The following is a 56,522-nucleotide window of genomic DNA, read 5'->3' as shown; positions in this document are numbered from 1 at the left end:
TGGTCCCCTTCGGCGAGTACATCCCGTTGCGCGGCCAGCTCGACTGGCTGGACCGGTTGCTGGCGATCCCGATGTCCGACCTTTCCCCGGGCACCGGCGACGGGCGCATGCGGGTGGCCGGTCAGACCGCCGGGGTCAGCATCTGCTACGAAGCGGCATATTCGCGCCACATCCGCGCCGCGCTGCCGGAGGCCGGGTTCCTGGTCAACGTCTCCAACGACGCCTGGTTCGGCGACAGCCTCGCCCCGGCCCAGCATCTGCAGATTGCCCGGGTACGGGCGGTGGAGACCGGGCGCCCGATGATCCGGGCAACCAATACCGGCATCTCGGCCCTGATTGATGCCGATGGCCGGATACTCGAGCGTTCGGGGATCTTCACCCGCGAGGTAGTCACGGGCACGCTGCAGCCTCGCCACGGCGTGACGCCGGCAACCGCCACCGGGGCGGGGCCGGCCGTGCTGGCCGCGCTGGTGCTGGTGGTTGCCGGTGCCGCGGTCGGCCGTCGCCGCCGACGCTGACGGGTTATTCGGCCTCGGTCCCGCCGGGGCCGCGACGGAACGTCGTGTTGTGGCAGTTGGAGCACGGCGGGATGCGGCCGACCTTCGTCATGTGCACGGGATGGCCGCATTGCTTGCAGAGCAGTTCGCCGGGGCCGGTGATCTCGCCGGTGTGCCATTCGCCCATCACCTGGGCGCGCGCGGTCAGTTCGGTGATCTCGATCCGGGTGCGGTCCGCGATGCGTTCCAGGGCGTTCTTGATGCTGGCCTCGATCAGACCCAGATCGATCTGTAGCCAGCCACGCCAGTCGGAGCTGCGGTTGTCGAGGTAGGCGCCCAGATCCTGCAGGTCGCGGCGCAGGTAGTCCATCACCTCGTGAGCCTCTTCGCGGGTCAGGTCACTGGCCTTCTGCACGCGGTCGCGGGCGTTCTCCAGAGCCTCGGTGATCGCCTTGCTGGTCTTGTCCTCCAGCTTTTCGAGATCCTCGGTGACCTCGTGCAGCATGCGGTGATAGGCATCGCTCAACCGGTGCTCGCGTTCCTGGTCGTGTTCCGGGGCCGTATCCCTGGGTTTGTCGCTCATGCGCTGCTCCTCGCTGATCGATATGTGGCTGTGTGTCCCGCTAGGGGGCGTTTCGGATGGTCAATGGGTCAATGCGTCCAAGGTAGCACGATGGCCGGGCCGCACCAGCGTCACGGGAGCGGGTTTCGTTGGTTACCGGCAATCAGGGGGTGCATATTGCGCTGCATCTCCCGCAAGGTAGGGGCTAACAACAGTGGAGACGGATATGACGCGACCCGCATCCCTGACCGCGGAGCAGGTCTACCAGCGGTGCCCGCCAGAGCATCTGGATTTCGAGACCACCGAGACGCTGGAGGCGCTCGAGTTGCCCTGTGGCCAGGAACGCGTGCTGCGTGCGCTCGAATTCGGTGCGTCGATGCGTGGCAATGGTTTCAACCTGTTCGTGCTGGGGCCGGCAGGCAGCGGGCGGCACGACCTGGTGCGACGCTTTCTGGAGCGCCGCGCGGCCGACGAGTCTGCCCCGCCGGACTGGGGCTACGTGTTCAACTTTCAGCAGCCGGAGTGTCCGCGGGCCGTTCGGCTAGCGGCCGGCGAGGGCCGGACCCTTCAGGCGGACCTGGACCGTCTGATCGAAGACCTGCATGCCAGTATCCCGGCCGCGTTCGAGAGCGAGGAATACCAGCGGCGCCTGCAGGAGCTGAAGGATGCGTCTGAAGAGGCCCAGACCGACGGTGCGCGCAAGGTGCAGGAAGAGGCCGAGGCGCACGACATCGCCCTGATCAGCGCGCCAAACACCTTCTCGTTCGCGCCGATGCGCGATGGGGAGATCCTCAAGCCGGAGGAATACGACGCATTGTCCGAGGAGGAACGCGGGCGCATCGACGAGAAGGTCGAGGAGCTGCAGGAGAAGTTGCGGCAGGTCATGCACCAGGTGCCTCGCCTGCGCAAGGAGCTGCAGGAGAAGATTCGGGCCCTGAATGCGGAGATGCTGCAATGGGCCCTGGGCGGCCCGATCCACGAGCTGAAGGAGAAATGGTCGCACCGGCCGGCGGTGGTCGAGCATCTGGAGGCGATCCTTGACGAGGTGGTGAGACACGCGGAGGCGTTTCGCGGCGGCCGTAGCCATGCCCCGCCCGAGGGGCTGCTGGAACGGTTTCGCATCAACCTGCTGGTGGATCACGCGGACACGCGGGGCGCCCCGGTGATCTACGAGGACCTGCCGAACCATCAGCACTTGACCGGCCTGATCGAGCACCAGGTGCACGAGGGGGCCCTGGTTACCGATTTCTCGCTGGTGCGCGCCGGGGCCCTGCACCGGGCCAGTGGCGGTTACCTGATCGTGGATGCCCGGCGTGTGCTGACGCAGCCGCTGGCCTGGGAGAGCCTCAAACGGGTCCTGTTTTCCGGCGAGATCCGCATCGAGTCCCTGGAGCGCCTGTTCGGGCTGGTGAGTGCGGTGGGGCTGGAGCCGGATCCCATTCCGGTGACCCCGAAGGTGGTGCTGATCGGTGATCGCCTGTTGTACTACCTGCTGTCCGCGTTCGATCCGGACTTCCTTGAGTTGTTCAAGGTCGAGGCCGACTTCGAGGACGACCTGGACCGCAGCGACGCCAGTCATGTGCTGTATGCGCGCATGCTGGCCACGATGGCGCGGCGTGTCGAACTACGGCCGCTGAACCGCGAGGCGGTGGCGCGCGTGATCGAGCATGCCAGCCGTCTGGCCGGCGACCAGTGCAAGCTGTCGGCTCACGATCGCACCCTGCGCGACCTGCTGCTGGAGGCCGATCACTGGGCGAGGGAGGCCGGCGCGGACGTCGTCGGCGCCGGGCATGTCGAACAGGCCATCCGGGAACGCCAGGAGCGCGGTGCGCGGCTACAGCGCCGCAGCCTGGAGCAGATCCGTCGCGGGGTGGTGCTGATCGCCACCAGCGGGGCGCAGATTGCCCAGGTCAACGGGCTGTCGCTGCTGCAGCTGGGCGACGCGATGTTCGGGCGGCCAATCCGGATCACCGCGACCGCGCGCTCGGGCAAGGGCCATGTGGTCGACATCGAACGCGAGGCCAAGCTGGGTGGCCCGGTGCACAGCAAGGCGGTGATGATCCTGTCCCGGTTCATCGCCAGCCACTATGCCGAGGACAGCGAGCTCTCGCTGTCCGCCAGCCTGGCCTTCGAGCAGTCGTATGGCGACATCGAGGGGGATTCCGCCTCGGTGGCCGAGACCTGCGCGTTGTTGTCGGCGATCGCGCGGATCCCGTTGCGCCAGTCGCTGGCGGTTACCGGCTCGCTCAACCAGCATGGCGAGGTCCAGGCCGTGGGTGGGGTCAACGAGAAGATCGAGGGCTTCTTCGACGTCTGTCGCGAGGCCGGCGAACTGGATGGTCACGGTGTGCTGTTGCCGGGGAGTAATGTCGAGAACCTGATGCTGCGCCACGACGTCCGCGAGGCGATCGCGGAGGGACGATTCCATGTCTACCCCGTAGCCACGGTGGACGAGGCCATCGAGCTCCTGACCGGGATGACGGCGGGTGAACGCGGCGCGTGGGGGGGATTCCCGGCGGGCAGCTTCAACCGCGTGGTCGCCGATCGCCTGGCGGCGTTTGCGCGTTTGAGCTACCGGCGCGGGTCCCGCGATGACGATGCGGAAGCCACGCCGGACGGCCCCTCCGGGGAGGATGCCTGAGGGGGCATCAATTGGTGTCCCCCGGGGCTTCCGTCCGCCGACCCGAGATGGAGCGCGAGGTGGACTGGCATGGGCCCGACGCGGGGTCGGACCCATCGCGTGGGGCGTCGCTGGGGATTAACGGGCGTCGACCAGATCCCGGTAGCCGTGCCACATGGCAAAGCCCAGCCAGGGGAAGATCACGATCAGCGCCAGCAGCGCGGTTGCCACCGAGACCATGAACAGCGCGGTGATGATCAGACCCCACAGGATCAGCGTACCCGGGTTGTGGCTGAAGGCCTTCAGGCTGACCCCGATCGATTCGATCAGGCTCTTTTGCGGGGCATCATCGCGTATCCGGTGATCCAGCAGGGCCGGGATCGTGACCAGGCTGAGGGCGAATACCGCGAGGCCGAACACAATGGCGGCCACCACCACCCCGACCAGCGAGATAATGCCGGCGCCGCTGCTGAGCATCGCGCCCACCAGGTGATGCAACTGCCCCATGACCGCGATTTCGCCGATGTTAAGCACCGCGATCCACATCCACACAAAGCTGGCCCAGATCACGAACAGGATGGCCAGCAGCGCGGCAAAGGCCCAGATCGAGCCACCCATCGGCCCCAGCCAGCCGAGGCCGGAACCGCCCGGCTCGCCGCGCTCTTTCTGCAGCGCGAGGTAGTTCACACCGACGGCGAGTACGGGTCCGAGGAGCAGGATGCCGGCCAGAAGCGAGAAGGCCATCCACGGCTGATTCCAGGACAGGCCCAGCAGGATCAGCGCGGCCAGGGTGATCACCAGGCCGTGCACCAGGGCCACTGGCATCTGCCAGAGGTCCCGCCAGCCTTTGCCGAGCCAGGTGCCCAGGTCCTCCGTCGCGATCTCGCGGATGGCCGGGGAATCCGTCTCCGGCGTGTGTTCGGGGACCGTTTCCCCCAAGTCCTCGGGATAGGCGCGCTGGAGCATGGGGACCACGTCTTTCTCTTCGCTCATAACCTGCCTCCTTGGAACGTTTTGCCAACCGCTTTCTTTGAATGTAGGTCTTGTGGCAGTCAGGTGGGGGTACTGTTCCCGGAGTTGCGTGACGGATATCACATCGAAGACGTGTGGCGAGGGGTGGTCGGGCCGTTTCCCAGCCGCTTGGAGGGGGTGGGGGCGACTGGTATTCTGCGCAGTTCTTTGTTTCACGCGAACACACAGGGCAGGTGGGCCACATGCAGGAGCAGTATTCCCCGGAGATGATCGAGGCGCAGGTGCAGCGCCAGTGGGAGGAGGCCGACTGCTTCCGTGCGCGCGAGGATGCCGCCGGCGAGCCGTTCTACTGCCTGTCCATGTTCCCGTATCCCTCGGGCAAGCTACACATGGGCCATGTGCGCAACTACACCATCGGCGACGTGATCGCGCGCTTCCAGCGCATGCAGGGGCGGAGCGTGCTGCAGCCGATGGGCTGGGACGCCTTCGGCCTGCCGGCCGAGAACGCGGCGATGCAGAACCACGTGCCGCCGGCGGCCTGGACGCGGCAGAACATCGAGCAGATGCGCACCCAGCTCAAGCGCCTGGGGTTCGCCTACGACTGGTCGCGCGAGTTCGCCACCTGTGACGCCGACTACTACCGCTGGGAACAGTGGCTGTTCGTGCGCCTGCTGAAGAAAGGCCTGGTCTATCGCAAGAAGGCGACCGTGAATTGGGACCCGGTGGATCAGACCGTGCTCGCCAACGAACAGGTGATCGAGGGCCGTGGCTGGCGCTCCGGGGCGGTCGTCGAGCGCCGCGAGATGCCGCAGTGGTTCCTGCGCATTACCGACTACGCCGACGAGCTGCTGGAGGCCCTGGACGAGCTGGACGGCTGGCCGGACCAGGTGCGCACCATGCAGCGCAACTGGATCGGGCGTTCCGAGGGCGTGGAGCTCGAGTTCGCGGTGGACGGTGGCGAGGCGCTGGCCGTCTACACCACGCGCCCGGATACCCTGTTCGGCGTCTCCTACATGGCGCTGGCGCCGGAGCACCCACGGGTGCAGGCGCTGGCGGAGCAGGACGCCGAGCTGGCCGCGTTTGTCGCGGATTGCGCGCAGGGCGGGGTGGCCGAGGCGGACCTGGCCACGATGGAGAAGAAGGGCCGCGCGCTGGGCTTCACCGCCCGCCACCCGCTGACCGGCGAGGATGTCCCGGTCTGGGTCGCCAACTTCGTGCTGATGGAATACGGCACCGGAGCGGTGATGGCCGTGCCCGCGCATGACGAGCGCGACCACGAGTTCGCGACGAAATATGGCCTGCCGATCCGCCAGGTGATCGCCCCGGCGGATGGCGCCACGGTCGATGTGCAGCAGGCCGCGTTCACCGAGGCCGGCGTGCTGGTGAACTCCGGTGATTTCGACGGCCAGGCATCGGAGGCGGCCAAGGCGGCGATCGCCGAGCACCTGGAGCAGACCGGCATCGGCCGGCGCCGGCGCAACTACCGCCTGCGCGACTGGGGTATCTCGCGCCAGCGCTACTGGGGCTGTCCGATTCCGGTGATCCACTGCGAGGCCTGTGGCGCGGTGCCGGTGCCGGAAGCCGACTTGCCGGTGCGCCTGCCCGAGGACGTGATCCCCGACGGGGCCGGCTCGCCGCTGGCGCGCATGCCCGAATTCTTCGAGACCCCGTGCCCGGAATGCGGGAAGCCGGCGCGGCGCGAGACCGATACCTTCGACACCTTCTTCGAATCCAGCTGGTACTTCGCCCGCTACGCCTGCGCCGACAACGACACGGCCATGCTGGATGCGCGCGCCGACCACTGGCTGCCGGTGGATCAATACGTCGGCGGCATCGAGCACGCGGTGCTGCATCTGCTGTACGCGCGCTTCTTCCACAAGCTGCTGCGCGACGAGGGCCTGCTGGCCTCCGACGAGCCGTTCACCCGGTTGCTGACCCAGGGCATGGTGATCGCACCGACCTTCTATCGCGAGCGCAGTGACGGCGGGAAGGACTGGATCAACCCGGCGGACGTCGAACTGGAACGCGCCGAGGACGGTTCGGTGAAGGCCGCGCGCCACCGCGAGGATGGCCAGCCGGTCACGGTTGGGGGCATGGAGAAGATGTCCAAGTCGAAGAACAACGGCGTGGACCCGCAGGCCCTGATCGAGCGCTTCGGCGCGGATACCGCGCGGCTGTTCACCATGTTCGCCGCACCCCCGGACCTGTCGCTGGAATGGTCCGACTCCGGCGTGGAGGGCGCGCATCGCTTCATTAAGCGCCTGTGGCGCGCGGTCCACGAGCACGTGGGCGGCGAGTCGCCCGGGGCGCTGGACACGGACGCGCTGGACGATGCCGGGCGCGAGCTGCGGCGCAAGCTGCACGACACCATCGCCAAGGTCACCGACGACATCGGCCGGCGCCAGACCTTCAACACCGCGGTGGCCGCGAACATGGAACTGCTGAACGACCTTGGCAAGTTCCCTCTGGACGCCGCCGGGGCCGCAGCCGTGCGCCAGGAGGCGCTGGAGGGCATCGTGCGCATGCTGGCCCCGATCATCCCGCACGTGACCGAAACGCTGTGGCGGACCCTGGGTCACGACGAGCTGGTGGCCGCCACGCAATGGCCGCAGGTCGACGAGGCCGCACGCCAGGCCGCGCAGGAGACCCTGGCGGTGCAGGTGAACGGCAAGCGCCGTGCCGAGATCGCGGTCCCGTCCGGGGCCGACAAGGACGCGATCGAGACCGTTGCGCGCAACGACGAAAACGTGCAGCGCCATATCGAGGGGCAGGATGTGATCAAGGTGATCGTCGTTCCCGGCCGTCTGGTCAACTTCGTGGTGAAGCCACAATGAGCGCCCTTTTGCGCGCGGGTCTGGTACTGGTCCTGGTGGCCGCGCTGGCCGCCTGCGGCTTTCAGCTGCGTGGCAGTAGCGAGTGGCCGGAGACACTGAATCCGGTGCAGATCACGGGCATCAATGCGCGCGACTCGCTGTACCGCGAACTGGCCGTGACCCTGGGCTCCTCGGGCGTGGACGTCGTGCGCCAGCGCCCGGAGGGTCAGGGTGCGATCCTGGAGATCCGTTCGGTCAACGATCAGCGCCGCACGCTGTCGGTGACCGAGGCCGCGCGGGTGTCCGAGTACGAACTGGTGCGCACGGTCAATGCGCGCCTGCGCCCGGTGGACGGCGAGGCGGTCGACCTGGGGCCACTGCGCGCCTCGCGCATCTATCTGTTCGATGGCACCGCGGTGCTCAGCCGGGGCGAGCGCGAATCCACCCTGCGCGAGGCGATGGACCGCGACATCGTCAGCCAGCTGCAGCGCCGGATTGCCGCGCTCATCGAGCCGGACGGCAGCCTGCGCGAAGCCGCGGAGGACCCGGCCCCGTAATGGCGCTGGATATCGCCCGCCTGGAGCAGGATCTGGCGCGCGGGCTCGCGCCGATCTACCTGTTGCTGGCCGAGGAGCCGTTGCAGGCGATCGAGGCGGCCGATGCGATCCGCGCTGCCGCCCGCGAGCAGGGCTTCCTGGAGCGCACGGTGCTGGACCTGACCGCGCAATCGGACTGGGGCCCGTTCGAGGCCGCGATCCGCGACCGGTCGCTGTTTGCCGAGCGCACGGTGCTGGACGTGCGCCTGGCGACCGGCAAGCCGGGCAAGACCGGTGGCGATCACCTGAAGGCCTACGCCGGCGACCCGCAGGCTGACCTGGTCCTGCTGCTGCAATTGCCGCGGCCGGATCGCGACATGCGGCGGGCGGCCTGGTTCAAGGCCCTGGAGGGCCGTGCGGTGGTGATCCATGCGCGCCCGGTGCCGCCGGCCCAGCTGGGTAGCTGGATCCGTGCGCGGCTGCAGAGGAACGGTCTGCGCATCACCGACCCGGCGCTGGCGTTGCTGGTCGCGCGGGTGGAGGGCAACCTGCTGGCCGCACGCCAGGAGATCGAGAAGCTGGCGCTGGCCGGCGTGACCGAGATCGACGAGACCGTGCTGGCGGAGGCCACCACGGATTCCGCCCGCTTCGAGCTGTTTGCCCTGGCCCCGACCGCGCTGCGCGGCGATGTCCGCCACGCCCTGCGCATGCTGGAGGGGCTGCTGGATGAGGGCCAGGCGGAGCCGCTGATCCTGTGGGCGCTGGCGCGCGAATGCCGGCTGCTGGTGCAGGCGATGGAGCGCAAGGCCGCCGGTGCGCCCGACCGCGAGGCGTTCCAGGGCAGCTTTGGCGACGGCCAGAAGGCCCTGCGCCAGGCCATGTCGCGCCTGGACCTGAGCGCGGCGCGGGGCCTGCTGGGCGAGGCCGCGCGCGTGGATCGGGTCATCAAGGGTCAGGAAAACGGCAACGCCCGGCAGGGGTTGCTAGACTTGGTGGCCCGTATGGCGGGGCGGCCGCTGACCCGACCCGAACCCGCACTGAATTCTCAACGAGTCTGACTGCATGAACGCTGCCGTGAACCCCACTGAATCCGCCGCCACCAGCGGCGTGGTCGCCCAGGTCGAGGCGCTCGGCCGCGCTGCGCGCGCCGCATCGCGGCGTATGGCCGAGGCCGAGCCGGGGGCGAAGAACGCCGCACTGCATGCGATCGCCGAGGGCATCGCCGCGCGCCGCGCCGAGCTGAATGAGGCCAACAGCCGTGACCTGGAGGCCGGGCGCGAGCGCGGCCTGGACGCCGCGATGCTGGATCGCCTGGCGCTGACCGATGCCCGCATCGATACCATGATCGAGGGCTGCCGCCAGGTAGCCGGGCTGCCCGACCCGGTGGGCACGATCTCCGATATGGCCTACCAGCCGAGCGGTATCCAGGTCGGCCAGATGCGCGTGCCGCTGGGGGTGATCGGGATCATCTACGAGTCGCGGCCGAACGTGACCATCGACGCCGCCGCGCTGTGCCTGAAGTCGGGTAATGCGGCGATCCTGCGTGGCGGCTCCGAGTCGCTGCATTCCAATCAGGCCCTGGCCGCGATTATCCAGGCCGGGCTGGAGCAGGCGGGGTTGCCGCGCGAGGCGGTGCAGGTGGTGCCGACCACCGACCGCGCGGCGGTCGGCGCGCTGCTGCGCATGCCGCAGTACGTGGACGTGATCGTCCCGCGCGGCGGCAAGGGCCTGATCGAGCGCGTCAGCAACGAGTCGCAGATCCCGGTGATCAAGCACCTGGACGGCGTCTGCCACGTGTACGTGGATGGCGGTGCGGATGCCGACAAGGCGCTGGCCGTCGCGGTGAACGCGAAGACCCAGCGCTACGGCACCTGCAACACCATGGAGACGCTGCTGGTGCACGCGGACCAGGCCGAGGCCTTCCTGCCGCGCCTGGCCACGGTCCTGGGCGAGCACCAGGTGAGCCTGCGCGGCTGCGCGCGCACCCGCGCCATCCTCGCGAATGCCGGTACGGATATCGCCGAGGCCACCGAGGACGACTGGGTGGCCGAGTATCTGGGGCCGATCCTCGCAATCCGCGTGGTCGACGATCTGGATATGGCGATGGATCACATCAACACCTATGGTTCGCACCACACCGACAGCATCGTGACCGAGGACTACACCCGCGCCCGGCGTTTCCTGCGCGCGGTGGACTCCAGCTCGGTCATGGTGAATGCCTCCACCCGCTTCGCCGACGGCTTCGAGTACGGCCTGGGCGCGGAGATCGGCATCTCCACCGACAAGTTGCATGCCCGGGGTCCGGTGGGCCTGCACGGGCTGACCACGCTCAAGTACGTCGTGTTCGGCGACGGCCATGTACGTGGCTAGGGAAACACTGATCAATGTACACGCTCGCGCTCGAGTCGCTTTTGCGTGCGAACAAGGCGCGGTGACTGCCGTGCAGTCACTCTGCACAAAGGCACCGCAACGCTGTTCGCGCGCAAAAGCGGCCGAGCCCCTTCGGGGTTGGTACCCCAGGTTCCCCGATCCTGCGTTGCGCCGCTTGTGGGTAGAACCACTACCCGCTGCACGGCGCGCCTTGTCTCGGAAAACCTGGGGTGCCAACACGAGTGCGTACATTGATCAGTGTTTCCCTAGGGGAGAAGCTGATTCCATCGCGCGTCTCCCTGGGGCGATGCCCGCGTGATCGGGATCCTCGGCGGCACCTTCGACCCGATCCACTTCGGCCACCTGCGCCCGGCGCTGGAGATCCAGCAGCACCTGGGGCTGGAGCGCGTGCACTTCATCCCCTGCCACGTACCGCCGCATCGCACGAGCCCCGGCACCGGCAGCGACGACCGCCTGGCGATGGTGGAGCAGGCGATTGCGGACGTACCGGGATTCGTCGCCGACCGTCGCGAGCTGGATCGTCAGGGGCCGTCCTACACCGTGGATACCCTGCTCAGTTTCCGCGAGGAGCTGGGGCCGGACGCGTCGCTGGTGCTGATCATGGGCATGGACGCCTTCGCCGGGCTGCCATCGTGGAATCGCTGGCAGCAGATCTTCGAGCTGGCGCATATCGTGGTCTCGCACCGCCCCGGCAGCCCGGCCTCCCACGATCTGGGCGGCTGGCTGGGGAACGCCGCGACGCACGACCCGGCGGCGCTGCACAAGGCGCCCGGGGGGCTGGTCTACTTCCAGCCGGTCACCCAGCTCGACATCTCCGCCACCGCCATCCGGGACGAGCTGCAGGCCGGGCGCAGCCCGCGCTTCCTGCTCCCCGGGGCCGTCAATCGCTACATCCAGGACCACGGTCTGTACCGGGCCGGGTCGAACCGCAATCACGGGACATGACCGACACAATGAACAGCGAACAACTCCTGGAGCTGGTGACCACCGCTCTGGACGACATGAAGGCACAGAACATCCGCACCATCGACGTGCGTGGCAAGACCACGCTGACGGATTTCATGGTGATCGCCTCCGGGACCTCGGGGCGTCACGTGCAGTCCACCGCCGAGTCGGTGGCCACCGAGGCCAAGCAGGCCGGCATCCCGCCGCTGGGAGTCGAGGGTCAGGAGAGCCAGGAGTGGGTGCTGGTGGACCTGAACGATGTGATCGTTCACGTGATGCTCCCGGAGACCCGCGACTTCTACAACCTGGAGAAGCTCTGGATGGCGGAGGAGGCCGCGGACACCGAAAAAGCCGCCCCCGAGGACCCCAGCCTGGAGCGGGTCCGGCGCCTGCGGCGCTGAACGCCGAGCGAGGCTTTGCCCGATGCGTCTGGACCTGATCGCAATCGGCAAGCGCATGCCCGACTGGGTGGCGGAGGGCTTCGCCGAATACGCCGGGCGCCTGCCGCGCGAGCTGGAGCTGAACCTGCAAGCGCTGGCGGGTCCCTCGGGCGCGAAGTCGATGGACACCACCACGCTCCTGCGCCGCGAGGGCGAGATCCTGCTGAAGGCGATCCCGGAGAACGCCCGCGTGATCCTGCTCGACGAGCGCGGCAAGGCGGTCGATACCAAGGGCCTCGCGAAGCGCCTGGAGGACTGGCAGGCGGACGGTCGTGACGTCGCGCTGGTGATTGGCGGGGCCGCCGGGCTGGACGAGGCCGTGCGCGCCCGCGCCGAGTGGGCCTGGTCGCTATCGCCGCTGACCTTCCCGCACATGCTGGTGCGGGTGCTGGTCGCCGAGCAGCTCTATCGCGCCTGGTCGCTGCTCAACAACCACCCCTACCACCGGGCCTGATCCCCCCATGAGCCCGCCGCCGCTGTTGCTCGCCTCCGCCTCGCCGCGTCGGCGGGAACTGCTGGAGCAGATCCAGCTTGCCTTCGAGGTGGCGCCGATGGACGTGGACGAGAGCGCGCAGCCCGGCGAGACGCCGGAGGCCCTGGTCGAGCGCCTGGCCGTCGCCAAGGCGGAGGCGGCGCGCGATCGCCTGGCGCCCGGCCAGTGGGTGCTGGCGGCCGACACCGTGGTCGCCGTGGACGACGACGCACTGGGCAAGCCCGCGGATTTCGCCGCCGCCGCCGCCATGCTCGGGCGGCTGTCCGGGCGCGCGCACCGGGTCGTCTCCGGCATGGCCCTGTGGCGCCCCGGCGAGGCCATGCGCACCCGTCACGTGACGACCCGGGTACGCCTGCGCGAGCTGAGCCTGGCCGACATCGAGGCCTACTGGGCAACCGGCGAGCCGCGCGGCAAGGCCGGTGCCTACGCCATCCAGGGCCGCGGCGCCGCCTTCGTCGAGTGGATCGAGGGCTCCTACACCAACGTGGTCGGGTTGCCCCTGTTCGAGCTGGAGGCCTGGCTGCGCGAGATCCCCGACCCGCCGCCGCGTGTCGGATCGGCGTCTCCCGCGGTCGTTACTGGATCTTGTGGTGGTCCAGCGGGTAGCCGCGTTCCTTGAAGAAGCGGTAGCGGGCCCGGCCGGCCTCGCGCCCCGTCTTGTCGCCACCGACGATGTCGGCGACCCGTTCGAAACGCCCACAGTACTCCGGGACCTCGGGGGCGAGGTTGATCAGCACGTCGCAGCGATCCGACGGGGCGTGCGCCTCGTGCAGGGAGACCGGGACATCCGTGTCGCGCACGTCGGTGCTGTGCGGCAGAAAGGCCGTGTCCTCGAAGGTCCACAACCATTCATCCAGGGTGCGCGTCAGCTCCGGCGAGCCGGTATGGATATGTACTCGATGTCCCTGCCCGCTGGCCTTCTTTGCCAGACGGCAGACGAAGCGCAGGCGTGCCTCCGGGGCCGGGTCCTCGAGCAGGTAGAAGCTGACGTGGGTCATGCCCGCCGGACCGCGATCAGGCCTGGTCGAGCAGGTAGCGCATCAGCATCGGCACCGGGCGCCCGGTTGCGCCCTTTTCCTTGCCGCTCTTCCAGGCCACGCCGGCGATGTCGACATGCGCCCAGGTGTAGTCCTCGGTATAGCGCGACAGGAAACAGGCGGCGGTGATGGTGCCGGCCGGGCGCCCGCCGATGTTGGCCATATCGGCGAAATTGCTCTTCAGCTGTTCCTGGTACTCCGGCCACAGCGGGAGCTGCCAGGCGCGATCCCCGCTCTCCTCGCCGGCGGCCAGCAGGCCCTTGGCCAGGCGCTCGTTGTTGCCGAGCACGGCCGCGCCCTGGTGCCCCAGTGCGATGATGCAGGCACCGGTCAGGGTGGCGATGTCGATCACCGCCTTCGGCTTGTAGCGCTCGACCCAGGTCAGGGCGTCGGCCAGGACCAGGCGGCCCTCGGCGTCGGTGTTCAGGATCTCCACCGTCTGTCCGGACAGGGTGGTGATGATATCGCCGGGGCGGGTCGCGCGGCCGTCGGGCATGTTCTCGGCGCTGGTCACCACGCCGACCACGTTGATCGGCAACTCCAGTTCGCAGCAGGCCTCGATCACGCCGAACACGCTGGCCGCGCCACACATGTCGTATTTCATCTCGTCCATCTCGGCACCGGGCTTGAGCGAGATGCCGCCGGTGTCGAAGGTGATGCCCTTGCCCACCAGGACCACCGGGGCGTCGCCCTTGTTGCCGCCGGAGTATTCCATCGCGATCAGGCGCGGCGGGCGCTCGGACCCCTTGCCTACGGCCAGGATCGCGCCGGCGCCGAGTTTCTCCAGGTCCTTCTCGTCCAGCACCGTGGTCTTCAGCTTCTTGTGCTGCTTCGCCATCTCGCGCGCGGTGTCGGCCAGGCTCTCCGGGTAGCAGACATTCGGCGGGGTATTGCCCAGGTCCTTGGTGCGATTGACGCCGGTGGCGATCGCCGCAGCCTCGCTGCAGGCGCGCTTCGCCGCCTCGGCCTCGTCGCGCTCCACGCTGAGCTGGATCTTCTCCAGCTTCACCGGGGTGGTCTTCTCCTTGCCCTTGAACGGGGTGAAGCGGTAGGCGGCATCCGAGATCGCCGCCACCAGGGTATGCACCGTCCAGGCGATGTCCTTGCCGCGCGGCTGGAAGTCCGCCACCGCGATCACCGCGCTGGTGGCGGGGCGCTCGACCAGGGCGGCCGCCAGGGTCTGCGCGGCCTTGCGTGCGGCGCGGGCATCGAAGTCTTTCTTCGCGCCCAGGCCGATCAGGAGTGCGTTACCCTTGCCTCCACCGGTAGGCAGCAACAGCCGGCTGCCGGCCTCGCCGTCCATCTCGCCGGCCTTCAGCAGGGCGGTGATCTCGCCATCGCGCGCGGCATCCAGGGCGGTGGCGCCCGCGGCCGGCTTGCGCTTGTGGGCGATCCCGGCGGCGCGGATGCCGGCGCGGGGTTTGTCGAGGGTCGAGGTGGTGACGGAGAATTGCATGAATGCCTCCCGAAAATGAGTTCGATCATGGTACCAGCGCCAAGCGGCGCCCGGCCACGCGCCGCGCGGGCCGCGGGGTAATGCGCGCATGATCCTGCGCCGCGCCGAGCGTCTTATCGCCCGCGAGCTGCTGGTCACGCAGACCGCGGTCACCGTCGTGCTGTTGCTGGTGATCATCGGCGGCGTGTTGGGGCGGGTGCTGCGCGATGTCGCCGAGGGCAGTATCCCCGTGGATTTCCTGCCGGGCATGGTCGCCTTCGGCGCATTCAAGGGCATTGTCTTCCTTTGGCCGGTGGCGCTGTTCCTGGCCTTCATGCTGGTGCTGGGCCGGTTGCAGCGCGACAGCGAGCTGGTGGCGCTACAGGCCAGCGGCATGTCCTTCGCCGCGTTTTATCGCGCGCTGTTCTGGGTGGCTGCGCCAGCCACGCTGCTGTTGCTGGTGCTGATGACGCTGGTGGTGCCACGCACCGAGGCCCAGATCGATCAACTGCGCGACCTCGCCGAGACACGCTCCGACCTGGTCGGCATTACGCCCGGGCGCTTCCTGCGCTCGCGGGTTGGCGAGCAGGTCTTCTTCGCCGAGCGCTTGAGCGAGGACCGCGAGGCCCTGCTGGAGGTGTTCATCTACCGCGAGGTCGACGGCGAGGCGCAGGTGACCGTAGCCGAGCGCGCGATTCCCGACCCGGGGGCCGAGGGTAGTGGTTTCCTGATCCTCGAGAACGGCTATCGCCATGTCGGCGTGCCCGGCGAGGGCAGCTTCCGCATGCTCGAGTTCGAGCGACTGCGGACCCAGATCACCGAACCGGATGCCGGGGCCGGGCGGCGCTCGCTGAACGCGATGTCGACGCTTCAGCTGTGGGCGGAGCGTGATCGGCCGGACCATCGTGCGGAGCTCGAATGGCGCATCGCGATGCCGCTGTCCATCCTGGTGCTCACGCTGATCGCGCTGCCGCTGGCCCAGGTGCCGCCGCGGACCGGGCGTTATGCCCGCATCCCGGCGGCGATCGGCGTCTACGTGCTGTACGCGAACTTCCTGATCCTGGGTCAGGGGCAGCTGGCGGATGGCCGTACGCCACTGGCCCTGGGGCTCTGGTGGACGCACGGCCTGATGCTGGTTCTCTGGCTGTGGCTGGCCTGGCGCAAGGGCATGCTGGGCCTTGGCCGGGGAGCGGGTGGCGGCCCTCGCCGCGTGGAGCGTGACGAGGTGGCTTCGTGACGACCGTACTGGGTCGCTACATCATGCGCCAGGTCCTGATCGGGACCGCGCTGGCCGTGGTCCTGCTGGTGGCGCTGGATGCGGTCTTCGCGCTGATTGACGAGCTCCGCGACACCGGGCGTGGCAACTATGGCCTGACCGAGGCGCTGCTGTATGTGGCGCTGACCCTGCCGCGGCGGATGTACGACATGCTGCCCCCGGCGGCGCTGCTCGGCGGACTCTTGTGGCTGGGTAATCTGGCCGCCAACAGCGAGCTGACCGCGATGCGGGCCGCCGGAATGACGCTTGGGCGCTTCATCGGCTGGGTGATGCAGGCCGGACTGGTGGTCGTGGTCGTGATGGTAGTGGTCGGCGAGTTCTTCGCTCCTGCGGCCGAGAGTCGTGCACAGAACCTGAAGGCCAGTGCCTTCGATGAACAGCTGAGTGTGAGCCCCATCGGGCTCTGGGCGCGCGATGGCCAGCGGATGGTGCAGGCGGATGCGGTGTTGCCGGGCAACCGCCTGATCGGCGTGCGCATCATCGAGGTGGATGCGAACCGCGAGCCGCGCGAGATTACACGTGCGCAGAGCGCGCAGTACGTGGATGGGGCCTGGCGGCTGCAGGGCGTGGAGCGTTCGCGGCTGTCGCTGGAGCGCGTCGAGCCCGAACGCCTGGAGGAGGAGGTCATCGAGCGCCTGATCGCACCGGAGTACTTCGACATTCTGGTGGTCGAGCCCAGCCAGATGGCGGCGCAGAACCTGGCGCGCTACATCGACTACCTGCAGGAAAATCGCCTGGACTCGGCCCCCTACGAGGTCGCGTTCTGGCAGCGACTGACCCTGCCGGCCAGCACCTTCGTGATGCTGCTGCTGGCGATCCCGTTCCTGTTCGGCTCGCAGCGCGAGGGTGGTGCCGGGCGGCGCCTGTTCATCGGCATCGCCATCGGCGTGTCGTTCGCCATCGTGATGCGGGCGATGACCCATCTGGGGCTGGTCTACAACCTGCCCCCGGTGGTCGCGGCGAGCCTGCCGGTGGTGCTGTTCCTGATCCTCGCGCTGGTGGCGCTGCAACGCATGGGGCGTCAGACATGAGGGGCTGGCTGCGCGGCGGGTTCCTGATCGTGCTGGCGGCCCTGCTGGCGGCCTGTGGTGGCGCGGGCCCGGGCGACTTCGAACCACTCCCGCGCCAGGCCACGGTGCTCGCCTTCGGCGACAGCGTGACCCAAGGGACCGGGGCGGGCTCGGGCGAGGACTATCCGGCGCGGCTGGCGGCGATTACCGGCTGGACCCTCATCAACGACGGGGTGCCGGGCGACCGCGCCAGCAGCGCCCGCGGGCGCCTGGAGCCCAGCCTGCGCGAGCACCAGCCGGACCTGGTGCTGATCTGGCTGGGCGGCAACGACTTTCTGCGCCAGCGCGATCCCGCCGCGGTCAAGGAGGATTTGCGCGCCCTGGTGGCAGCGGTGCATGAACACGAGGCCCAGCCATTGTTGCTGGGGGTGCCGCGGGCCTCGGCCCTGGGGGCTGCCACCGGGCGCCTGCGGGACGATCCGATCTATCGCGAACTCGCCCGCGAGGAACAGGTGGCCCTGATCGAGGGCGTGCTCTCCGGCGTGTTGTCCGAGCGCGAGCTGCGCGCCGACCCCGTGCACCCCAACGCCCGTGGTTACCGTCGCATCGCCGACGAGATTGCCGAGGCCCTGGACGACCTCGGCCTCTGGCTCGCCCCCTGAGGGTTGTTCAATTAGCAACGAGCTTCAGCCCATTGCAGGGAACGTAGGCTCCTTCCGCCGCGGTAGGGTGCTGTTGAGCGCAGCGAAACGCACCATTTCCCGCGTTGTGCCCGTTCCTTGATGGGATTCGCTGCGCTCATCCCATCCTACGCCCCTACGATCCGGCGGCTGGTTGAACGTGATCGCTCATCAGGACGGCTTTTGACCTTGCCCGTCTTCGTGTGCTTCGTGGTGAAACAAACAACCGGTCCGAGATCAGCTCTTGCGGTTCTGTTTCCAGCGCGGCTTGGCGAGGCCCTGGATGCGTACCAGTTCGGTGCTGGAGAGCCAGTCGTGCAGCATCCAGCGGCGCGGGTGGAACTGCGACAGGCCGAGCGCGAACAGCGCCGCCGCGGTGACCACGGTGACTGCCACGGCGCCGTGCTCGCGCACCGCCCAGATCGCCATCAGGATTACTAGCCACTGGGCCACCGCGACCAGGTAGCGCAGGGTGGCCTGCCAGGCATTGACCGCGTGGCCACCCTCGGTGCGCAGCTGGATGTTCCAGGCCTGCATGCCAAGCGTCTGTCCGGTGCGGGTCCAGAACCAGTAGAAGAAGCCCCAGGCCACGATCAGGTTGAGCACGAAGTGCACACGCGGCGAGTACAGCCCGGTGGTATTGCCGAGGACAACCACCAGCAGGCCAAGGACCATCCAGATCGCCACCAGCAGCAGGGCATCGTAGACGATGGCGGCCAGGCGGCGGAGCAGGCTGGTCGGCTGGCCGTCGACGGACGAGGCGGCGGTTTCGGTCATGGGATTCCCGGATGGTTCTGGATTTGGCCGCAGGCGCGGAGTGGGGGTAGTCTTGCCGTATGGAGCGACGCTTTCAACGTATCCCTCTGGAATTTCCGGCTACCCTGCTCACCGACGGCGGGGACTGCGCGGTTCGCGTGGAGGATATCTCCCTGAAGGGGGTGCTGCTGGAGGGCGCGGATCTTCCGGTCCTGACCGATGGGGACGAGGTCAGCGTCGATATCCCGCTCAGCGGCGAGGCGCGCATCACCGTCGAGGGCCGCGTGCGCTGGCACGAAGGTTTGTGGCTGGGGGTGGAGATCGAGGCGATGCCGCTCGAATCCGCCTCGCACCTGCGGCGCCTGGTCGAGCTCAACCTGGGTGACGAGGCCCTGCTGGAGCGGGAATTCGCCGCGCTCGTCCAGTCCCCCTGAGCGCGGGCGGAAACCCGGGTCACACCTCCGGGAAGATCTCCCGGAACGGCAGCACCTCCACCCAGTCCCCCGCCCGGGCCCCACTGGACTCGCGGGGCAAAACCACGTAGGCGTTGGCCTCGCTCATCGCGCGCAGCTGGTGCGAGCCCTGGCCGCCGGCTGCGCGGACCACCCAGCCGCGGTCGTCAGTCTCGAGTAACGCGCGCTGGAAGTCCTTGCGGCCCGCGGTCTTGTACAGATCCTCCAGCAGGCGGGCGTTCAGGGTCTGCGGCTCGGTCGCGTCGCGCCCGGCGAGCTGCAGCAAGGCCGGGCGTACCAGCAGGGCGAAGGTGGTCATCACCGCCACCGGGTTGCCGGGCAGGCCGAAGAAATGCGCGCGGCCGAACTGTCCGAATGCCAGTGGCCGTCCGGGCTTGATCGCCAGCTTCCAGAAACTGACTTGTCCCGAGGCCTGCAGTACGCGGGTCACGTGATCGGCATCGCCCACCGAGACGCCCCCGGTGGTGATGATCATGTCCGCGTCCGCACCGGCCCGGGTCAGGGCTCGTGAGACCTCGGCCTCGGTGTCGCGGATCACGCCGTAGTCCAGTACCTCCACCGGATAGGCGCTCAGCAGCGCGCGCAGGGTGTGGCGGTTGCTGTCGTGGATCTGTCCCGGGCCCAGCGGTTGATCGACGGGGACCAGTTCGTCCCCGGTCGAGAAGAAGGCCACGCGCGGCCGGCGCAGCACGCTCACCCGGGCGATACCCTGACTGGCCAGGACCCCGATCTCGGCGGCGCCGATGCGCTGCCCGGACGCATATAGCGGGCTGCCGGCGGCGGTGTCACTGCCCGGTCCACGGATGTTGTGTCCCGGTGTCAGGCCGCCGTTTTGCAGGGTGATCGATTCCCCGTCCCGCTGCACCTGCTCCTGCATGATGACCAGTTCGGCCCCGGCCGGGACGACCGCGCCGGTCAGGATGCGCAGGCACTGGCCGGGCTGCAGCTCGCCATCCCAGGGATGCCCGGCCGCCGATGTGCCCACCAGTGCGAGACAGGCCCCGTCCGTTGCGTCCGCGGCGCGCAGGGCGTAGCCATCCATGGCCGAGACCGCCGCCGGTGGCACGTCGATGCGTGCGTGAACCGGCTGGGCCAGGGTGCGCCCGAGGGCCTCTTCCAGCGTGACCTGTTCGCTCTGGGTGATTGTCCGGCAGGCCTCCAGGATCGCGGCACGGGCCTGTTCCAGGGTCTTGGCGTTGGGGTCGAATTCGTCGCAACCGGGGGCAGCCTCGGGCATGGGATGTCTCCGCTTCAGGGATGGATATTCAGGTAGTCGATGATGAAGGCGGCCACCGCGTCCGGGTCGTTGACCGGCAGCAGTGGGCCGTCGAAGTCCAGGGTCGCCGCGTCGGTGGCCACCGCGATCACCCCGGCGACCTCCCGGTACAGCGGCGGTTTGCCGACTGACGGGCGGTGTACCTCGATCTTGGGCAGGTCCCACTGCTTGAAGCCCTCGACCAGGATCAGGTCGGAGCGTCGCGGGTCCAGCCGCGCGCACAGCATGTCCAGATCCGGCACGCGGCCGTCGTCGGTCTCCGGCGTCTCGACCATCAGGGCGTAGCGCCGCCCGGATGCGACCAGCATCTGGTCCGCCCCGGAGTGGCGCAGTTCAAAGCTGTCCTTGCCCGGCTTGTCCACGTCGAATTCGTGGTGGGCGTGCTTGATCATTGCCGGGCGCAGGCCGCGGGCGCGCAGGGCCGGGATCACGCCCTTGAGCAGGGTGGTCTTGCCGCTGCCGCTCCAGGCGGCGAAGGCGATGCGGGGCAGGGGCGAGGGGATGGTCGGTTCGATCATGGGCGTCGTTCCCGGGCACTGCGGTTCGGGATCGAAAGTATAGCGATCATGATCAGTCCCTCCCCAGGTCATCCGGTGTGTTGATGTTGGCGAACGCCTGCGGCTGATCGGAAAAATCGACGGGGATTGCACCCATGTCGCGAAACCAGCGTCCCGCGGCCAGGGACCCGCGCTCCAGGTCGTTCAGCAGGGCCTGCGCCAGGGTCGGGCGCAGCAGCGCGAACAGCGGCTGCAGCCGTTCGCCGTCGTGGGCGACCGCGGCCGGGGCGTGTTCCCGGTCCACGGCCTGTTGCAGGCGTTCGCCGAGATCCCGCGGGCAATGCGGGGCGTCCACCGGGGCGCACAGGAGGTTCTGGCCGGGGAAGGCTGCGAAGGCCGCCGCGATCCCGGCCAGCGGGCCGCGGTAATCTGGGTGCCGATCGCACAGACAGGGAAACCCCAGCGCCCGATAGCGGTCGATATCGGTATTGCTGCTGATGGCCAGCTGTGCGGCCTGGGGCTGCAGGCGCTCGATCGCGTGTTCGATCAGGGGGCGCCCGTGGTACTCGACCCAGCCCTTGTTGCACCCGCCCATGCGGCGGCCCTGGCCGCCGGCCAGGATCACGGCAGTGAGGGTTTCGGGCGGGGTCTGCATTGCCTGCGTTTCCATGCGGGTCTGCGGGTTCGGCGCCGGTCCGGCCTTTGGTTTATCGTGGTGGTGTCGGCTGTCGCGTGTGCGCACGCAGTGTACGACGAATCCATCCTGACGGGAGAGGAAGCCCATGCGGGTTCCATTCAGGCGCAACGCGGGACAGGGCGGATGGCGCCCCTGGCGACATCTGTTGTGGCTGGCCTTGCTGGTGCTCGGTGCGGGCTGGCTGGTCGCGGCGAGTATGGCCGATACCGGGGATCGCCACGGCCTGATGCTGACCGTGGAGGACGCCATCGGCCCGGCCACCGGCGATTACATCCGTCGCGGCATTGAACGCGCGGAGGCGGAAGACGCCGAGATCATGATCCTGATGCTGGATACCCCCGGCGGACTGGATTCCAGTATGCGCAGCATCATCAAGAACATCCTGCAATCGGACGTGCCGGTGGTGACGTATGTCCACCCGGCCGGCTCGCGCGCGGCCAGTGCCGGGACCTACATGCTCTATGGGTCGCATGTCGCGGCCATGACCCCGGCCACCAATCTGGGTTCGGCCACGCCGGTGCAGATGGGGGGCGGTGGGCTCCCGGGCATGGATCCGCCGGAAGCGGGCGAGGACGCCCGTGACGACGAGGACGCCGACGAGGCCCGTGGCGACGAACGCAGCGACGACGATGCGGACGAGGCGCCAGCGGGCGAAAACGGAGCGCCTGACGGCGAGGTGGAGCCGGCCAGCGAGGAAGAGCTGCTGGAGGACGATCCGGCCCCGCGGCGTGGCGACGACGCGATGGGGCGCAAGGTGCTGGAGGACGCGGTCTCGTACATCCGCGGTCTGGCCGAGCGTTATGATCGCAACGCCGACTGGGCGGAGGAGACGGTACGCGAGGGTTCCAACCTGACCGCCTCCGCGGCGCTGGAGCAGAACGTCATCGACTTTGTGGCGGACAACCTGGACGACCTGCTCGCCCAGATCGACGGGCATACCGTGCGCATGCACGACGGTGAGCGCACACTCTCCACCGAGGGACTGGAGATCGTGCGCATGGACCCGGACTGGCGCACCCAGTTGCTGTCCGTGATCACCAACCCGAACATTGCCTATATCCTGATGCTGCTGGGGATCTACGGCATCATCTTCGAGCTGGCCAATCCGGGCGCGATCTATCCCGGCGTGATTGGCTCGATCGCGCTGATCCTGGCGTTCTTCGCGCTGCAGGTGATGCCGGTGAACTATGCGGGTCTGGCGCTGATGCTGCTGGGGATGATCTTCATGATCGCGGAGGCCTTTGTGCCCAGTTTCGGGGCCCTGGGCATAGGAGGAATCGTGGCGTTTACAACCGGTTCGATCATTCTGTGGGACGACCCCAACCTGAATGTGGCCCTGCCGCTGGTGATCGGCACGGCCATCGCCATCGGCATCCTGTCGGTCTGGGTGCTGGGGCGTCTGTTCAGTCTGCGTGGCAAGAAGCCCGCCACCGGCCATGAAGAGATGATCGGCATGCTTGGCGAGGCGCGCGAGGACTTTGAACGCAGTGGCCGGGTCTGGGTCCACAGCGAGCAGTGGAACGCGGAGACCTCGGCCCCCGTGCGCGAGGGGCAGAAGGTGCGGGTGACCGCCATCGACGGACTCAAGTTGCAGGTCGAACCCGCGACCGAAGAGGACACCCCGGGCACTGCATCGGCCGGCTGACCGGCCGGTGCAGTACTCACAACGTAGAAGGAGCAGGACATGAACGATCTCGGTTTCTTTGTCGTTCCGCTAGTCATCCTGATCGCCATCATCGTGATGTCGATCAAGGTGCTGCGCGAGTACGAGCGTGGCGTCATCTTCTTTCTGGGGCGGTTCCAGGCGGTCAAGGGTCCGGGCCTGATCATCGTCATCCCGGGCATCCAGCAGATCGTGCGGATCGACCTGCGCATCATCACCCTCGATGTGCCCAGTCAGGACGTGATCTCCCAGGACAACGTCACCGTCCGGGTCAACGCGGTGCTGTACTTCCGCGTGGTGGATTCGGCCAAGTCGGTGATCCAGGTGGAGGACTACTACGCCGCGACCAGCCAGCTCGCGCAGACCACATTGCGCTCGGTCCTCGGCAAGCATGATCTCGACGAGATGCTCTCCGAGCGCGACAAGCTGAACAACGACATCCAGGAGATCCTCGACTCGCAGACCGACGCCTGGGGCATCAAGGTCACCAACGTCGAGATCAAGCACGTCGACCTGGACGACTCCATGATCCGTGCGATCGCCCGCCAGGCCGAGGCCGAGCGCGAACGCCGCGCCAAGGTCATCCACGCCGAGGGCGAATTGCAGGCGGCCGAGAAGCTGGTGCAGGCCGCGCAGAAGATGGAGGCAAGCCCGGCTGCGCTGCAGCTTCGCTACCTGCAGACCATGGCCGACATGTCGACCAACGGCACCGCCAACAGCATCTTCTTCCCGCTGCCGCTGGAACTGACCAAGGTGTTCGAGAGCCTGGCCGGAAAATTCCGCGCCGAGACCCCGGGGGCACCGGGCAATCCCGGGGGCGGCCAGCCATAACGCGTGACCAGCGCCGAGACGACCTCGTCGGCCCTCGATCGTTTCCTGGACGAGCTCTGGGCGGTCGAGGGGCTCTCCGATCACACCCTGGCGGCGTACCGCCGCGACCTGGAGGGCCTGGCGCACTGGCTGGAGCCCAGGGGCGTGGACCTGGAGACCGCCGGGGCGCCCGACCTGCTGGGGTACATCAGCGCGCGCATGCAGGCCGGGGCCCGGCCGAAGTCCATTACCCGGGCGCTGTCCAGCATCCGGCGTTTCTATCGCTATCGGGTCTATCAGGGCGAGCGTGAGGATGACCCCAGTGCCGGGATCGAATCGCCCCGCGCCGGGCGTCCGTTGCCGGCCAGCCTGTCCGAGGCCCAGGTGGACGCCCTGTTGCAGGCGCCCGATCTCGAGACCGCGGTGGGTCTGCGCGACCGCGCGATGCTGGAGCTGATGTACGCCACCGGCCTGCGCGTGTCGGAACTGGTGGGCCTGGAGCAGTCGGAGGTGAACAGCCGCCAGGGCGTGGTGCGCATCACCGGCAAGGGCGACAAGGAACGCCTGGTGCCGCTGGGCGAGGAGGCGGCGCACTGGCTGGCCCGTTTCCAGCGCGAGGCGCGGCCGGACCTGATGGACGAACACCCTCCCTGCGAGACCGTGTTCGTCACCCGCCGCGGGCGCGGGCTGACGCGCCAGGCCTTCTGGTACCGCATCAAGGCCCATGCGCGCCGTGCCGGCATCGAGTCGCCGCTGTCGCCGCATACCCTGCGCCACGCCTTCGCGACCCACCTGCTCGATCACGGGGCGGACCTGCGCGTGGTGCAGATGCTGCTGGGCCACAGCAGCCTCTCGACCACGCAAATCTATACCCACGTCGCACGCGCCCGCCTGCAAAGCCTGCATGCGGAACATCATCCCCGCGGCTGACGTCTACTACGCACTCTTGCCAGCTTTCGCAGGTTCCCCGCGTGGGGGCTGCTAGACTGGCTCCGCTTTCTGTACTGACACGAGAGAATCCATGCTCCTGAAACGCGTTCTTCCCCTTGCCGCGGCCCTGGCCGTGTTCAGCACCCCGGTCATGGCGACCGATGCCATCGAGGAAACCATGGCCCGGGTGATTCCGGATGCAGAGGCCGACAGCATCCGGGAGACCCCGATGGCTGGCATCTACGAGGTGCGCTACGGCACCGATATCCTCTATGTGTCCGAGGATGGCCGCTATCTGATTCAGGGCAGCCTGGTCGATCTGGAAACCCGCGAGAACCTGACCCAGGCCGCGCTCAGCGGGGTGCGCGCCGACATGTTCGCCGCCATCGGCGACAGCGAGCTGGTGACCTACTCGCCGAACGGCGACACTCGCGGTGTGCTGAACATCTTCACCGACCCGAACTGCCCCTACTGCCGCGAAATCCACCAGGACCTGCCGGAGTATCTGGCGGCTGGCATCAAGGTGCGCTACCTGATGTTCCCGGTCCTCGGTCGCGATTCTCCGGAGATCATGGATCGCATCTGGTGCGCGGATGACCGCGAAGACGCGATGGACCGTGCCAAGGAAGGCGACAAGCTGAACGACATCGACGGCAGCTGCGCCACGCCGCAGGATCAGCACATGGCCATGGGCCAGCAACTTGGGCTGCGCGGCACCCCGGCGCTGATCACCGAGAGTGGCCAGCAGATGTCCGGCTACCAGGAACCGCAGGCGGTGATCGAGCGCATCCTCGGCAGTAACTGATATCCAGGCGCCGGGTCGCGCATTGCGATCCGGCTGCGGGATGGAGATGACATGCTTGAGTATCAGCTGAACGTCGAACGGGTGGACGCGCACGGCAGCCTGGCACACGCCAAGCAGGCCGAGGTCACCCTGGACACCGACATGGACGGGCGTGACGACGCCCTGAGCCCGCCGGAGCTTTTGCTGGCGTCACTCGGTGCCTGCATGGTGCGCGGCATCCAGCGCGCCCTGCCGATGCTGCGCATGGAGGTGGACAGCATCGCCATCCAGTTGCGCGGCTGGCGCCAGGACGACCCACCGGCCATCGCGAAGATCGAGTATCGCGTCGAGGTCGGCACCGATGCCGACGAGGAGATGGTCGAGCTGCTGCACCGCAACGTGCAGAAGGGCACCATCTACTCCACCCTTGCCGCCGGCACCCAACTCACCGGCGAGGTCGTCGCCAGGCAATAGGTCGCGCAACAGGTGGGAAGCCCCCTGTGGGAGCGAGCTTGCTCGCGAAGCCCCCGCCCGCGCCTGCGGTTACCTCCGCAGGGAGGAAGCTCGGGCCGATGGGCTTGGCCAGGGCCCGATCACCGAAGGGGCTCGGTTCCGGGGGTGCCGACGTGTAGGAGGCCAGCCTCTGGCCGATGGGGCGTGGTCGAGGCCGTAGCCGGTTGGAGGGATGCTGCGCCGGCAACCGGGCCCTGTTCAGTAGAGCAGCGACGCCATCTGCCGTCGATACTGCCCGACCAGCGGGTGGTCATCCCCCAGCACCTTGAACGCGGCCAGCAGGCCCTGCTGGCCGGCCCCATCGTTATAGGCGCGGTGCTGCTTCATGAGTTGCAGGTAAAGCCCCAGCGCCTCCTCGGCGCGTCCGGAGAGCATCGCGTAGGCGGCCATCTGCTCCAGCGCCTCGGGGCGCGGGTCGCCTGTCTGCAGTTCTTTCGCCAGCGCCTGCGGGTCGACGCCGGCCGCCGTCTTGGAAAACACCAGGCGGGCGCGCAGGGTCTTGGCCTCTTCCTTCTCGCTTTGATCCAGCGGCAGTTTGGCGAGTTCGGTCTCGGCCGCCTCGGGATCGCCGGACTGGGCCAGGGCGCGCGCCAGCTCGATGCGCAGGTCGCCGTTGTCGGGGTCCTCCTCCAGCGCGGCCCCGAGGGTCGCCAGGGCGCCGTCCACGTCGCCGGTCTTGGCCTGCTCGCGCGCCTGTTCGATCAGCTTGTCGGAGGGCTTCTCCAGGTACTGGTCGATCATCGCGCGGATGTTCGGCTCCGGTTGCACGCCCATGAACTGATCCGCCGGCTTGCCGTGGCGAAAGATCATGACGGTCGGCAGGCTGCGCACACCGTATTGCTGTGCCAGGGCCTGCTGCTCGTCGCTGTTGACCTTGGCCAGGCGGAACTTGCCGGCGTACTGCGTGGCGAGCTGCTGAAGTAGCGGCATCAACTGCTGGCACGGTCCGCACCAGGCGGCCCAGAAATCCACGACCACCGGGCGCTGGTGGGACTCGTCCAGCACCGCCTGCTGGAAGTTTTCCTGCGTGACGTCGAGGATATCGTCGCCGGTTGCGCTTGCGGCTTCTGCCATCGGAACCCTCCTGGAACACTTGAACACGAAATCTGCAATGCATTGTTGGGATCGCCCCCGGGATTGCAAGCAGCCTTTCCCCCGCAGGCTTTGGTACGCTGCGCACAGTCCGGTGCGCGGGGTCGCTCCGGCAACGAACGCCAACCACCCTCGTCATCGCGAGGCGCGCAGCGCCGTGGCGATCTCTGCGGACGGCCCCGGCGCTTGCCAGAGCGGACGTCGGGGGTTGCGTTGGGAGGTTTGTTCGTCGCCTTCGGCTCCTCGCAATGACGGTGCAGGATGACCGATGCCGTGCCCGGTACGGGGTGTGATCAATATTAATGAAGGGGATTCCTGCGTGAGCTATTCCGCATCCGATATCGAGGTCCTCGAAGGGTTGGACCCGGTGCGCAAGCGCCCGGGTATGTACACCGACACCACTCGCCCCAACCACCTGGCGCAGGAGGTGATCGACAACTCGGTGGACGAGGCGATCAGCGGCCACGCCAAGCGCATCGACGTGATCCTGCACAAGGACGACTCGGTCTCGGTCAGCGACGACGGCCGCGGCATGCCGGTGGACCTGCACCCGCGCGAAAAGCGCCCGGGGGTCGAGGTGATCCTGTCCACCCTGCACGCGGGCGGGAAGTTCTCGGACAAGAACTACCAGTTCTCCGGCGGCCTGCACGGGGTTGGCGTGTCGGTGGTGAACGCGCTGTCGAAGTTGCTGGAGATCCAGATCAAGCGTGACGGGCGCGAGTACCGCATGGCCTTCTCCGGCGGTTACAAGACGCAGGACCTGGAGGCGGTCGGCGATGTCGGCAAGCGCAATACCGGGACCACGCTGCATTTCTGGCCGGACCCACAGTACTTCGATTCGCCGCGGTTCTCGGTGCCCCGGCTCAAGCACATCCTGCGCGCCAAGGCCGTGCTGTGCCCGGGCCTGACCGTGACCTTCCGCGACGAGACGACTGGCGAGGCCTGCGAATGGTGCTACGCCGCCGGGCTGCGTGACTATCTGGTGGAGGCCCTGGATGGTCTGGAGCGCCTGCCGGAGGAGCCGTTCATGGGTTCGATTGCCGGGGCGACCGAGGCCGCCGACTGGGCCGTGACCTGGCTGCCGGAGGGCGGCGAGGTGGTCAGCGAGAGCTACGTGAACCTGATCCCGACCACCCAGGGTGGTACCCATGTGAACGGCCTGCGCACCGGCCTGACCGAAGCGGTCCGCGAGTTCTGCGAGTTTCGCAGCCTGATTCCGCGCGGCATCAAGCTGGCCCCGGAGGATGTCTGGGAGCGGGTGGCCAGCGTGCTGTCGTTCAAGATGCAGGACCCGCAGTTCGCGGGGCAGACCAAGGAGCGTCTGTCCTCGCGCCAGGCTGCGCCGTTTGTCTCCGGCGTGGTCAAGGACGCCTTCAGCCTGTGGCTGAACCAGCACCCGCAGCAGGGCGAGCGCATCGCCGAACTCTCGATCCAGAATGCACAGAAGCGCCAGCGCGCCGGCCGCAAGGTGGTGCGCAAGAAGATTACCCAGGGCCCGACCCTGCCGGGCAAGCTGGCCGACTGCGCCAGCCAGGACCTCGAGCGCACCGAGCTGTTCCTGGTCGAGGGCGACTCGGCTGGCGGCTCCGCCAAGCAGGCGCGCGATCGCGATTTCCAGGCGATCATGCCGCTGCGCGGCAAGATCCTGAATTCCTGGGAGGTGGACCCGGACCAGGTGCTCGGCTCGCAGGAGATCCACGACATCTCCGTGGCCCTGGGCGTGGACCCGGGCCAGGCCAGCCTGGACGGGCTGCGCTACGGCAAGGTCTGCATCCTGGCCGATGCCGACTCCGACGGCGCGCATATCGCCACGCTCTTGTGCGCATTGTTCCTGAAGCACTTCCGGCCGCTGGTGGAGCGGGGGCACGTGTATATCGCCATGCCGCCGCTTTATCGTGTGGACGTCGGCAAGCAGACCTTCTACGCCCTGGACGACGACGAGAAGGCTGGCGTGCTGGAGCGCATCGAGGCAGAAAAACTGAAGGGCAAGATCTCCGTGACCCGTTTCAAGGGGCTGGGCGAGATGAACCCGCTACAGCTGCGCGAGACCACCATGAACCCGGACACCCGGCGCCTGGTGCAGCTCACCCTCGACGCCGCCGACGACACCATGCAGCTGATGGATATGCTGCTCGGCAAGAAACGCGCCTCCGAACGCCGCTCCTGGCTGGAGGGCAAGGGCCACCTGGCCGACGTCGCCGTCTGAGCGCGCCCGGGGCGCCTCGCCACTGGCGTGGTCGACGGAGCGGGCAGGTCGTAGGATGGGATGAGCGCAGCGAATCCCATCAAGGGACTGGCACGACGCGGGAAATGGTGTGTTTCGCTGCATTCAACCGCACCCTGCAGGGTCGAGTTCGTGTCGACACATGTGCGCGAACGATCCCGGCGACGGGCTGAACGTCGCGGCTTGTCAGGTCAGCGATAGACCTCACGGCGGTGGCCTATTTTCACCACTGTGATGATCAGCTGGTCGTCCCTGATCTCGTAGAGGATGCGGTAGACGCCCTGCCGCACACGGTATCGCTCCTGCGCGGAAAGCTTCTCGCTGCCCAGTGGGCGGGGGTCCTCTGCCAGCGAAGCGATGCGTTCCAGGATGCGGCGTACGTCCCTGTCGGGAACCCGTCGCAGATCCTTGGCGACGGACTTGCGGACCACAACCTCAAAGCTTGCCATGCGCCTTCAGGTCGTCGAGGAGTGCCTCGTAGGTCATGGTTGGCTCTGCGACGCGATCTTCGAACGCCTGCAAATCCTCCTGATCCTCGATCAGTGTCTGGCGCACGGCACGATTGACCAGATCGGAGACCGAACATTGCGTGGAGGCAGCCTTCAGGCGCAGTGCCCGGTGCAAGTCGGGTTCGAAATAGACGGTGGAACGTTTGTTTGGCTCGTTCATCGGGGCCTCCGTGATGCTTGGTACCATCGCCATCATAACGCTGTGACGTCATGACGTCACAGCGATTGGTCCGAAACAGCGTCAGGCCCGCGCCGATGGGCGCGAGCGCAGCCAGTGGTACAGGGCTGGCAGCACCAGCATGTTGAGGGCGGTGGAGCTGAGCAGGCCGCCGAGGATTACGATGGCCATCGGGGCCTGGATCTCGGTGCCGGTCTCGCCCAAGCCCAGGGCCAGCGGGATCAGCGCCAGCGCGGCGGTCAGTGCGGTCATCAGGATCGGGGTCAGCCGCTCCAGCGCCCCGCGTTCCACGGCCGCGTCCAGCGGCACGTCTTCGGCCGCCAGGCTTTGGTAGCGGCTGATCAGCAGCAAGCCATTGCGCACGGCGATGCCGAACAGGGTGATGAAACCGACCAGGGCCGCGATGGTCATCACGCCACCCATGGCGAACACCGCGATTACCCCGCCGATCAGGGCCAGCGGGATGTTGACCATCACCAGCAGGACCAGGGTCAGCGAGCGCAGGGCCAGCTGCAGCACCAGCAGCATTGCGACCAGGACGCCGGCGGATACGATGACGATGGTCCGGGTGGCCTGCGCCTCGGCCTCGAACTGGCCGCCCAGCTCCACGCGATACCCCTCGGGCAGCGTCACCTGCTCGCCGATGGCGGTGCGGACCTCGCGGGCGGCGCCATGCAGGTCGCGACCCGCCACGTTCGCACTGACCACCAGGCGGCGTTCGGTATTCTCCCGATTGATCTGGTTGGGGCCGCGTTCGATCCGGGGTTCGGCGACCTCACCCAGACGGATGTGGTGTCCGGTGGGCGTGCGGATCGGGATGTCCGCCAGGCCGTCGATCACGCGGTGTTCCGCCGGCAGGCGCACGACCAGGTCGAAGCGTCGTTCGCCCTCGAAGATCTGCGCGACGCGCGCGCCACGCCAGGCGGTCTCGATGGTCTCGGCGGCGTCCGCCACGGTCAGGCCGTAGCGGGCGAGGGCGGTGCGGTCGGCATGCAGCCGGATCTGGGGCACCGCCGCGACGGGCTCGACCGACAGGTCGACGATGCCGTCGATCCCTTCCAGGGTCGCCTCGATCTGCTTCGCCAGACGCTGCAACTCGCCCAGCCCGGGGCCAAAGACCTTCACCGACAGGTTTGCGCGCACGCCGGTGAGCATGTGGTCAATGCGGTGCGAGATCGGCTGGCCGATGTTGAACTGCCCGGGGAAGGCGGCCAGTCCCGCGCGCAGCTCCTCGAGGAACGCCTCCTTCCCCTGCGGTAGCGGGCCCAGACGGACATCCAGTTCGCTGAGGTGGGGTGGTTGGGTATGCTCCGCCCCCTCGGCACGTCCGGTGCGGCGGGCGGCGGACAGGATCGCATCCTGCTCCAACAGCCAGCGCTCGACCTGGCCGGCCATCTCCGCCGAGGTTTCCAGGCTGGTTCCGGGCGGCGTGGCCATCTCGATGGTCAGGCTGCCCTCGTTGAAGTCGGGCAGGAACGATCGCCCCAGCAGCAGCGTGGCCGCCAGCGTGGCCACGGCGAGGATGGTGGAGAGCGCGAGGATGCTGCGCCGGAACCGGAGCGTGGCGCGCAGTAGCGGGCGGTAGCCGCGTTGCAGCAGGGCGGCCACCGGCGGTTCGCGCCCGGCATTGCGGCGCGCGATCGCGGGCAGCAGCCAGCGGGCGAGCACCGGCGTCACGGTCAGGGCCACCATCAGCGATGCGGCGATCGCGATCAGGTAGGCCACCCCCAACGGCTGCAACAGGCGACCCTCTACCCCGCTCAGGAAGAACAGCGGGGCGAACACCAGCATGATGATCACAGTGGAGAAGACCACCGGGTAGCGCATCTCCGAGCAGGCCTGGCGCACGGTCTCGTCCAGGCTGGCGCGATCGCGATCGCCGCCATTCTCGCGCAGGCGGCGATAGATGTTCTCCACGAAGATGATGGCGTCATCGACCAGCGCGCCGATGGCGATGGTCATGCCCCCCAGGGTCATGGTGTTGATCGTGATGCCCAGTGCCTGCAGGGCCAGCAGGGCGATGGTCAGCGACAATGGAATGGCGAGGACCGAGATCAGCGTGATCCGTACGCTCAGCAGGAACACCAGCAGGATCAGCACCACGAAGATCGCCCCGTCGCGCAGGGCCTCGGCGACGTTGGCCACCGCCGCCTGGATGAAATCGGCCTGACGGAACAGGTTGGGTTCGAGGGTGATGCCCTCGGGCAGCCCCGCTTCCAGCCGCGCGAGCGTCGCGTTGATCGACCGGGTCAGTTCGAGGGTGTCGGCATCCGGCTGTTTGGAGACGGCCACGACCACGCCGGGGTGCCCATTCACGCCGCCATCACCGACCGGGATGCCCGGACCCATCGCGACCTCCGCGACATGCCGCACCAGGATCGGCATGTCGTCGCGCACGGCGACCACGGCCTGTTCGATCTCATCCAGGCGTTCGGCGCGACCGAGAAAACGGATCAGGTAGTCCTGTCCGCCGTCGCTCAACCGGTCGCCGCCCGCATTGCGGCTGGCCTGCTGCACAGCGTCGCGGACCTCCACGAGATTCAGGTTGAACGCCGCGAGGCGCTCGGGGGCGACCTGCACCTGGTACTGGCGGACCTGGCCGCCCAGGGTGGTCACCTGGGCCACGCCGGGGATGGCCTCCAGCTGGCGCGCCACTACCCAGTCCGCGACCTCGCGGGCGCGCATGCCGTCCTCGCGGGCGTCGTCGCGTACGCCCAGATAGGCGATCTCGCCCATGACCGAACTGATCGGCCCCAGCTGCGGGGCGGCGACTCCCGCGGGCAGTTGCGTTTGCACGCGGCCCAGGCGTTCGTTGACCACCTGCCGGGCCTGGTAGATCGCCTCGCCCCATTCGAACTCCACCCACACCAGCGAGAATCCGGCCACGGACTGCGAGCGCACGCGGCGCACCCCGGATGCGCCGCTCACCGCGGACTCGATCAGGTAGCTGACCTGCTGTTCCACCTCCTCGGCGGCCAGGCCGGGGGCCTCGGTCATGACCGTCACGGTGGGCGCGGTCAGATCGGGGAACACGTCGATGGGGGCCTGGCTTGCCTGCCAGGCCCCCAGCAGGAGGATGCCCAGGGCCCCGGCCATCACCAGCAGACGGTTGGCGAGGGACCATCGAATCAGTCGATCCAGCATGTCGCCATCCCCTTAGTGCGCGTGGCCGTGGCCAATGTCGTCGGAATCCCGGCCCGCCAGCAGTACCGCATAGGCGCCCCGGGTTACCACGCGCTCGTCCGCCTCGATGCCGGAGAGGATCTCCACTCGCCCGGCGGAGCGGGCCCCGGTACGGACCGGACGTCGCTCGAATGACTCGCCCCCGGTCTGCACGACCACGATCGGCACGCCATCGTCGTCGATCAGCGCCCCGACCGGGAGCGTGATGCGATGGCGGGGCGGCCCGGCGGCGAGCGAGATCGTTACCGGCATGCCGGGACGGTATCGGTTGTCTGCGGCTTCCAGGGCGAAGGCGACCGGAAGCGTCTGCCCCGGGCCCTCGAAGGCACCGCCTTCCCACACCGGTTCGCCCCCGACGGTCCGCCACTCGCGACTGCCCGGTTGGCGCACGGCCGGGTCGGCCAGCGACGTAACCCGTTCCAGATCCGCCGGATAGAGGTGCGCCACCAGCCACAGATGCTCGCCGTCCAGCACGCTGGCCAGGCGCTGGCCGGCCTGTACGACCTCCCCGGGGCTGACATCCAGGGATTCCACCCGGCCGCCCGCCGGGGCGCGCAGGGCCAGCGTCCCGGAAACGGCGCTGCCGTCGAGCCGTTCCTGGCGATCGCGGGCGTCGTCCAGTTCGGCCCGCGCGGTGTTGCGCTCGCGACGGGCTTCCACGACCCGGCTGTCGGCGATCACGCCCTCCTCGGCAAGACCCGTCAGACGTTCCAGGTCGGCCTCGGCCGCGGTCAGGCGTTCCTGTGCCCGGGCGAGTTCCAGGGCCAGGCCGCTGGAGGTGCCGCTGTCCGGCAATACCGCCAGGCGCATCAGGCTGTCGCCGGCGTGCACCTCGCGCCCGGGCGCCGGCCAGTCCCCGTCCGCCGTAATGATCCCATTGGCTGGTGCGACCAGTCGGGTGCGTTGGCCGGGTACCTCGCGGATCGTCCCGGGGACCTCGATACGTTCGGCGAACGGCTCGTAACGGGCTGGGGCCGTGGCAAACCGCATACGCCACTGCGTCTCCTTGAGGAAGGTGATCGTGTCGTCGGCATCGTGTGCGTGTCCCTCGTCGTCATGTCCGTCGTCGTCGTGCGCGTGCCCGTGGTCATCCTCGTCGTGGGCGTGCCCCTCGTCGCCGGGGTGCGCATGGTCGTCCTGGTGGTCATGGCGGTGCCCGCCGGGGACCGTCACCTGCCCAAGGGTGCTTTCGCGGATGCCGTCGGCATCTTCGTGCACGCCGGTCAGGTAATAGCGCCCGGCTTCCGGCAGTTGCAGGGTGACGGCGAAGATGCCCTCGCGGTCGAGATGGGCAGTGGCTTCGCTGAATACCTCCCCGTAGCGGTTATGCATCTGCAGGGTCAGTTCCCCGGTGGTGACTGGACGGAAGTCGTCCAGCCAGGTGGCGTGGACCAGGAAGGTCTCCGAGGCCCCGGGCTCCAGGGGCCCGGCCTCCACGAACCATTCCAGTCCCGCATCCCAGTGGGTGATCTCGAGGTCCTCGGCCAGGATGGGGCCGGTCGCCAGGCCCAGAACCAGCAGGGTGACGAGACGTGCGATCCGGTGGGTGATCGGGTATGTCATTGGGTGTCCTCCACGAGGCCGAGCCCCGCTGCGATGCGCAGTTCGCGCCACTCCGCCCAGCTCTGGGCGAGCAGATCCTGTTCCTGCTCGATCGCGTTGAAATGGGTGTTGTAGGCCTCGAGAACTTCCAGTAAAGAGGCTTCGCCGCTCTCGTAGCCGCGGTAGGTCAGGTCGCGTACCCGCCGGGCAGGCGCCAGCGTCTGGTTGCGGTGGCGATCGAGTTCGTCCAGCAGGTGCGCCAGGTGCACGCGGCTGATCTCGACCTGGCGGGTCAGGTCGCGGCGCAGGGCACGGACCTCGGTCTGGCGCGTGTAATGGTCCGCCACGGATTCGCGGACGCGTCCCTGGTTGCGGTCCCATAGCGGCAGCTCGAGCTGCAGCGCCACGCCGGTGGAGGTCTCCCGGCGGCCGTCGATCACGTCGCGCTCCTGAAACAGCCGGATGCCGATATCCGGGCGCCCTGCGGCACGTGCGCGGGCAATCTCCAATTGCGCGGCCTGTTGCTGTTCGGACGCGGCCCGCAGGGCGGGGTGCTGGTCCACTACCGTCTGTGGTTCGATCCTGGCGGGTGCCGGGGGTGGGTCGTCGAAGGCGGGGGCGGTGCCCAGCTCGGTGGGGTGCCGGTCGAGCCAGGCGGCCAGGGTGGCGCGGGCCTCGGTCCGCTCGCCCTCGGCGGCCTCCAGCTGGCGCACGGCCTCGGAGCGGAACAGGTCGATGCGCAGCCGCTCGCGTTCGGACAGGTCGCCGCGTTCCTGTCGCAGTCGGGCAATGCGCTCCAGGCGCTGGGCCTCGTCCAGACGCTCGCGCGCCAGGTCAAGCCCCGTCTCCGCCTGCTGCCAGGCATGAAATGCCGCGCCGATGTGGCCTTCCAGCTCCAGGCGCTCGGCGTGGGCCCGCGCCTCGGTCGCGGCGAGTCGGGCGGCCGCGGCATCACGCCGATGTCCGATCTGCCCCCATAGCGGGAGCGGCTGGGTGACGGCAATCCCGCTCAGCGCGTAACCGCCGCGCTGGTCTTCCAGCCCCATGCGGTCCGATGCCTCGGCCTCCAGTGTCGGGTTGGGCCAGCGCCCCGCCTGATCCCGCGCGCCGCGCTGGGCGTCAATGCGGTGTTCGAAGGCTTCGGCCTCGGGGGCCACGGACAATCCGTGAGCAACCGCCCGGTCCAGGGTCCAGCGTCCCGAGTCCGCGAGCGCAGCGGGTATGCAAAGCAGTCCGATCAGTCCAGCGACCGACCAGGCAAAAACCGAATACGGCATGGGAAGCACTCCCCATTGATGACGATCCAGGCTGCGCCCCCGGGGAGGCGTCAGCGCGCTACGTTCGAATCAATGGGTCAGGCGGGCGGCCCGCGCAGAGGCGGTGCGAGCCAGGGAGGGGATGCGCGAAGGGGGTGGGTAAGGTCCGCGATGCGAGGAGGTGCGCGCGGGGTCGCCACGGACCGGTCGCCGGCCGTTGTTGGCAGCGCCGCGCCGGGCAGATCGATAACGGTTACCGGCTTGCCAGTGGCCTGCGGAGTCAGGTCGACCTCGGCCGACTCGTCGTGATGGTGGGCGTGCCCGGAATCGTGCGCCGCATGCGGCGATGCGTCGTGCGCGTCGCCCACGTGCAGGTGCAGCCCCGCGCCCTGCAGCAGGGGCATGGACAGCATCAGGCTCAGGACCAGCAGGGCGTGCAGCCACGTATGACGGTTGGCAGTGCGCATCGCGCCGCAATCTACGCCGGGTCCAGGACAAGGGCAAGACGCCACGCGTGCATGGGTTGCGTAAATGGCGCCCCGGGGGCTCCCGGGAGCCGGTTTCAGTCGGATAGCGCCGGGTAGTCGGTGTAGCCGTGTTCGTCGCCGCCGTAGAAGGTGGCTTCGTCCCACTCGTTGAGCGGGGCGCCCTGACGGAAGCGCTCGGGCAGGTCCGGGTTGGCGATGAACGGGCGGCCGAAGGTGACCAGGTCACAGCGTCCGGCAGCGATGCGCTCGCGGGCCTCGTCGGCGCTGTAGGCGCCATTGCCGATGTAGGTTCGGCTGAAGCGCGCGCGGATGGCGTCGATGATGGATTCCGGGCGGCCGGTTTCGTGATTGCCCTGGAAGGAGTCCTCCACCACCTCGATGTAGGCGATGCCGGCGGCGTCCAGGGCCTCGGCGAAGGCGCTGTAGGTCGCCAGCGGGTCGGCGTCGTGCATGCCGTTGAAACTGCCGGTCGGGCTCACGCGGATGCCCACGCGCTCCGGACCCCAGATCTCGATCACCGCGCGCACCACCTCCAGCGGCAGGCGGATGCGGTTCTCCACCGAGCCCCCGTAGGCGTCGGTGCGGTGGTTGCTGCCACTGCGGATGAACTGGTCCAGCAGGTAGCCGTTGGCGGCGTGGATCTGCACGCCGTCGAAGCCCGCCGCCTTGGCATTCTGCGCGCCCTGGCGATACTGCTCCACGATGCCCGGCAACTCGTCGAGTTCCAGCGCGCGCGGCTCCAGTACTTCAACCATGCCGGATTCGGCACTGATGAAGGTATAGGCGCCCTCCGGCTGGATCGCGGAAGGGGCGACCGGCTTCTGACCGTCGGGTTGCAGCTCCGGGCGCGAGATGCGGCCGACGTGCCACAGTTGCGCCTGGATGCGTCCCCCGGCGCCATGCACGGCCTCGGTGACCTTGCGCCAGCCGTCCACCTGCTCCTGCGAGTGGATGCCCGGGGTGAACGCATACCCCTTGCCCTGCGGCGAGACCTGCGTCGCCTCGCTGATGATCAGGCCGGCACCGGCACGCTGCGCGTAGTACTCGGCGTTCAGATCAGTGGGCACGTCGCCTGGCTGCCCGGCGCGCGAGCGCGTCAGCGGGGACATCAGCACCCGGTTCGGCAGCTCCAGCGGGCCCAGGCTGTACGGGCGAAAAAGCGCGTCATCGTGCTTGGTCATGGGGTCTTCCTTTGGGTTCGTATCGATCCGTGCTGCGAGTCGGACCCGGATCAACCGAACACGTTCCTTTCAGACGGGAGCACTCCGCTGATTCACGGTCGGACACCCGGTTCGGCCGCCTCGATCAGGGCACGTGCGCGCTCGGCGATGTAGTGTGCGGGGCGGGCCAGGGCCTGGTCCAGGGTGATGCTGCCGTCGCACAGGGCGCGGGCGTCGCTCAGGCCGAAGGCGCCGATCTCGGCCTCGTCGCAGGCGATGGCGCCGGCGATCGCCACCACGGGGACCTGCAGTTCCCGGGCGCGGCGCACGACTTCTGCTACCACCTTGCCGTGCGAGGTCTGGCCGTCCAGCTGGCCCTCGCCGGTGATGACCAGATCGGCCTCGCGGATCGCGGCATCCAGCCCGATGAGTTCGGCCAGGTAGCCCGCGCCCATGCGTGCGCTACCGCCGAGGACGCAGTCCAGCGCGAAGCCCAGTCCGCCGGCGGCGCCGGCGCCCGGGGTGTCGGTGGGACGATGGAGGTGCCCGGCGGCATCAATGCAACGGGCCAGATGCTCCATATGCCCATCCATCGCCGGGATGTCGGCCGCCTTCAGGCCTTTTTGCGGGCCGAATACCGCCGCCGCGCCATGCGGCCCGGTCAGGGGGTTGTCGACGTCGTTGAGCACGGTGATGTCGATGCGGGCCAGGCGCGGGTCCAGTGCGTCGAAATCGACCCGTTCCAGATCGGCCAGGCCCGCCGGGTGGGGCGCAAGCGCGTGTCCCTCGGCATCCAGGAAGCGCACGCCCAGGGCCGCCAGCATGCCCGCGCCGCCATCTACCGTGCCGCTGCCGCCGAGGCCGATCATCAGGTGTTCGGCGCCGGCGTCCAGGGCCGCCCGCATCAGTTCGCCGACACCGAAGCTGTGGAGCTGCCAGGGGTCGTGCCGGTCGTCGGGAATCCGGTCCAGCCCGCAGGCGGAGGCGACATCGATCACGGCCCGCTGCTCGCGGTGATCGCAGCCCCAGCCAGCGCTCAGGTGGGCGCCGGTGGGGCCGGTCACATCCGACAGGTGCCAGGCCCAGCCAAGGGTGTGGCTGACCAGCCGCGCCGTCCCCTCGCCGCCATCCGCCATGGGCAGGGAGCGTACCCGGGCATCCGGGCGGGCGGCGTGCACCCCGCGGGCCATGGCGGCGGCCACGTCCTCGGCCTCCAGGCTGCCCTTGTAGCTGTCCGGGCAAACGACGACCCGGAGTTGACCAGGGGGACGCTGATTAATCTGCACGTTCGCGCTCGAGTCGATTCTGCGCGCTGACAAGGCGCGGTGAGTGAAGTGTAGCCGAGCTACATGAGCGAGCTGCAACGCCGTCAGCGCACAGAATCGGCTGAGCCCCTCCGGGGTTGGTGCCCCCTGTTCCCCGATGCTGCGTTGCGCCGCTTGCGGGTAGAACCACTAACCGCTGCACGACGCGCCTTGTCTCGGGAAACAGGGGGCACCAACGCGAGCGTGCAGATTAGTCAGCGTCCCCCTAGACAAAGATCAGGCCCAGGATGTAGATGGTGATCATCGCGCTGATGCCCTGTAGCAGCGTGGCGGTGGTGAACACCTTGTACGCGGTGGACACCTTCATGCGGCTGAACTGGGTGACCACCCAGAAGAAGCTGTCGTTGGCGTGCGAGACGGTCATCGCACCGGCACCCACGGCCATCACGGCCAGGACCATGCCCATGGTCGAATCCAGCCCCAGCGAGGCCAGCATCGGCGCGATCATGCTGGAGGCGGTGACCAGTGCCACGGTGGACGAGCCCTGGGCGGACTTCAGCGCCGCCGCGATCAGGAACGGCACCAGCAGGCCCAGGCCCAGGCCGCTCAGCAGGTCACCCAACTGGTCGCCGATCGGCGTCTCGCGCAGCACGTTGCCAAACGCGCCCCCGGCCCCGGTGATCAGGATGATCGGGGCCGCCAGCAGGATCGCATCGACCGTCATCTGGTGGAAGCGGTCCTTGATGCCGGCGCCCTTGATCAGCAGCAGCGCGAAGATCACGCCGATGGCCAGGGCCACCACCGGGGTGCCGAGGAAGATCAGTGCGTTGGCGAATATCCCGGCCTCGGTGTCGCGGGTGGCCAGCAAGGCGACGGAGCCGATGGAGATCAGCACGATCGGCGCCAGGATGGGCATGAACGCGCCCAGCGTGGTCGGGCGGTGCTCCAGCTTGATCTCTTCCCTCTCGACCTCCTGCCCGGTGGCCTCGCTGATCGGGTCCGGTTCCAGCAGCTCTTCGTCATTGGCATGCGCGTAGCGGCTGGCCCACAGCCAGCCCACCGCGGCCGCTACGGCCGAGACGAACAGCCCGACCAGGATCACCAGGCCCAGGGCATCGGCGATGCCGATGTTGCTGGCGGCCGCAATCGGGCCGGGGGTAGGCGGCACGAAGTTGTGCGTGGCGAACAGACCGGTCGCCAGCGCGACACTCATGGCCACCACCGAGATGCCGGCGGTCTTGGCCAGCGCGTTCTTCAGCGAGTTCAGGATCACGTAGCCGGAGTCGCAGAACACCGGGATGGACACGATGTAGCCGATGATCGAGACCGTCAGGGTGGGGAAGCGGTCGGACAGCGCGCGGATGATCGCCTCCGCCATCACCACGGCCGCGCCGGTGCGGTCGAGGATGACCCCGATGATCGTGCCCAGGGCGATCACGATGCCGATGTAGCCCAGGGTGCTGCCGAAGCCGTCGTTGATGACACTGATCGCCTCGCGCGGCGCGATACCGCCGATGAGTGCCATCGCGAAGGCGGCGATCAGCAGGGCGAGGAACGGATGTACGCGCAGTTTCGCGGTGGCGAACACCAGCGCGGCGACGACCACAATCAATCCGATAATCAGCATGTCGCGTCCTTTTGCCTTTTTATGAGTATCGATCCGGAGTCTAGACGTCCGTGAGCGGTTCGGTGTCCCGTGATTGGTCTGGGCGCTACAATCCAGACGCCATTGCTTGCCAGGGGATTCCTTCATGCATCGTGTTATCGCGTTTTCGGGGTTGGTGGGCGCGAGCCTTGCGCTGGTGATGTCCGCATCGGCCGCGGCCAATCCGTATTCCGGGCTGCAGGAGCGCGAGATCAAGGCACTCTCCGCACAGGAGACCGAGGACCTCCTCGAAGGGCGCGGCATGGGGATGGCGCTGCCGGCCGAGCTGCACGGCTATCCGGGCCCGCTGCATGTGCTCGAGGTGGCCGAGGAACTGAACTTGACGGCCGAACAACACCGCGAGACCGAGCGGCTGTTCGAGACCATGCGGGAGCAGGCGCGCGAACTGGGCCGGCGCATCGTGGAGCGTGAAAGCGAGCTGGACGCGCGCTTCGCGGAGGGCGGGATCTCCAGCGAGACCATCGAGACGCTCACGGTCGCGATCGGCGAGCTGCGCGGCCGTCTGCGCCACCTGCACCTGTCCTACCACCTGAAGATGGACGCATTGCTCAGCGACGAGCAGAAGGCGCACTATCGGCAGGCCCGCGGTTATCACGGCGAGGCGGAAGACCGCCCGGGGCCTGAGCATCACGGCCACGAAGGTCACCACCACTGAACGCCCGTGCCCTTGCCGGAACGGAACTAACCGGCCGGGGCTGTGTTCGATTGAAAAGACGATCGGAGCGCGCATGACGGGAGCCCTGAACCTGGATCTGAACCGGCCGGTGGTCGTGGAGACGGCGGCGCAGCCCTGGAGCGGCAGCCGTGCCGACGGCGTGGTGCGCAAGCCGCTGGAGCGCGAACAGGCGGAAGCGGGCCGCGCCACCAGCATCGTGCAGTTCCAGCCCGGAGCCCGCTTCCCGCCGCACACGCATGCGCTGGGCGAGGAGATCCTGGTACTGGACGGCGTGTTCTCCGACGAAACCGGTGACTATCCCGCTGGCACCTACCTGCGCAATCCGCCGGGTTCCCGCCATATGCCGCACTCGGATCCGGGCTGCACGTTGTTCGTGAAGCTGGAGCAGTTCGCGCCCGAGGACCGCGAGAAGGTGGTGGTGGATACCCACTCGGCGCCCTTCCAGCCGGGCATCGGCGGCTTGCGCGTCCTGCATCTGCACAGCTTTGGGACCGAACACACCGCACTGGTGCACTGGCCGGCGGGGGAGCATTTCCAGCCCCACCGGCACTGGGGCGGGGAGGAGATCCTGGTGCTGTCCGGCGAATTCATCGACGAGCACGGACGCTATCCCGCCGGCACGTGGATCCGCAGCCCGCATTCGAGCCAGCACGATCCCTGGGTGGAGGAGGAGACGCTGATCTACGTGAAGACCGGTCACCTGTGATGCCCTGCGCCCGGGCCTGCGCTTTCACAGGGTAAGGTGACCGAAGGCGCCCGGGCCGGGTACAGGGACCCCCTTACACCGGAGCAGGCCGATGCAGCAGCCCGAATCCCAGCAGGACCAGGACACTGTCCTCGACCCGTATCGTGCCCGCATCCGGGCGGCATACGGGGCCGACGAGGCGGCCGTGTTGCGCGACCTGCGGGCCGCCATCCGGCTGGATGCCGAGGCCCGGGCCCGCATCGCTGCCGAGGGCGCGCGGATCGTCGAGCGGGTGCGTGCCGAGACGTCGCCGTCGATGATGGAGAGCTTCCTCGCCGAGTACGGCCTGTCCACCGAGGAGGGTGTCGGCCTGATGTGCCTGGCGGAGGCCCTGCTGCGGGTGCCGGACGCCGAGACCATCGACGAGTTGATCCAGGACAAGATCGAGCCCTCTGACTGGGGCGCCCACCTCGGGCATTCCTCGTCGTCGCTGGTGAACACCTCCACCTGGGCCCTGATGCTGACCGGCAAGGTGCTGAGCGACGACCCGCAGCGCCCGGCCGCCGCATTGCGCGGGTTGATCCGCCGCGTTGGCGAGCCGCTGGTGCGCACCGCAGTGGCGCAGTCGATGAAGCTGCTGGGCCGCCAGTTCGTGCTCGGCGAGACGATCGCCCAGGGGATGCGCAATGCCCGCGAGATGGAGCGCGAGGGCTATACCTATTCCTACGACATGCTGGGCGAGGCCGCCCGCACCGATGCCGATGCCCGGCGCTATCATCAGGCCTATGCCACGGCGATCGCCGAGATCGCGAGGCAGGCGCAGGGCGACGTGCGCTCCAGCCCCGGCATCTCGGTCAAGCTCTCCGCCTTGCATCCCCGTTACGAGTACACCCACCGCGCGACGGTGATGGCGGACCTTGTGCCGCGGGCGCGGGAACTGGCCCGGCAGGCAGCGCGCGCCGGAATCGGTTTCAACATCGACGCCGAGGAGCAGGATCGCCTGGAGCTGTCGCTGGACGTGATCGAGGCCCTGCTGGCGGATCCGGAGCTGGCCGGCTGGGACGGCTTCGGCGTGGTCGTGCAGGCCTACGGCCGCCGCGCGGCGGCGGTGATCGAGGCGCTTTGCGCCCTGGCGGAGCACCTCGACCGGCGGATCATGGTGCGCCTGGTCAAGGGCGCCTACTGGGATACCGAGATCAAGCTGGCACAGGAGCTGGGCGTGGAACACTTCCCGGTGTTCACGCGCAAGGTGAATACCGATGTCAGCTACATCGCCTGCGCGCAGATGCTGCTGGACCGGCGCGACCGCATCTACCCGCAGTTCGCCACCCACAACGCGCATACCTGTGCGGCGGTGCTGGCCATGGCCGGAGACGATCGCGACGGCTTCGAGTTCCAGCGCCTGCACGGCATGGGCGAGTCGGTGCACGCCACCGTCAAGGCAACGGCCGGCACCCGCTGCCGCATCTACGCCCCGGTGGGCGCGCATCGCGACCTGCTGGCCTATCTCGTGCGTCGCCTGCTGGAGAATGGCGCCAACAGCTCCTTCGTCAACCAGGTGGTGGACAGTGCGATCCCGCCGGCGGAGATCGCCCGCGACCCGCTCGCCGAGCTGGATGCCCTCGGCGATGCCATCCCCAACCCGGCCATTCGCGACCCGGCCGATCTCTACCAGCCGCAGCGGCAGAACTCGCGTGGCTACTGCGTCAACGAACCCGCCTCCATCCTGCCGCTGCTCGAGGCGCGCGAGGCCTTCGCGCGGACGCGCTGGCAGGCGGCGCCGATGCTGGCCGCGGGGCATGTGCCACAGGGCGAACCGCGCGACGCGGTTTCCCCCGCCGATCCCGACGACGTGGTGGGGGAGGTGCGCGAGGCCACGGCGGCGGAGATCGAGCACGCCCTGCGCGCCGCATTGATGGGGTTTGTCGACTGGTCGGCGCATCCGGTCGCGGCACGGGCGGACCTGCTGCGTGCCATCGCGGAGCGTTACGAGGCGCACGCCCCCGAGCTGATCGCGCTGGCTAACCGCGAGGCCGGCAAGACCGTCTGGGACGGCATCGCCGAGGTGCGCGAGGCGGTCGACTTCCTGCGCTACTACGCCGGCGAGGCCGAACGGCTGGAACAGGAGGCGGAGCTGGAGCCGCGCGGGGTGTTCGTTTGCATCAGCCCGTGGAACTTCCCGTTGGCGATCTTCACCGGGCAGGTCGCCGCGGCCCTGGCGATGGGCAATACCGTGCTGGCCAAGCCGGCCGAGCAGACCCCGCTGATCGCCACCCGCGCGGTCGAGCTGATGCGCGAGGCCGGCCTGCCGGAGACCGCCCTGCAGTTGCTGCCGGGTGACGGCCCGTCAGTGGGCGGGCCGCTCACCGCCGATCCGCGTATCAGTGGGGTCTGCTTTACCGGCTCCACCGAGGTGGCGCAGCGGATCCATCGCGGTCTGGCGGACAACGCCGGGCCGGACGCCGTCCTGATCGCCGAGACCGGCGGGCTGAACGCGATGATCGTCGACAGCTCCGCGCTGACCGAACAGGCGGTGCGCGACATCCTCGCCTCCGCCTTCCAGTCGGCCGGCCAGCGCTGCTCGGCGCTGCGCATGCTGTATGTGCAGGACGAGGCCCATGACCGCCTGATGGAGATGCTGCAGGGCGCGATGGACGCGCTGACCATCGGCGATCCCTGGCAGCTGGCAACCGACGTCTCGCCGGTGATCGATGCCGAGGCACAGGCGGATATCCGCGACTACCTGAAGGCACAGGCGGAGAACGGCCGACTGGTGAAGTCGCTTCCGGTGCCGGAGGCGGGGCGCTTCGTCGCGCCTTCCATCGTCCAGCTCCCGGGGATCGAGGCCCTGGAGCGCGAGGTGTTCGGGCCGGTCCTGCATGTCGCGCGCTTTCGCGCCCGGGACCTGGACGCCGTGGTGGATGCCATCAATGCCCGCGGCTACGGCCTGACCTTCGGCCTGCATACCCGCATCGACGATCGCGTGCAGCAGGTGGTGGAGCGTCTGCGCGTCGGCAACCAGTACGTCAACCGCAACCAGATCGGCGCCATCGTCGGCTCCCAGCCGTTCGGCGGCGAGGGACTCTCCGGCACCGGCCCGAAGGCCGGCGGGCCGCTGTACCTGACCCGTTTCGGGCGCCGGCCCGGCACACCTGCGGAGGTACCCGCCGCGCCGGAGCCGGGGGGCGAAGGCGTCGCGCGCACGGTCCTGCAGCGGGCCCTGGACGCGCTGGATGCCGGTGACTGGGCCGCGCGCACGGATCGCATGGAGGTACTGCGCCGCGCGCTGTCGGAACGCACGGGTCTGCCGCGCAAGGCACTGGCCGAGACCGCGGCCCTCTACATGAGTCCGCAGACGCTGCCGGGCCCGACCGGCGAGAGCAATCGCCTGAGCCTTTATCCCCGCGGCCCGGTGCTGTGCCTGGGGCCGGGTGCGGAGATCGCGCTGGCGCAGGCGGTGCAGGCGCTGGGGGCGGGGTGCCCGGTGCTCATGGTGGCCCCGGGCGCCGAACGTGCCGTGCGGGCCCTGCACCGGGCGGGCGTGCCTGTGGCCGGGATCGATGGCGTGGTGGAACCGGGCACGCTGACCGCGCTGGACGGTCCGGTCGCGGTGGCGGCGGCCGGCGCGAGTGACTGGACCCGTGCGCTGCGCCAGGCGCTGGCGCAACGCGACGGGGCGATTGTCGCGCTGGAGACCGCCCCCATCGCGCCCGAGCGCTACGTGGTCGAGCGCCACCTGTGCATCGACACCACCGCCGCCGGCGGCAACGCCAGCCTGCTGGCGGCGGCCGACGGATCGGAATGAGGCATCACGCCCCAATGACGACGCGTACCGACGGGGCTGCGGACCCTCATCTACACTCGATCGAGACGCGCCCGAGCACCAACGCAACAGGGCCATCGGCCTGATACGAGGAGACGCTCCATGGATATCAATATGCCGATGCCCACTCTGGTGACCTTTGCCGCCTATCTGGCGGCGATGCTGATCCTCGGGATCGCGGCCTACCGCACGACCACCACGCTGTGCGACTACGTGCTCGGCGGACGTCGCCTGGGGCCGGGGGTGGCCGCGCTGAGTGCCGGGGCCTCGGACATGAGCGGGTGGCTTCTGCTCGGGCTGCCCGGTGCGGTCTACGTGTCCGGGCTGTCCGAGTTGTGGATCGGGGTGGGGCTGGTGGTCGGGGCGCTGCTGAACTGGCTGTTCGTGGCCGGGCGCCTGCGGCGCTTCACCGCGCTTGCGAAGGACTCGCTGACCATCCCGGACTTCCTCGAGAACCGCTTCGAGGACCGTACGCGTATCCTGCGGGTGGTCTCCGCGATCGTGATCCTGGTGTTCTTTACGCTCTACATCTCGGCCGGTCTGGTCGGGGGCGGGCTGCTGTTCCAGAGCTCGTTCGGCATGGACTACGAGACCGCCGTGTGGGTCGGCGCCATCGTGATTATCAGTTACACCTTCCTCGGCGGCTTTCTGGCGGTGAGCTGGACCGACTTTCTGCAGGGCATCCTGATGTTCCTGACGCTGCTGGTGGTACCGATGTTCGCGGTGGTGCTGATCGGCGGCTGGGGCAGCGTGCAAAGCGAGGTCGCCGCCGTGGACCCGACCCATGCCCAGGTGCTCCAGGGTATGACCTTCCTTGGCATGCTCTCCCTGCTGGCCTGGGGTCTGGGCTATTTCGGTCAGCCGCATATCCTGGCGCGCTTCATGGCGCTGCGCTCCGAGCGGGATGTACCGCGTGCGACGCTGATCGGCATGACCTGGATGGTCCTGGCCCTGATCGGCGCGGTGGCCACTGGCTACATGGGGATCGCCTACTTTGCCGACGCCCCGCTCGCGGACGGCGAGACCGTGCTGATCGAGCTGATCCGCGCGCTGTTCAATCCCTGGGTAGCAGGCATCCTGATGGCGGCGATCCTCGCCGCGATCATGAGCACCATCGACTCGCAACTGATCGTCTCCGCCAGTGCCATCACCAACGACTTCTATCGCGGTATCCTGCGCAGCGAGGCCGGGGCAACCGAGCTGGTGTGGATCAGCCGCGCCGCGGTGCTGGGGGTCTCGCTCGTCGCGCTGCTACTGGCCATGGCGCCGGAGGCCGGGGTGCTGGATCTGGTGGCCTACGCCTGGGGCGGGTTCGGCGCGGCCTTCGGCCCGGTGATCATCCTGGCGCTGTACTGGTCGCGGATGACGCGCAACGGGGCACTGGCCGGAATGGTGGTCGGCGCGGTCACCATCATCCTCTGGAACCAGGCCGAAGGAGGCCTGTTCGACGTCTACGAGCTGCTGCCGGGCTTCATCTTTGCCACCGTGGCCATCGTCGTCGTCAGCCTGCTGCCCGGCGGTCCGTCCGAGTCGGTCCAGCGCCAGTTCCAGGAGTCGCGGCGGCGCCCGGCGGAGTAATCCCGGTCCCCGGGAACCGGTCGATGGCGGCCTCCCGGGCCCACTGGAGGGCCAAGGCTCGCTTGGCCCGTGGCGAGGTCTGCTTGATCCGGTGTTCCTCCCGCAAGGCCTCGTTGCGCGAGGCAAAACCCCGGGCTGCCAGTAGCTGCACGGGCCGGTGCATGCGGGTGAAGCGGGCTCCGCGGCTGGCCGCGTGGGCGGCCATGCGCGCCGCCAGCTGCGGCGTGATCCCGGTGTAGATGCGGCCGCCCCGGCACTCCAGCAGGTAGACGTACCAGGTCCCGTCGCGCTGTTCCGGCGCGGCCACGGCCGGTGTCATGGTCATGGGGTGTGCCGGGCCGGCCGGGCTCAACGGCGCTTCTTGCGGCGCTTTTGGCCCACCTTGATGCGCTGCAGCGCGGCCTGCAGCTCGGCATGCGCCTCCTTCGGGATGGAGGCCGAGCCGCGCAGGCGCAGTCCGTTCTGGCGGCGGATCGCGGTCAGCCGCCCCTTCTGGATACCGTAGCGTCGCGCCACATCCCGCACCGTGTGCTGGAACGTCTTTGGCGGATCACCGCGGCGGGCCCGCGGATGACCGTCCTCGATCTCGATGCTGAAGATGATGCTGACCTGCCAGATCAGCAGGGCGCCCGCGACCAGCAGCAACGCAATCATCAACAGCAACGAGATCAGCATGGCGTCCCCTCCAGTGGGATGGGCCCGAAGCGCTCGGGCCTTGTGCAAATGGACTGGGCTGATCGTAGCACCCGAGTGCGGTCATGCGAGCCCGTGTGCGCCAACCGGACGGCGCTGGTCTGAACTTCCGCATGCTGGCGGAGGGCGGTGATGTGGAAACAGAATGTTCTGTGTGCGCAATAAGAGATATAATGTGCCATATGCACTGAATTGGAGGCGCGCCATGAACACTGCGGAAGCCCTGGCTCCGGAACGCGCCGATATCCTGCGCGAGGCGCTGGTCAATGCCGGGAAGGCGCTGGGCCTGACCCAGGCGGAGCTGGGCGAGGTGGTCGGACGCGGGCGTACGGACATCAGCCGGGGCAACATCGATCCGGCCAGCAAGCCGGGTGAGCTGGCGCTGTTGCTGATTCGCTGCTATCGCGCGCTCTATGTCCTCACCGGCGGGGATGCCGGTGCGATGAAACACTGGATGCAGACGCACAACCACCACACCGGAGGCGTGCCCGCCGAGCAGATCCGCACGGTTCAGGGTTTGGTGGGGGTGCTGGAGTACCTCGACGCGATCCGCGGCAAGCTATGAGGGCAACCTGACATGCCGGACTGGGATGCCCTGGTCGAAGCGGCGCCGCGTGTCATGCTGAGAGGGGAGGTCTTGCGCCTGGTGGAGAGCCAGGAGCAGGTTGCCACCAACCAGATTGTCAGCTCGCTCGACCGCCAGGCCGTGCTGGAAGAGATGCTGGAGGCCACCAAGCCGCCCCGGCGTCCGGGCACCGAACGGCTGCATTATCTCCTCGCCACGCCGTTTCGCTACCCGCCGCTACGTCACGGATCGCGCTTCGGCCGTCGCCACGAACCCAGCCTGTTCTACGGCGCCCTGCGCGAGCGCACGGTCCTCGCCGAGGCGGCCTACTACCGGTTTGTGTTCTGGCATGGCATGGCGACCCCGCCGCCACGCAAGCTCGACACCCAGCACACCCTGTTTGTCGCACGCTACCAGACCCCGAATGGCTTGCAGCTCCATCAGCCCCCGTTCGCTGAACACGCGGACCTGTTGCGTCATCCCGCCGACTATCAGGCCACCCAGGCCCTGGGCGCCGCGCTGCGCGAGGCCGGCATCGACCTGTTCGAATACCCGTCCGTCCGCGATCACGAGGCCGGCCTGAACCTCGGGCTCTTCAATGCGCGCCCGTTTACCCGCAACAAACCCACGCGCCAGGATCCCTGGCTGTGCCAGCTCACCGCCGACCACGTCCGTTTCCTCAAGCCCCGCGACGGCGCCCTGCACGACTTTCCCCTGACCCAATTCCACTACCAGGGCCGGCTGCCGCTACCCGCCTGACAGCCGTACCCACACCGGCCATTGCGAGGCCTCGCAGAGGCCGTGGCAATCGGTCGGACCCGCCCACAGGGCCTCGATCCCCTCCCTGTGAATGTGCTGCGGAGTCCGGGCTGGAACCCGCATGGCTGTTGTGCCTCATGGAGACTGTGCGATCTCGGAGCGATCGGTGTCGAGCCGGATCCAGGGAACGCCGAGGCGGCCCGGGTATTCCTCCAGCAGCAGCCGGTCACCTGCTCGAACGGAGTGGTATAGCCAGCGATCGACGCGGATTCCGCGCTTCTCTTGAGGGCCGTTCCACCCAGAAAGTTTCAGGTAGTGAAGGGTATAGCCACGCCCCCGCTCGGCCGTCTTGTCGCGCACTTCAACAGGGTGCCCCAGAGCGGAGGACCGATCAAAACTCATATTGACGTCCCGAAGAAGCCCGTAGCTGGTCATGGCAGCGCCGATCAATCCGGCTAAAGCCAGTTCGATCAGGACAAGGTGGGTACGGGAGGTGCGTCCCAGCCAGGCGATGGTCACGGCCGCCAGCAGCGCGAATACGACGATGCCCGTGCTTATCGAAAGCGACACCATCTCCGATGCTCGAATGGGGCCGGGGAGGGGCCAGAAGATTCTCTGGTGCAGAAATAGAAAGCCGGTGATCAGCATGGCGGAGCTGATGCTGACGATCAGCACGGCCTTCCAGGCCAATGGGTCTTTCTGCCCACGAGCGGTTTCGGGAATCTCCGATTCCATGGCTTCGGAGAGCTCGCGAAGCAGCGGGACGAACGCCTTCAAGGGTGCCGAAAGGCGACTACGGCTCCGGCGTCTTTGCGCCACGACCTCGACCCATACCCGCTCGCATCGTATGCGCAACTGCCTAAAGCGGAGTCCGTTGGCTTCGCACTCACGGTAAATGCGCAGCATGGCCTCCTGCGTTGTCCCGCACGCTTTCAGCGTCCGGCAGAGCGGTGCCTGGTCGGCGACCAAATAGAAGGTCCGGTCGAATTCGGTGTTGCCTGTGCGGCAGGCCACCGAAAGCCCTATGGTGGTGAACAGCACATCCCACCAGCGACGCACTTTTACGCGGAACTCGACATCCGGTGCCGGGTAGTAGCCAATGCGCTCCACGGGTGCGGAATGGCGGCCTCGGTAGACATAGTTATAGAGCGGGTCCCCGAGTGGGGGCGCTTGTTGGTGACCCGGTACTGGCTCAGGTGTTGAAGAAGACCGGCGTTCCCATCGATCCTCGAGCCGGCGTCGGTAGACCCACACCGCCATTCCGATGAGCGTGACGAATCCAGCAAACATCCACATGCGCACGTCCCCTGTGGCAGCGTGTGACAGTGAACCCGTCGGGTCCTACTCGGTGTCATTCCGGGGTGAGCGGCCGGGCCGCCACTCGGCCTGCATCTCAAACAGTTCGATCAGAGCCTGGGCATTCGGATCGTCACAGCCGTGTTCGTCGATGCGCTGCTTTACCTGGGTCTGGATGTCTTCCTGGCCACGCAGCAGGGTGGCCGCGATCTGTTCTCCCGTCGCTTCCGGGTGCTGGTCCTCCAGCGCCATGACGGATTGCAGGTAGATCATTTGCTGGTTGGCCAGAAACGCGACCATCTGGTCGTCATCGATATCGTCACAGCGGGCCGCGGCTGTACTGGATGCGACGAACTGACTCAGGATGTTCAGGATCTCGGGCCGCTCGTCGGCGCTTGCCGGGCTGGCGAGGCCGAATATCAGCAGGAACAGCCCGGCCGTGGCGGCGAGAAGCCGGCGAGGTGGCGGGCGGGTAACGGGGCATGGGGCGGCAGGGCGCACATGCCCCGCGCGGACAGAACTAGAGAATCCCTTTTTCATCGTTTCCCTCCCTGGAAACATCGCGAGCCCATTGATCGGTCGCGCCAACAATCTAGCTGCTGTTTCCCGACCTGTCATCCCTCGTCCTTCTACGGAGCACCTCGTCATTGCGAGGCCTCGCAGAGGCCGTGGCAATCGGTTGGAGCGTGCTGGGCCGCCGGTCGGTCGCAATGCCGGGGCAGAAGGCCCGACCTGATCCGGCGCCCTTGATCCCGGCGCCCGTGCAGGCACTCGACGCACCACGGGGTCTGCTACGCTTCGGCCCTTGTCGGACAGGAGAGATCAGATGACGGTTGCAGCGCTCACGGAACAGTTTCCGCATCCCGAAGTGCGGTTTCGCCAGCAGGATGCACTGGTGATGGTCGATATCGAGAACGCGCACGGCAGCGCGTCGCTCACGACCTTTGGCGCGACACTGCTGAGCTATCGCCCGAAGGGTGGTGCCGATGTGCTGTGGGTGAGCGATACCGCGTTGTACGACGGCAAGAAACCGGTGCGCGGCGGGGTCCCCGTCTGCTGGCCATGGTTTGGCCCGTACGATCCGGCCGCGCTGGGGCCCGACCCGAGCGACGAACACAAGAAGGGGCACGGGATCGCGCGCTATGCGTTCTGGGATGTCGAGTCCGTGGAATCGGTCGGCGATGCCACGCACGTCGTGTTCGTGCTGACCCCGGACGACGATATCCGCAAGGCCTGGCCGCTGGAGTTCTCGCTGCGCCTGCACGTCACCCTGGGCGAGGCCCTGGAGATGACGCTGGAGGGCGAGAACCGCAGCGATCGCGAGTGGCGTGTGTCGGAGGCCTTCCACACCTACTTCGGCGTGGGCGAGGCCGAGGGCCTGGTGGTGCGCGGGCTGGACGGGACCACGCGGATCGACAAGCTGGCGGACGGTGAACGCGGGACGCAGTCCGGCGACGTCGCCATGACGACCCCGATGGAGCAGGTGTTCGTCGGCCACCCGGGCACGCTCGTGATCGAGGATCGGGGCAACGCGCGCGAGATCGTCATCGAACGCGAGAACAGCGCCAGCAGCGTGCTGTGGAACCCCGGCCCGGAAGGTGTCCAGTCGTTCGCGGACATGCCCGACGACCAGTACCGCAAGACGGTCTGCGTCGAAGTCGCCAACGCCCTCGACGACGCCTACCCGCTTGCCGCGGGCGCAACCCACGCCATGACCATGCGGCTCTCCGTACGCTGAGCCAGCCGCGGGGCAACGCCCCGGCGTGGCCTCCAGCCTCGCCGGCCGGAGCGCAGAGCCGGGATCTTCGGGCTGGAGAGGCGGCGGAGATCCCGGCTCACCGCTTTGCGGTGTCCGGGATGACGCAGGTGGGGGCGCGGAATGGGGACGGTCTCAACCCTTTGCCCTGTCTAGACCTGTCACGCCTGATCCTGGCAACCGCGCTGACTACGCCAGCTCCGGAAGCGGGGCGTCTTCGCTACAGCGTGTGCCCGGTGAGTCGTCGGTAGATTTCGAAGCCGGCGGCACGGTCACGGCAGCGCAGGATGGCGGCGCGGCCCGGGGTGGAAGGATCGGGCTGCAGGTTCACGCCGGCCGCCTCGGCGGCCCGGAAGTCGTCATCCCGCAGGTCGGCGTCGCCGAACACCGAGATCACGAAGCCGCCGGGGATGGGCGGGGGCGGGGTGAACGCCTCGCCGTCGGCCAGCGCGACCCAGGCTGGAATGAACTCCGGGCCGTAGAAGTCGAAGAAGCCGTTGGAGCCGCGCAGGTGGGCCTCGATCGGCCGGCCGCCGATCAGTTCGATGTTGCAGAGGCCGCTGTAGCCGGCCAGGTTGCGGCGTACCCAGTCGGCGATCCAGGGCTCGATCTCGGGCGCGGCGGCGCCGATCTCCCAGTAGATCGGGCGGGCTGCGTCCTTCGCCTCCGAACCGCGGGTGTGGGCAAACCAGCGGGCCGCGCCGTTCTCCACCAGGCAGTCGGTGCTGGTGTGGGTACCTTGCAGGCGCTGGCACCAGAAGCTGCCGGGCTCTGCCGGCACGCCGCTGGCCGGCAGGGTGCGTGCGTTCAGCCCCATGCCGGCCAGGTTGGTGATCGGCTTGACGAACACCTCGGCGTCCGCCGCGATGCCGAGGTCCGTGGGTGCCACGCCGCAGGGCGCGGCGGTCAGTCCGGCATCCAGGGCCAGATGCAGTTTGTCATAGACATGCCGGTGGTCCGGATTGAGCCGCCAGGCGGCGGCGTCGGACACGGCCACCTCCCGGCGCGGCTCGGGCCGGAAGATATGCTCGCGTTCGGGGAGGACACCGACAAACGGCACTACCCGGCCTCCGCTTGGCGTTTTTCGTGGCCCGCCGCCAAGCGCTCCACCTCGCACAGCAGCGACTTGAACGCGGGAAACCCGCTGATCGGGTCCAGCGCGCGGTCGTCGGTCAGTTCGTTCACGTTGGCGTGGTTCCAGCCGTGCTGGCAGTGCGCCACGCCGGGCTTGATGCGGTCCGTGACCTTGGCCACGAACGCCACGCGCCCACGTGGCGAGCGCACCTCTACCGTGTCGCCGTTGACGATCCCGCGCGCGGCGGCATCCATCGGGTGCAGCTCCACCAGCGGCTCCGGCATCGCCCGGCGCATGCGCTCCAGCTGCTGGTGCTGCGAGTGGGTGGCGTGCTTGTGGCGGGCGCCGCTGGTCAGTACCAGCGGATAGTCGTGGGCGAGCTCCGGCGTGGAGACCGGGCTCTCCGCCGGTTCACGGTAGACCGGCAGGCCGTCGTGCCCGGCCGCGTGCAGTTCCGCGGCGTCGAACTCCACCTTGCCGCTGACCGTGCGAAACCCGTTGATCCGGTACTGGCGGTCGCCTTCCTCGAAGCCGTACTCGAGCATGTCGTCCAGCGCCTTGGCGAACACGGTGACCCCGTCCGGGTCATTGTAGACCTGCTCGCGGATGGTCTCGGGGATGCCCTCGGCGGCCTCGGCCCAGCTGGCCTCCAGGTCGCCGTTCCAGAACTGCTCTCCCATGCCCAGGCGCACGCCCAGCTCCAGGAACACCTCGCCATCCGGGCGCGCCTCGCCGCGCGGGGCAACGGCGGCGTGGCGGTAGCGCAGCTCGCCGCGGAAGTTGCAGCCGGGGTAGGCGATCAGCGCCGCGCGTTCCAGGCTGGTGGCGGCCGGCAGCACGATGTCGGCCATGCGCGTGGCCGGGTTGTGGAAGAAGTCGGAGGCGGCGAAGAAATCCAGCGCGCCTAGTGCCTGCTCCATGCGTCTGGAGTTCGGCCACATCGCGGTGTTGATGCCCATCGCCAGCAGGGCGCGAACCGGCTGCGGCTGTCCTTCGAGGATGGCATCCGGCAGCAGCATGCTTTGCGCCGCCGGCCAGTGGGCCGTCCACACCGGGAAGGTCTCGTCGCCGATGCGCGGCGGCAGGTTCTCGCGGCAGTGGTCAAACAGGTCGATCGGCTTCGGCGTGACCTTGTCGTTGAAGAAGCGGTTGCCGCCCTCGCGGTCGATGTTGCCGGTCACCGCGGCCAGCAGGATCACCGCGCGGTGGTTCTGGAAGCCGTTGCTGTGCTGCACGGTGGCGGTGGGCGAGAGCATGATCTGCGCCGGCGCGTGGGCGGCATAGAGCTCGGCGGCGCGGCGCAGATCGGCCGCGTCGATGCCGCAGATCTGTGCGACACGCTCCGGCGGGAATTCGGCCACGTAGTCGCGGAAGGCCGCCACCCCGTTGCCCCATTCGTCGAGGAAGGCCTGATCCTGCCAGCCGTTTTCGAAGATCAGGTAATGCATGCCCAGCGCCAGTGCGCCATCGGTACCCGGGCGGATCTGCAGGTGCACCTCGGCCTGCTCCGCCAGCGGGGTTACCCGTGGGTCCACCACCACGGTGGCGCAGCCGGGGCGGGCCGCAGCCAGGGGGTGCTGGTGGAACGGCGGGATGGAACCGCGCGGGTTGGTGGACCACACCAGCAGGCAGCGCGTCGCATCCGAGGCCACGGTGGACGAGGTCTTGATCTTGGTGCCGAAGGTCACCTCCTCCGCCACCTTGGTGGAGGAGAAGCAGCAGCCGCTCTCGGTCAGGTAGTTGGGCGAGCCGAAGGCATGCGCCAGGCGCTGGAGCTGCGGCCGGGCCTCCTTGGTATAGCCGGCGAAGAAGGCCGCCGCCGGGGCCCCGTGTTCCTCGCGGGTGGCGCGCAGGCGCCCGGCGATGGTGTCCAGTGCCTCGTCCCAGGAGATGCGCTCGAACTGGCCGCTGCCGCGCGGGCCCGTTCGCCGCAGCGGGTACAGCAAGCGCTCCGGATGGTTGCGCCGGTCAAGCTGGACGTAGCAGCGCGGGCAATCGGGGCCGTCAATGGCGACCGGCTCGCCGACGGCGTCCAGGGTGACGTCGATGGCACAGTTGGCATCGCACTCGTAACAGGTACTTTTCACGGTCGCCATCGGACGGTCTACCTTGTTCAGCGGTCGGTCCTGGTTGCTGCGCGGGCATTATGCCGGGAGCCTTCGGTCCGCCACGAACAACGCCTGGAACCGCGGGGCCACCTCTTTTTCATTCGTGGCCTGGGCGCCGATTCGCTTGGTTGGGGGTAAGGCAACAACTGGCACGGTCACTCGTGACAAAACACATCCCGTCATCCGGGCCAGAGCGCAGCGCAGAGCCGGGATCTCCGGGTTGAAGAGCCCCGGCGGGGAGGTCCCGGCTCACCGCTTTGCAGTGTCCGGGGATGACCGGGTGCGGGGGCGGAACGGTATCGGTCCCCAACCGTTTTCCTCTCTCTATGCGCGTTTACGGACTTGCGTGCTGGCGGGTCTGCCTTGCGCGTCTCAGGCCGGTTGTCTGCGGGCCGCGCGGAGGGCACGGCAGATCCAGCCTTCGGGGGTATCTTCGCCGGTCAGCAGGTAGCGCAGGGCGTGGGGGTCGCGCAGGGTGTGCGAGATGGTGAGGGCGCTCGCGAAGCGGCCGCAGAACAGCAGGTGGTCGCCGGGTTGCAGGGGCGTGTCGTCGTCGGGCGCGAGGATATCCTCGCCTCCGGCTTCGCGCCGTAGTAGCAGCACAATGCAGGCGTGTCGCTGGCGCACGGGATGGTCGGCGCGCAGCAACTGGCCCAGGGTCACCGGCTCCTGCTCCAGATGGGCAAGGAGGGCCGGGGCTGTCCCCTCGTCCAGTTGCTCGGTCCAGATGGCCGGCACACGGTCGCCGACCACGGCCGTGATGGAGCTGACTCGCTCGTTCGCCCAGTCGGTTGTCTGGTTGCGGCTCAGTTCCAGGAAGCGCGGCAGGAGCGGCGAGG

The 56,522-nt window shown here is 68.4% G+C and carries 51 protein-coding genes and 1 pseudogene (2 of these 52 only partly in view); 27 read left to right on the top strand and 25 right to left on the bottom strand.

The genetic code is table 11. The features are described 5' to 3' along the window. A protein-coding gene (lnt, locus tag D575_RS0113380; protein ID WP_018146430.1) for an apolipoprotein N-acyltransferase crosses the window boundary here: on the top strand, positions 1-518 show its 3' end. The gene continues 973 nt to the left of window position 1, outside the view; 518 of the gene's 1,491 nt are visible here — the last part of the coding sequence; its start codon lies off the left edge, out of view; it ends in the stop codon at positions 516-518. A 4-nt stretch (positions 519-522) separates the two neighbouring features. On the opposite strand, the gene D575_RS0113375 is transcribed toward lnt, so the two are convergent. Next, positions 523-1,080 (bottom strand): zinc ribbon-containing protein, encoded by a 558-nt coding sequence (locus D575_RS0113375; protein WP_018146429.1) that lies wholly within the window; start codon positions 1,078-1,080, stop codon positions 523-525. Between the two features lie 205 nt (positions 1,081-1,285). Here D575_RS0113375 and D575_RS0113370 point away from each other — a divergent pair, with 205 nt between their 5' ends. Next, a complete protein-coding gene (locus tag D575_RS0113370) occupies positions 1,286-3,700 on the top strand; it encodes a Lon protease family protein (RefSeq protein WP_018146428.1) in 2,415 nt (804 codons plus the stop codon). Positions 3,701-3,817: 117 nt separating this feature from the next. Here the strand turns inward: D575_RS0113370 and D575_RS0113365 are convergent, their stop codons facing one another. Further along, positions 3,818-4,672, bottom strand: coding sequence for a DUF2189 domain-containing protein (locus D575_RS0113365; protein ID WP_018146427.1), 855 nt, complete (start codon positions 4,670-4,672; stop codon positions 3,818-3,820). A 221-nt stretch (positions 4,673-4,893) separates the two neighbouring features. On the opposite strand from D575_RS0113365, the gene leuS reads away from it, so the two are divergent. The 8 genes from leuS to D575_RS0113325 all read left to right on the top strand — a co-directional run bounded on the left by leuS (position 4,894) and on the right by D575_RS0113325 (position 12,888). Next, positions 4,894-7,485, top strand: coding sequence for a leucine--tRNA ligase (leuS, locus tag D575_RS0113360; RefSeq protein ID WP_018146426.1), 2,592 nt, complete (start codon positions 4,894-4,896; stop codon positions 7,483-7,485). Continuing rightward, positions 7,482-8,021, top strand: coding sequence for an LPS assembly lipoprotein LptE (lptE, locus tag D575_RS0113355; RefSeq protein ID WP_026182166.1), 540 nt, complete (start codon positions 7,482-7,484; stop codon positions 8,019-8,021). The genes leuS and lptE overlap by 4 nt, the downstream gene beginning before the upstream one ends. After that, a complete protein-coding gene (holA, locus tag D575_RS0113350) occupies positions 8,021-9,058 on the top strand; it encodes a DNA polymerase III subunit delta (RefSeq protein WP_018146424.1) in 1,038 nt (345 codons plus the stop codon). Before lptE ends, holA begins: the two co-directional genes overlap by 1 nt. 4 nt (positions 9,059-9,062) lie before the next feature. Further along, positions 9,063-10,370, top strand: coding sequence for a glutamate-5-semialdehyde dehydrogenase (locus D575_RS0113345; RefSeq protein WP_018146423.1), 1,308 nt, complete (start codon positions 9,063-9,065; stop codon positions 10,368-10,370). Between the two features lie 315 nt (positions 10,371-10,685). After that, positions 10,686-11,336, top strand: coding sequence for a nicotinate-nucleotide adenylyltransferase (nadD, locus tag D575_RS0113340; protein ID WP_018146422.1), 651 nt, complete (start codon positions 10,686-10,688; stop codon positions 11,334-11,336). An 8-nt stretch (positions 11,337-11,344) separates the two neighbouring features. Further along, positions 11,345-11,737, top strand: a complete 393-nt coding sequence (gene rsfS, locus D575_RS0113335; RefSeq protein ID WP_018146421.1) for a ribosome silencing factor — start codon at positions 11,345-11,347, stop codon at positions 11,735-11,737. Positions 11,738-11,759: 22 nt separating this feature from the next. Further along, complete coding sequence (gene rlmH / locus D575_RS0113330) at positions 11,760-12,230, top strand: 23S rRNA (pseudouridine(1915)-N(3))-methyltransferase RlmH (protein ID WP_018146420.1); 471 nt, start codon at positions 11,760-11,762, stop codon at positions 12,228-12,230. A gap of 7 nt (positions 12,231-12,237) precedes the next feature. Further along, on the top strand, positions 12,238-12,888 hold the full coding sequence (locus tag D575_RS0113325) for a nucleoside triphosphate pyrophosphatase (RefSeq protein ID WP_018146419.1): 651 nt from the start codon (positions 12,238-12,240) through the stop codon (positions 12,886-12,888). Here the strand turns inward: D575_RS0113325 and D575_RS0113320 are convergent. Then, positions 12,845-13,267, bottom strand: coding sequence for a DNA polymerase III subunit chi (locus D575_RS0113320; RefSeq protein WP_018146418.1), 423 nt, complete (start codon positions 13,265-13,267; stop codon positions 12,845-12,847). The genes D575_RS0113325 and D575_RS0113320 overlap by 44 nt on opposite strands. Before the next feature lie 16 nt (positions 13,268-13,283). Beyond that, entirely contained in the window at positions 13,284-14,762 is a 1,479-nt protein-coding gene (locus D575_RS0113315; RefSeq protein ID WP_018146417.1) for a leucyl aminopeptidase, read from the bottom strand. A gap of 88 nt (positions 14,763-14,850) precedes the next feature. On the opposite strand from D575_RS0113315, the gene lptF reads away from it, so the two are divergent. The 3 genes from lptF to D575_RS0113300 are packed head-to-tail and all read left to right on the top strand — an operon-like array spanning position 14,851 to position 17,689. Then, on the top strand, positions 14,851-15,978 hold the full coding sequence (gene lptF, locus D575_RS0113310; protein WP_018146416.1) for an LPS export ABC transporter permease LptF: 1,128 nt from the start codon (positions 14,851-14,853) through the stop codon (positions 15,976-15,978). Next, entirely contained in the window at positions 15,975-17,048 is a 1,074-nt protein-coding gene (lptG, locus tag D575_RS0113305) for an LPS export ABC transporter permease LptG (RefSeq protein ID WP_018146415.1), read from the top strand. The genes lptF and lptG overlap by 4 nt, the downstream gene beginning before the upstream one ends. Further along, positions 17,045-17,689 (top strand): GDSL-type esterase/lipase family protein, encoded by a 645-nt coding sequence (locus D575_RS0113300; protein WP_018146414.1) that lies wholly within the window; start codon positions 17,045-17,047, stop codon positions 17,687-17,689. The genes lptG and D575_RS0113300 overlap by 4 nt, the downstream gene beginning before the upstream one ends. A gap of 255 nt (positions 17,690-17,944) precedes the next feature. On the opposite strand, the gene D575_RS0113295 is transcribed toward D575_RS0113300, so the two are convergent. After that, the gene (locus D575_RS0113295) at positions 17,945-18,484 is read right to left on the bottom strand and encodes an RDD family protein (protein WP_018146413.1); all 540 of its coding nucleotides are present in this window, start codon (positions 18,482-18,484) and stop codon (positions 17,945-17,947) included. Positions 18,485-18,543: 59 nt separating this feature from the next. On the opposite strand from D575_RS0113295, the gene D575_RS0113290 reads away from it, so the two are divergent. Then, positions 18,544-18,897 carry a PilZ domain-containing protein gene (locus D575_RS0113290; RefSeq protein ID WP_018146412.1) on the top strand — a complete coding sequence of 118 codons (354 nt, stop codon included), beginning with the start codon at positions 18,544-18,546 and terminating at the stop codon, positions 18,895-18,897. Between the two features lie 19 nt (positions 18,898-18,916). Here the strand turns inward: D575_RS0113290 and glp are convergent, their stop codons facing one another. From glp to mobA, 3 genes are read right to left on the bottom strand one after another with little or no spacing between them, the layout of a single operon-like run. After that, a complete protein-coding gene (glp, locus tag D575_RS0113285; RefSeq protein ID WP_018146411.1) occupies positions 18,917-20,173 on the bottom strand; it encodes a gephyrin-like molybdotransferase Glp in 1,257 nt (418 codons plus the stop codon). Positions 20,174-20,187: 14 nt separating this feature from the next. Next, entirely contained in the window at positions 20,188-20,730 is a 543-nt protein-coding gene (gene mobB, locus D575_RS0113280) for a molybdopterin-guanine dinucleotide biosynthesis protein B (RefSeq protein WP_018146410.1), read from the bottom strand. A gap of 52 nt (positions 20,731-20,782) precedes the next feature. Then, positions 20,783-21,364 carry a molybdenum cofactor guanylyltransferase MobA gene (mobA, locus tag D575_RS0113275; RefSeq protein WP_026182165.1) on the bottom strand — a complete coding sequence of 194 codons (582 nt, stop codon included), beginning with the start codon at positions 21,362-21,364 and terminating at the stop codon, positions 20,783-20,785. A 127-nt stretch (positions 21,365-21,491) separates the two neighbouring features. Here mobA and D575_RS0113270 point away from each other — a divergent pair, with 127 nt between their 5' ends. The 5 genes from D575_RS0113270 to D575_RS0113250 all read left to right on the top strand — a co-directional run bounded on the left by D575_RS0113270 (position 21,492) and on the right by D575_RS0113250 (position 26,067). Then, complete coding sequence (locus D575_RS0113270; protein WP_026182164.1) at positions 21,492-23,051, top strand: nodulation protein NfeD; 1,560 nt, start codon at positions 21,492-21,494, stop codon at positions 23,049-23,051. 39 nt (positions 23,052-23,090) lie between these two features. Beyond that, complete coding sequence (locus D575_RS0113265) at positions 23,091-23,900, top strand: slipin family protein (protein WP_018146407.1); 810 nt, start codon at positions 23,091-23,093, stop codon at positions 23,898-23,900. Positions 23,901-23,903: 3 nt separating this feature from the next. Further along, positions 23,904-24,809, top strand: a complete 906-nt coding sequence (xerD, locus tag D575_RS0113260; RefSeq protein ID WP_018146406.1) for a site-specific tyrosine recombinase XerD — start codon at positions 23,904-23,906, stop codon at positions 24,807-24,809. A 91-nt stretch (positions 24,810-24,900) separates the two neighbouring features. Further along, complete coding sequence (locus D575_RS0113255) at positions 24,901-25,614, top strand: DsbC family protein (RefSeq protein ID WP_018146405.1); 714 nt, start codon at positions 24,901-24,903, stop codon at positions 25,612-25,614. 51 nt (positions 25,615-25,665) lie between these two features. Further along, the gene (locus D575_RS0113250) at positions 25,666-26,067 is read left to right on the top strand and encodes an OsmC family protein (RefSeq protein ID WP_018146404.1); all 402 of its coding nucleotides are present in this window, start codon (positions 25,666-25,668) and stop codon (positions 26,065-26,067) included. 237 nt (positions 26,068-26,304) lie between these two features. Here D575_RS0113250 and trxA read toward each other — a convergent pair whose 3' ends face one another. Beyond that, positions 26,305-27,180 (bottom strand): thioredoxin, encoded by an 876-nt coding sequence (gene trxA / locus D575_RS0113245; RefSeq protein WP_018146403.1) that lies wholly within the window; start codon positions 27,178-27,180, stop codon positions 26,305-26,307. Between the two features lie 337 nt (positions 27,181-27,517). Here trxA and parE point away from each other — a divergent pair, with 337 nt between their 5' ends. Next, entirely contained in the window at positions 27,518-29,404 is a 1,887-nt protein-coding gene (gene parE / locus D575_RS0113240; protein WP_026182163.1) for a DNA topoisomerase IV subunit B, read from the top strand. Between the two features lie 209 nt (positions 29,405-29,613). On the opposite strand, the gene D575_RS0113235 is transcribed toward parE, so the two are convergent. From D575_RS0113235 to D575_RS0113195, 9 genes are all read right to left on the bottom strand, one after another. Beyond that, positions 29,614-29,871, bottom strand: coding sequence for a type II toxin-antitoxin system RelE/ParE family toxin (locus D575_RS0113235; protein ID WP_018146401.1), 258 nt, complete (start codon positions 29,869-29,871; stop codon positions 29,614-29,616). Then, entirely contained in the window at positions 29,858-30,091 is a 234-nt protein-coding gene (locus tag D575_RS0113230; RefSeq protein ID WP_018146400.1) for a hypothetical protein, read from the bottom strand. Before D575_RS0113230 ends, D575_RS0113235 begins: the two co-directional genes overlap by 14 nt. Before the next feature lie 81 nt (positions 30,092-30,172). Beyond that, positions 30,173-33,253 carry an efflux RND transporter permease subunit gene (locus D575_RS0113225; protein ID WP_018146399.1) on the bottom strand — a complete coding sequence of 1,027 codons (3,081 nt, stop codon included), beginning with the start codon at positions 33,251-33,253 and terminating at the stop codon, positions 30,173-30,175. 12 nt (positions 33,254-33,265) lie between these two features. Further along, positions 33,266-34,855 carry an efflux RND transporter periplasmic adaptor subunit gene (locus D575_RS0113220; RefSeq protein WP_018146398.1) on the bottom strand — a complete coding sequence of 530 codons (1,590 nt, stop codon included), beginning with the start codon at positions 34,853-34,855 and terminating at the stop codon, positions 33,266-33,268. Next, entirely contained in the window at positions 34,852-36,111 is a 1,260-nt protein-coding gene (locus D575_RS0113215) for a TolC family protein (protein WP_038032320.1), read from the bottom strand. Before D575_RS0113215 ends, D575_RS0113220 begins: the two co-directional genes overlap by 4 nt. A 77-nt stretch (positions 36,112-36,188) precedes the next feature. After that, positions 36,189-36,557 carry a hypothetical protein gene (locus D575_RS0113210; RefSeq protein WP_018146396.1) on the bottom strand — a complete coding sequence of 123 codons (369 nt, stop codon included), beginning with the start codon at positions 36,555-36,557 and terminating at the stop codon, positions 36,189-36,191. 95 nt (positions 36,558-36,652) lie between these two features. Further along, positions 36,653-37,759, bottom strand: coding sequence for an alkene reductase (locus D575_RS0113205; protein WP_018146395.1), 1,107 nt, complete (start codon positions 37,757-37,759; stop codon positions 36,653-36,655). Between the two features lie 92 nt (positions 37,760-37,851). Continuing rightward, positions 37,852-39,018, bottom strand: a complete 1,167-nt coding sequence (locus D575_RS0113200; RefSeq protein WP_081612151.1) for a glycerate kinase — start codon at positions 39,016-39,018, stop codon at positions 37,852-37,854. 250 nt (positions 39,019-39,268) lie between these two features. Continuing rightward, positions 39,269-40,630, bottom strand: coding sequence for a GntP family permease (locus D575_RS0113195; RefSeq protein WP_018146393.1), 1,362 nt, complete (start codon positions 40,628-40,630; stop codon positions 39,269-39,271). 124 nt (positions 40,631-40,754) lie between these two features. On the opposite strand from D575_RS0113195, the gene D575_RS0113190 reads away from it, so the two are divergent. The 4 genes from D575_RS0113190 (at position 40,755) to putP (ending at position 47,431) form a co-directional block, all read left to right on the top strand. Continuing rightward, positions 40,755-41,324, top strand: coding sequence for a Spy/CpxP family protein refolding chaperone (locus tag D575_RS0113190; protein ID WP_018146392.1), 570 nt, complete (start codon positions 40,755-40,757; stop codon positions 41,322-41,324). A 73-nt stretch (positions 41,325-41,397) separates the two neighbouring features. After that, a complete protein-coding gene (locus D575_RS0113185) occupies positions 41,398-42,051 on the top strand; it encodes a cupin domain-containing protein (RefSeq protein ID WP_018146391.1) in 654 nt (217 codons plus the stop codon). Positions 42,052-42,142: 91 nt separating this feature from the next. After that, positions 42,143-45,835, top strand: a complete 3,693-nt coding sequence (gene putA, locus D575_RS0113180; RefSeq protein ID WP_018146390.1) for a bifunctional proline dehydrogenase/L-glutamate gamma-semialdehyde dehydrogenase PutA — start codon at positions 42,143-42,145, stop codon at positions 45,833-45,835. 120 nt (positions 45,836-45,955) lie between these two features. Further along, a complete protein-coding gene (gene putP / locus D575_RS0113175; RefSeq protein WP_018146389.1) occupies positions 45,956-47,431 on the top strand; it encodes a sodium/proline symporter PutP in 1,476 nt (491 codons plus the stop codon). A 10-nt stretch (positions 47,432-47,441) separates the two neighbouring features. Here putP and D575_RS14320 read toward each other — a convergent pair. After that, a pseudogene (locus tag D575_RS14320) lies at positions 47,442-47,756 on the bottom strand (GIY-YIG nuclease family protein); the annotation flags it as partial. Between the two features lie 23 nt (positions 47,757-47,779). Beyond that, positions 47,780-48,106, bottom strand: coding sequence for a DUF3634 family protein (locus D575_RS0113165; RefSeq protein ID WP_018146387.1), 327 nt, complete (start codon positions 48,104-48,106; stop codon positions 47,780-47,782). Positions 48,107-48,329: 223 nt separating this feature from the next. Here D575_RS0113165 and D575_RS0113160 point away from each other — a divergent pair, with 223 nt between their 5' ends. Next, a complete protein-coding gene (locus D575_RS0113160) occupies positions 48,330-48,689 on the top strand; it encodes an MbcA/ParS/Xre antitoxin family protein (protein WP_018146386.1) in 360 nt (119 codons plus the stop codon). Between the two features lie 12 nt (positions 48,690-48,701). Next, positions 48,702-49,448 carry an RES family NAD+ phosphorylase gene (locus tag D575_RS0113155; RefSeq protein WP_018146385.1) on the top strand — a complete coding sequence of 249 codons (747 nt, stop codon included), beginning with the start codon at positions 48,702-48,704 and terminating at the stop codon, positions 49,446-49,448. A gap of 135 nt (positions 49,449-49,583) precedes the next feature. On the opposite strand, the gene D575_RS0113150 is transcribed toward D575_RS0113155, so the two are convergent. Both D575_RS0113150 and D575_RS0113145 read right to left on the bottom strand, forming a co-directional pair. Further along, on the bottom strand, positions 49,584-50,558 hold the full coding sequence (locus D575_RS0113150; protein ID WP_018146384.1) for a hypothetical protein: 975 nt from the start codon (positions 50,556-50,558) through the stop codon (positions 49,584-49,586). Between the two features lie 231 nt (positions 50,559-50,789). After that, positions 50,790-51,245: a hypothetical protein gene (locus D575_RS0113145; protein WP_018146383.1), complete on the bottom strand. Its 456-nt coding sequence runs from the start codon at positions 51,243-51,245 to the stop codon at positions 50,790-50,792. Positions 51,246-51,570: 325 nt separating this feature from the next. Between D575_RS0113145 and D575_RS0113140 the strand changes: the two genes are divergently transcribed. Further along, a complete protein-coding gene (locus D575_RS0113140; RefSeq protein ID WP_018146382.1) occupies positions 51,571-52,482 on the top strand; it encodes a D-hexose-6-phosphate mutarotase in 912 nt (303 codons plus the stop codon). A 238-nt stretch (positions 52,483-52,720) separates the two neighbouring features. Here D575_RS0113140 and D575_RS0113135 read toward each other — a convergent pair whose 3' ends face one another. The 3 genes from D575_RS0113135 to D575_RS0113125 form a co-directional block, all read right to left on the bottom strand. Continuing rightward, entirely contained in the window at positions 52,721-53,560 is an 840-nt protein-coding gene (locus D575_RS0113135; protein ID WP_018146381.1) for a hypothetical protein, read from the bottom strand. Beyond that, positions 53,560-55,671, bottom strand: a complete 2,112-nt coding sequence (locus tag D575_RS0113130; RefSeq protein WP_018146380.1) for a molybdopterin-dependent oxidoreductase — start codon at positions 55,669-55,671, stop codon at positions 53,560-53,562. Before D575_RS0113130 ends, D575_RS0113135 begins: the two co-directional genes overlap by 1 nt. Positions 55,672-56,055: 384 nt before the next feature. Continuing rightward, positions 56,056-56,522, bottom strand: the final stretch of a protein-coding gene (locus D575_RS0113125) for a TrkA family potassium uptake protein (protein WP_018146379.1). Its footprint extends 1,252 nt past the window's final position; 467 of the gene's 1,719 nt are visible here — the last part of the coding sequence; its start codon lies off the right edge, out of view; the stop codon is at positions 56,056-56,058.

Origin of the sequence: Thioalkalivibrio sp. AKL6 (genome assembly GCF_000376905.1) — a bacterium.
In the GTDB taxonomy this organism is placed as follows: Bacteria; Pseudomonadota; Gammaproteobacteria; order Ectothiorhodospirales; family Ectothiorhodospiraceae; genus Thioalkalivibrio; species Thioalkalivibrio versutus.
This window is presented reverse-complemented; position numbering and strand designations above follow the sequence as displayed.

Excerpts from the sequence above, each read along its gene's own strand:
- D575_RS0113375 (WP_018146429.1), bottom strand. The coding sequence starts at position 1,080 with ATGAGCGACAAACCCAGGGATACGGCCCCGGAACACGACCAGGAACGC.
- D575_RS0113370 (WP_018146428.1), top strand. The coding sequence starts at position 1,286 with ATGACGCGACCCGCATCCCTGACCGCGGAGCAGGTCTACCAGCGGTGC.
- D575_RS0113365 (WP_018146427.1), bottom strand. The coding sequence starts at position 4,672 with ATGAGCGAAGAGAAAGACGTGGTCCCCATGCTCCAGCGCGCCTATCCC.
- leuS (WP_018146426.1), top strand. The coding sequence starts at position 4,894 with ATGCAGGAGCAGTATTCCCCGGAGATGATCGAGGCGCAGGTGCAGCGC.
- lptE (WP_026182166.1), top strand. The coding sequence starts at position 7,482 with ATGAGCGCCCTTTTGCGCGCGGGTCTGGTACTGGTCCTGGTGGCCGCG.
- holA (WP_018146424.1), top strand. The coding sequence starts at position 8,021 with ATGGCGCTGGATATCGCCCGCCTGGAGCAGGATCTGGCGCGCGGGCTC.
- D575_RS0113345 (WP_018146423.1), top strand. The coding sequence starts at position 9,063 with ATGAACGCTGCCGTGAACCCCACTGAATCCGCCGCCACCAGCGGCGTG.
- rsfS (WP_018146421.1), top strand. The coding sequence starts at position 11,345 with ATGAACAGCGAACAACTCCTGGAGCTGGTGACCACCGCTCTGGACGAC.
- rlmH (WP_018146420.1), top strand. The coding sequence starts at position 11,760 with ATGCGTCTGGACCTGATCGCAATCGGCAAGCGCATGCCCGACTGGGTG.
- D575_RS0113325 (WP_018146419.1), top strand. The coding sequence starts at position 12,238 with ATGAGCCCGCCGCCGCTGTTGCTCGCCTCCGCCTCGCCGCGTCGGCGG.
- D575_RS0113320 (WP_018146418.1), bottom strand. The coding sequence starts at position 13,267 with ATGACCCACGTCAGCTTCTACCTGCTCGAGGACCCGGCCCCGGAGGCA.
- D575_RS0113315 (WP_018146417.1), bottom strand. The coding sequence starts at position 14,762 with ATGCAATTCTCCGTCACCACCTCGACCCTCGACAAACCCCGCGCCGGC.
- lptF (WP_018146416.1), top strand. The coding sequence starts at position 14,851 with ATGATCCTGCGCCGCGCCGAGCGTCTTATCGCCCGCGAGCTGCTGGTC.
- D575_RS0113300 (WP_018146414.1), top strand. The coding sequence starts at position 17,045 with ATGAGGGGCTGGCTGCGCGGCGGGTTCCTGATCGTGCTGGCGGCCCTG.
- D575_RS0113295 (WP_018146413.1), bottom strand. The coding sequence starts at position 18,484 with ATGACCGAAACCGCCGCCTCGTCCGTCGACGGCCAGCCGACCAGCCTG.
- D575_RS0113290 (WP_018146412.1), top strand. The coding sequence starts at position 18,544 with ATGGAGCGACGCTTTCAACGTATCCCTCTGGAATTTCCGGCTACCCTG.
- glp (WP_018146411.1), bottom strand. The coding sequence starts at position 20,173 with ATGCCCGAGGCTGCCCCCGGTTGCGACGAATTCGACCCCAACGCCAAG.
- mobB (WP_018146410.1), bottom strand. The coding sequence starts at position 20,730 with ATGATCGAACCGACCATCCCCTCGCCCCTGCCCCGCATCGCCTTCGCC.
- mobA (WP_026182165.1), bottom strand. The coding sequence starts at position 21,364 with ATGCAGACCCCGCCCGAAACCCTCACTGCCGTGATCCTGGCCGGCGGC.
- D575_RS0113270 (WP_026182164.1), top strand. The coding sequence starts at position 21,492 with ATGCGGGTTCCATTCAGGCGCAACGCGGGACAGGGCGGATGGCGCCCC.
- D575_RS0113265 (WP_018146407.1), top strand. The coding sequence starts at position 23,091 with ATGAACGATCTCGGTTTCTTTGTCGTTCCGCTAGTCATCCTGATCGCC.
- D575_RS0113255 (WP_018146405.1), top strand. The coding sequence starts at position 24,901 with ATGCTCCTGAAACGCGTTCTTCCCCTTGCCGCGGCCCTGGCCGTGTTC.
- D575_RS0113250 (WP_018146404.1), top strand. The coding sequence starts at position 25,666 with ATGCTTGAGTATCAGCTGAACGTCGAACGGGTGGACGCGCACGGCAGC.
- trxA (WP_018146403.1), bottom strand. The coding sequence starts at position 27,180 with ATGGCAGAAGCCGCAAGCGCAACCGGCGACGATATCCTCGACGTCACG.
- D575_RS0113235 (WP_018146401.1), bottom strand. The coding sequence starts at position 29,871 with ATGGCAAGCTTTGAGGTTGTGGTCCGCAAGTCCGTCGCCAAGGATCTG.
- D575_RS0113230 (WP_018146400.1), bottom strand. The coding sequence starts at position 30,091 with ATGAACGAGCCAAACAAACGTTCCACCGTCTATTTCGAACCCGACTTG.
- D575_RS0113225 (WP_018146399.1), bottom strand. The coding sequence starts at position 33,253 with ATGCTGGATCGACTGATTCGATGGTCCCTCGCCAACCGTCTGCTGGTG.
- D575_RS0113220 (WP_018146398.1), bottom strand. The coding sequence starts at position 34,855 with ATGACATACCCGATCACCCACCGGATCGCACGTCTCGTCACCCTGCTG.
- D575_RS0113215 (WP_038032320.1), bottom strand. The coding sequence starts at position 36,111 with ATGCCGTATTCGGTTTTTGCCTGGTCGGTCGCTGGACTGATCGGACTG.
- D575_RS0113210 (WP_018146396.1), bottom strand. The coding sequence starts at position 36,557 with ATGCGCACTGCCAACCGTCATACGTGGCTGCACGCCCTGCTGGTCCTG.
- D575_RS0113205 (WP_018146395.1), bottom strand. The coding sequence starts at position 37,759 with ATGACCAAGCACGATGACGCGCTTTTTCGCCCGTACAGCCTGGGCCCG.
- D575_RS0113195 (WP_018146393.1), bottom strand. The coding sequence starts at position 40,630 with ATGCTGATTATCGGATTGATTGTGGTCGTCGCCGCGCTGGTGTTCGCC.
- D575_RS0113190 (WP_018146392.1), top strand. The coding sequence starts at position 40,755 with ATGCATCGTGTTATCGCGTTTTCGGGGTTGGTGGGCGCGAGCCTTGCG.
- D575_RS0113185 (WP_018146391.1), top strand. The coding sequence starts at position 41,398 with ATGACGGGAGCCCTGAACCTGGATCTGAACCGGCCGGTGGTCGTGGAG.
- putA (WP_018146390.1), top strand. The coding sequence starts at position 42,143 with ATGCAGCAGCCCGAATCCCAGCAGGACCAGGACACTGTCCTCGACCCG.
- putP (WP_018146389.1), top strand. The coding sequence starts at position 45,956 with ATGGATATCAATATGCCGATGCCCACTCTGGTGACCTTTGCCGCCTAT.
- D575_RS0113165 (WP_018146387.1), bottom strand. The coding sequence starts at position 48,106 with ATGCTGATCTCGTTGCTGTTGATGATTGCGTTGCTGCTGGTCGCGGGC.
- D575_RS0113160 (WP_018146386.1), top strand. The coding sequence starts at position 48,330 with ATGAACACTGCGGAAGCCCTGGCTCCGGAACGCGCCGATATCCTGCGC.
- D575_RS0113155 (WP_018146385.1), top strand. The coding sequence starts at position 48,702 with ATGCCGGACTGGGATGCCCTGGTCGAAGCGGCGCCGCGTGTCATGCTG.
- D575_RS0113140 (WP_018146382.1), top strand. The coding sequence starts at position 51,571 with ATGACGGTTGCAGCGCTCACGGAACAGTTTCCGCATCCCGAAGTGCGG.
- D575_RS0113130 (WP_018146380.1), bottom strand. The coding sequence starts at position 55,671 with ATGGCGACCGTGAAAAGTACCTGTTACGAGTGCGATGCCAACTGTGCC.